Here is a 57,671-nt window from a genome sequence, read left to right on the forward strand (position 1 = left end):
CTGGCTCAAGAAGCTGCACACCAACACTCACGGCAAGAAAGGACGAAGGCATGAACGATGACCCGAAGCCAACGTCCGAACGCCATGTGCCGGTCCTCAAGGACCGGTGCATCAATTTGTTGGCCCCCGGCTTCGAAGCTGCCCGCCTCCGAGGTGAAACCCCCATCGCCATTGATGCGACCCTCGGCATGGGCGGCCACTCCGAAGCCATGCTGGAGCGTTTCCCAGATCTGCACCTGATCGGCATCGACCGTGACGAGGAAGCACTGGCGCTGGCAGGGGAGCGGCTGGCACGCTTCGCTTCCCGTACAGACCTGGTCCACGCCGTCTATGACGAAATCGACGACGTCCTCGAAGACCTGGGCGTCGCGCAGGTCCACGGCATCCTGATGGACCTGGGCGTGTCGTCGCTGCAGCTGGACGAGCGCGAGCGTGGCTTCGCCTACTCCTTTGACGCTCCGCTGGACATGCGGATGGACACCAGCCGCGGGCAGACCGCAGCGGATGTGGTCAACAACTACAGCGAAGAGGACCTCGTCCGGATCATCCGGAAGTGGGGCGAGGAGAAGTTCGCCGGCCGGATCGCCAACAGGATTGTCGCGGCGAGGACTGCCAAGCCTTTCGCCACCACGGGGGAACTGGTGGAACAGATCCGCTCCGTGGTTCCGGCCGCAGCCGCCAAATCGGGCGGCCACCCCGCCAAGCGCACATTCCAGGCGCTGCGCATCGAAGTGAATGAGGAGCTGGACGTGCTGGAGCGAGCCGTTCCGGCAGCCGTGGCAGCAACGGCCCTGGGAGGACGCATCGTGGTCATGTCCTACCACTCCCTCGAAGACAAGATCGTCAAGTCCGTTTTCCAAGCCGGCTCCAAGTCCTCCGCGCCGCTCGGATTTCCGGTGGAGCTTGAGGAACACAAGGCCTTCCTCAAAACCCTGACCAAGGGCACCGAGGTACCCACCGCCGTCGAGATTGCAGAAAATCCGCGCGCAGCCTCCGCCAGGCTGCGGGCCGTGGAACGTATCAGAGCCAGGAGAGACGCATGAGCACTGCCGCCGTCAAGAACTTTCCGGTCGTCTCCGGCAGCAGCGCCCCGGCGATCAGGTCGCTGCCCTCTGGCGCCGGCCGCAGGGAGCGCACGCCCCTGTCTGTGGTCCGTTCCGCCCCCAAGAAGCGCCGCGCGCCTTTTGTGGTGATGTGTTTCGCCCTGCTTGCTGTTGCGCTCGTCGCCGTCCTGGTCCTGAACATCTCGGTCTCTACCTCCCAGTACCAGCTGGTGGAACTGAGGGGCAAGCAGAGCACCCTGACCAAGCAGAACCAGGACCTGACACAGCAGGTCCAGAACTTCGAGGCTCCCCAGAACCTGGCAGCCAAGGCCTCAGACCTGGGAATGGTAGCTTCGACGGTTAAAGGCCAGATCGACCTCTCCACCCTTGCCGTCACGGGTAAGGCGACTCCTGCTGTTAAGGGTGGCGCGGCTGGGTCGGTCATCCCTGCCCCGGCAGTGGAGGGAATGATCATCGTGGTTCCGCCGGCAACTTCCGGGGAGCCGCTGGCGAACCGTAAACCGGCCACCGAGGAGCCGGCAGCGGCGCCTGCCGCGGCAGCCCCGCCGGTTGAAGCACCCGCTCCGCCAGCACCTGCCGTGGAGCTCCACGGCGGTTCGGTACCGGCACCCGAACAGAAGGTGCCCGGGCTCTAACCGGTAGCCGCTGAAGGACAGCCAGTCAGGCACTAAAACAGGCAACAACGGCGAGCAGCAAGGGAATCACGGTGGCGCAGAGGACCGGCAAGGCAAAAAGCGGCAAGGCCCCTAACGCCACAAAACGGCTGCGCCTTGGCCTGGGCATTATGCTGACGCTGCTGTTAGTGGTGGGCGGCAAGCTCTTTTTCGTCCAAGGGCTCGACGTCGGCGGGATGGCCGCCGCTGCGCTCGATTACCGGATGCGCGAGACTTCGCTCCCTGCCGAACGCGGGAGCATCCTGGACTCCGACGGGACGGTCCTGGCGAACAGCGTGATCCGCTACAACATTGTGGTGGACCAGACCACCAACACGAAGACCGATAAGTTCTGGCGCCTGGAGGAAGGCGCCGACAAGCTGGTTGAAGTCAGCCGGGAGCAGGGTATCAGCGAACTCGCGGCTGTCCTGGGCATGGATACTGACGACCTCAGGAACGCCGTGACGGGCGAATCGAAATACCACATCGTGGCTAAGGACCTGAAGCCGGACGTTGAGCTCAGGGTTTCGGATCTGAGTATTCCCGGCATCGTCACCGAGGGTGTCAGCAAACGCGTGTACCCCAACGGTTCCGTCGCCGGCGGCATTATCGGCTTCCTCCAGGACGGAAGCACCGGCCAGGCGGGGATCGAACAGACCCAGGACGGGCTGCTGCGCGGAAAGGACGGCAAGCGGCTCTTCGAGATCGGCGCGGACGGTCTTCGGATTCCCGTCGGCGTGGATGAGCTGACACCCCCGGAGGACGGCAAGGACGTGAAGCTCACGCTCAATTCCGATCTCCAGTATTTCGCCCAGCAGGCCATACAGAGCCAGTCGGACAAACTCGGTGCCGAGTGGGGTGCCATCATCGTGATGGACGCCAAGACCGGCAACCTGATTGCGATGGCCGACACCAACGCGCCGGACCCGAACGATCCCGGCCGTGTGGCCGCCAAGGACCGCGGCGTCCGCTCCGTAACTGCCGCGTATGAGCCCGGATCGGTGCAGAAAATGATCACCGCGGCCGCGCTGATTGAGGAAGGAAAATCCAGCCCGCTGGACACCTTCACGCTCGGTCCGTCCTACACGGTGGACGGCCAGACGTTCACGGACTCCTTCACCCATGGCACCGAAGAGCGCACGCTCGCCGGCATCCTGGGCTGGTCCATGAATACCGGCACCGTGGCGGCCGGCTCCCGGCTCACCAAAGACCAAAGGCACGACTGGCTGAAGAAATTCGGTATCGGCGAAGCGCCGGACATCGGGCTGCCCGCCACCGCATCTGGCATTCTTACCCCGGCAGACCAATGGGACGGCCGCCAGGAATACACAGTGCTTTTCGGCCAGGGTGTGGCCCAGTCGACGCTGCAGACGGTCCGCGCTTTCCAAACGATCGCCAACAATGGTGTGATGCTCCAGCCGCGCCTTATTGATGCATACGTGTCACCGGACGGAACAGAAGAGGCGGTTGCCCCACAGCCTTCCCGCCAGGTGGTGTCCGACGGCACCGCGCAGCAGGTCCAGGACATCCTGGAAAGCGCGGTGACCGAAGGCCAGATCAAGGACGCCGCGATCGACGGATACCGGGTGGGGGCGAAGACCGGAACGTCTGAATCTCCGTGCGACGACGGGAAGTCAGGGTTCTGCGGCTACACCGCTTCGATCGTGGGTATGGCACCGATGGACGACCCGCGGTTTATTGTTGAGGTGGTACTGCAACGTCCGAAGGGCAGCATCTACGGCATCACTCAGGGGCCGGTGTTCCGTTCGGTCATGAGCCAGGCCCTGCGCACCTACAACGTCCAGCCGTCCACGGGTGAACCGGCCAGGCTGCCGCAGTACGCCAAGTAGCATCAAGCCAGGCAGCAGTTCCCAAGACGCCCGCAGCGGAAGCAGTCTCCCGCGGGCATGATCCACTAGCACCACCATCGGAGATTTCCTTGTCAGACCAGAACGCATCAGCCAGCAACGCGGGGCCGGCAGGGGAACCAGCCTCCGCGCGGTTCAGGCCTACGGCCGTTGCTGCGGTCCGCCTGGACACGATCGGAGCCGAAATCGGTGTGCAGGTCCCGGGTGCCTCCGCTGGAGTCAGCATCACGGGAATTTCACTGAACTCGCGAACCGTGGAACAGGGCGACTTGTATGTGGCGCTGCCCGGAGCCTCCCGCCATGGCGCTGACTTCGTTTCGCAGGCGGTGGGCAGGGGAGCGGTGGCAGTCCTGACCGACGACGCCGGCGCACGCCTTCTCGCGCTGTCTGCGGACACTGCCGAAGCATCGGTACCGGTGCTTGTGGTGGAAGGACCGCGCAACGTGGTGGGGCCGCTGTCCGCCATGATCTACCAGAGCCAGCCAACAGCCGGGCCGACGCCGCGCTTGTACGGTGTGACGGGAACCAACGGCAAGACCACCACCACGTACTTCATCAACGCACTGCTCCGTGCGCTCGGGCAGCAGACCGGCCTGATCGGAACCATCGAAATCCTGGCCGGCGGAGAGCCGGTCCCCAGCCTCCTGACCACACCCGAGTCACCGGACCTCCACGGCTTGCTCGCCCTCATGCGGGAACGGGGGCTGGACGCGGCGTCCATGGAAGTGTCCTCCCACGCCGTGTCCTTCCAGCGGGTGGACGGTGTGCTCTTCGACGTTGCCGGTTTCACGAACCTGACGCAGGACCATCTGGACCTGCACGGCACCATGGAGGACTACTTCGCCACGAAGGCGGAACTGTTCACACCGGGCCGTGCCCGCAGGGCTGTGGTGACGGTCGACGACGAATGGGGCCGCAGGCTTGCCGCCACGGCACCGATCCCGGTCACCACCCTCTCAATGACACCCGGGGGTGCCGCGGACTGGGCCGTCACGACCACCGCAGCGCGGGGCCTGGGAACCGACTTCAGAGTGCAGGGCCCTGAGGGCATCAACCTCAACGTCCACACCGGCCTGCCGGGCGCTTTTAATGTCGCCAACGCGGCGCTGGCAACGGTTATGGTCTTGGCCAGCGGAGTGGACGCCGCCACCGTGCAGGCTGCCCTCGACCGCCATGACCCCTTCACCGTGGCCGTCCCGGGGCGCATGCAGCTCGTCTCCGAAGAACCTGCGGCCGTAGTGGACTTCGCCCACAACACTGATGCCCTGGCACGTGCGCTGGAAGCCGTCAGGTCACCATTGCTGGGCTCCCGCGTGATCGTGGTTTTCGGAGCCACGGGACAACGCGACCAGGGCAAGCGGCCCGCCATGGGCGCCGTCGCCGCGAAGATGGCCGACATCGTCATCGTCACGGATGACGACCCCCACGACGAGGACCCCGCGGCCATCAGGGCAGATGTGCTGGCGGGCGCACGGTCGGCGCGCGAACGCGAATCGCCGGGGTGTGTCATCGAAGAGGTTTATCCCCGCGACGACGCCATCCGACGGGCCGTTGAACTGGCCGGTCCAAGCGACACCATCCTGGTGGCTGGCCGGGGCCATGAGGTCTGGCAGGAAGTCAAGGGCGTCAACCTGGCGCTCGACGACCGGGTGGAACTGCGGAACGCCTTGACAGCCAGGGGATTCACCGTTCTCCGAGACGACCGGATAGAGTCCTAGACCGAGATGATTGCACTTACTGCGGCGGAGATCGCCGATATCACACAAGGCCGCCTGGACGCCGATCCGGGGATCACACCCCTGTCGGTGGTCACTGATTCGCGGGAGGCCGCCGCCGGGTCCTTGTACGTGGCGAAACCTGGCGAGCACGCGGACGGCCACGACTTCATTGCCGCGGCCTTCAGCCGCGGTGCTGTGCTGGTTCTCGCTGAGCGCCCCGTGACGGGGCCGGACGGCGTCAACTATCCGGCTGTCCTGGTCGAGGACGCCGTGCTGGCCATGGGCGCCCTGGCCGCCGAAGCGGTCCGTCGGATCCGCCTGGCCCGGGCTGCTGCAGGCGATGCCCTGACCGTCATTGGAATCACCGGTTCCGCCGGGAAAACCACCACCAAAGACCTCCTCGCCGGCATCCTCAACCAGCAGGGCACCACAGTTGCGCCGCAAGGGTCTTACAACGGCGAGGTGGGCGTGCCGCTCACGGTCTTTCGCGCCGACACCCACACGCGGTACCTGGTGATCGAGATGGGCGCCACGGGCATCGGGCACATCCGCTACCTGGCCGACATGGTGAAGCCTGACATTGGCGTCGTCCTCGGTATCGGCACTGCCCACGCCGGGGAGTTCGGCGGCGTGGACAACATTGCCCGGGCCAAAGGCGAACTGGTGGAGGCCCTCGCCGCCGGCGGCACTGCCGTTATCAACCTCGACGACGACCGCGTCGCTGCCATGCGCAGCCGCACCGGCGCCAGTGTGCTGGGTTTCTCGGCCGAAGGACGCCCTGACGCGACCGTTCGGGCCGTGAATCCGGACACAAACGCCGCGGGCAACCCGGAATTTGAGCTCATCCTGCCCGGCGGCGAAGCAGGCCTGCATGTCAGCAGCCGCCTCATCGGCGCGCACCACACCGGCAACCTCCTCGCCGCAGCAGCTGCCGCGCACGCGGCCGGTGTATCCGGCAAGGACATCGCCGCATCGCTGAGCACACAGTCAGCAGCAAGCCGTTGGCGGATGGAACGCACGGAACGTGCTGACGGCGTGACCATCATCAACGATGCCTACAACGCCAACCCGGAGTCCATGCGGGCGGCCCTGCGCACGCTGGCGGACCTGGGCCGCGGACGGCGCACCTGGGCCGTCCTGGGTGCCATGCTGGAACTGGGACCTGATTCAATCCGGGAACACACCGTTGTGGGCACCCAGGTGGTCCGATTGAACATTTCCCGGCTGGTCGTCGTCGGCCGCGAAGCCCGCGCACTTTACGTTTCCGCCGTCCAAGAGGGTTCCTGGGGCGATGAGTGCGTTTTCGCCGAAACTGCCGAGGACGCCTATGCGCTCCTGAACGCCGAGCTTGAGCCCGGCGACCTGGTGCTCTTCAAGTCGTCCAACAGTGTTGGACTGCGGCACCTGGGCGATCGGATAGCATTACCCCCACAATCCACGGAACCCGCCCATGAAGGGAGCGAGCTGCTGTGATTGCACTACTGATCGGCGCAGGACTTGCCCTGCTGTTTGCCTTGGTGGGAACGCCGCTGTTTATCCGCTTGCTTGTGCGCAAGAGCTACGGACAGTTCATCCGCGATGACGGACCCACCTCCCATCACACCAAACGCGGCACGCCCACCATGGGCGGCACCGTAGTGGTGGGTGCGGTCCTGCTCAGCTACGGACTGACCCACCTGATCATGTGGATGATGAACCCTGATTCGGCAGGCCCTTCGGCCTCGGCCCTGATCCTGCTCTTCCTCATGGTCGGCATGGGGCTGGTGGGTTTCCTGGACGATTTCATCAAGATCTCCCGGCAGCGGAGCCTTGGGCTCGATGCGAAGGCCAAGCTCATCCTCCAGGCTGCCGTCGGCATAGCCTTCGCCATCCTGGCGCTGAATTTTCCCGACCCCGACGGCCTGACGCCGGCCTCGACTAAGATCTCCCTGGTCCGTGACATTCCCTGGCTGGACCTGGCCTTCGCCGGCACGGTAGTCGGCGCAATCCTCTTTGTGCTCTGGTCCAACCTGATCGTCACCGCCGCGACCAACGGCGTGAACCTCACTGACGGACTGGACGGTCTCGCGGCCGGGGCCTCGGTCATGGTCTTCGGTGCCTACACGCTGATGGGAATCTGGCAGAACAACCAGGCGTGTGGATCGCCGCGGGAAGCCGGCAGCGGCTGCTACTCCGTCCGCGACCCCCTGGACCTGGCGCTCCTGGCCGCCATCCTAAGCGCAGCCTTGGTGGGGTTCCTCTGGTGGAACACCTCCCCGGCGAAGATCTTTATGGGCGACACTGGGTCACTGGCCATCGGTGGCGCGATCGCCGGCTTCGCCATTCTGTCCCGCACGGAACTGTTGCTGGGAATCGTCGGCGGCCTGTTCGTCCTGATCACGCTGTCCGTGATCATCCAGGTGGGCTACTTCAAGGCCACCGGCGGTAAACGCGTCTTCAAGATGGCGCCGCTGCAGCACCACTTCGAACTCAAGGGCTGGGCAGAAGTCACGGTGGTGGTCCGGTTCTGGATCCTGGGCGGGCTCTTCGTAGCCGTGGGCCTGGGCGTCTTCTACGCTGAATGGGTTGTGCTCCTGTGACTGTTTCTCCCCGCCTGCAGAACCTGGTCAGTTGGGATTCCGATTGGGCAGGGCTGCGCGTTGCAGTCACCGGCATCGGAGTGTCCGGGTTCGCCGCGGCAGATACCCTGATCGAACTCGGTGCCCGGGTGGTTGTGGTTGACGCCGCCACCTCCGAGACAGCCAAAGCACAGGCAGACACCCTGAAGATCGTCGGCGCCGTGGACGTGCTCCTGGGCGAGGACGCCGTCAGCAGCATCCCCAAAATCGATGGCAGCTTCCCCGAACTCATCGTGACCTCCCCGGGGTGGCGTCCCGACCAGGCGCTCCTGGCAGCCGCTGCACGCGCGCACATTCCGGTCTGGGGCGACGTCGAACTTGCCTGGCGGCTCCGTGTCCGGGCAGGGCACAAAACCGCTGACTGGCTGACCATCACCGGCACCAACGGCAAAACCACCACTGTGGGCCTGACCGCGTCCATGCTGCAGGCCGCCGGCCTCAAGGCCATCGCGGTGGGCAACGTGGGCACCCCCATCCTGGACGCGCTCCGGGATCCCGTGGAGTATGACGCCTTTGCGGTTGAACTGTCCAGCTTCCAGCTGCACTGGGCGGAATCGCTGTCGCCTGTGGCCAGCGTTTGCCTGAACGTGGCTGAGGACCACGTCGACTGGCACGGGTCCTACAATTCCTACCTCGCGGACAAGGCAAAGGTCTACGCGCGCACCCAGAAGGCGTGCATCTTCAACGCGGAGCAGATCGAGACCGAACGCATGGTTGAAGACGCCGACGTCGTCGAGGGCTGCCGTGCCGTCGGCTTCACCACGCTCACCCCGGCCATCAGCATGCTCGGCGTGGTGGAGGGCCTGATGGTGGACCGTGCGTTTATTGAGGAACGCAAGGACAGCGCCGCCGAGCTGGCCTCGATGACCGACCTGGGCCAGTTTGCGCCCCGGCATATGGTGGCCAACGCCCTAGCGGCGGCGGCCCTGGTCCGGGCCTTCGGTGTGGATGCGAAGGCAGTGCGCCAGGGCATCCAGGACTACGTGCCCGGCAACCATCGCATCCAGCCGGTCGCTAAGCAGAACGGCGTGCTCTGGGTCAACGATTCCAAGGCCACCAACCCGCACGCAGCGGCAGCGTCACTGGCCACCTTTGAGAACGTCATCTGGATCGCGGGCGGGCTGTCCAAGGGCGTCAGCTACGACCACCTGGTCCGGGACCACGCGGCCAGGCTCAAGGCTGTGGTGCTCATCGGCACGGACACCGCCGCGCTGGCGGACGCCTTGCAGCGACACGCGCCGGATGTCCCCGTGATCAATACGCCGGCGGGCGACACTGAAAATATGCAGACTGCCGCAACGGGCGGAGCCACCACGGGCAGCTCGCCGGATTCCGGTGCGGCCGTGATGTCCCGGGCCGTTGCGTCAGCGGCTCAGCTGGCGGCATCAGGCGACACCGTGCTGATGGCCCCGGCAGCTGCTTCCATGGATCAGTTCTCTTCCTATGCTCACCGCGGCGACGCCTTTATTGAAGCTGTCCGCGAGCTGGTGGAAGGGCAGGCCCAGACCGGCGAGGAGTAACAATGGTCAGCACGCCCACCCGGTCGCCGGCCTCACGGCCGCACTCCGGGAAACCCGCTTCGCCCGTAAAGTCCACCATTACCCTGCCGGACCGGATCCGGGGCATATACCGGGCCTTCTGGTCAACGCTGGAAGGAACCGGTACCTCCAAAAACGGCTCAACGTATTACCTGATCCTTGGTTCCACGCTGGCCCTGACCGCAATCGGCATCATGATGGTGCTGTCGGCCTCAAGCGTCGAATCCATAGCTGCCGGAAAATCGCCGTACGGCGACGCCCTCAAGCAGGGTATGTTCGCGGCCATCGGCATTTTCACCATGTTTGTCCTCTCGCGCATCAACGTGGTCTGGCTGAAGCGCCTGGCCTGGCCGGGGCTGGGCGCGGCCCTTGTCCTTCTGGTCCTGGTGCAGCTGATCGGTGACGAAGTCAACGGAAACAAGAACTGGATCGACCTCGGCGGCATCACCTTCCAGCCGTCCGAGGCGTCCAAACTGACACTGGCGCTGTGGCTGTCCACGGTCCTGGCCAGGAAAGGGAAGCTGTTGCGGCGCTGGCCGCACGTGCTGATCCCGGCCGTTCCGCTGGCGGGTGCGGTGATCGGCCTGGTCCTGCTGGGCAACGACCTGGGGACAGCCATGATCATCATGATGATCACCGCTGCCGCCCTCTTCTTCGCCGGAGTGCCGCTGTACCTGTTCGGGTTCGCCGCCCTGGCGGCCTCAGCCGGCACAGCCCTCATGGCCATCACCAGCTCAAACCGCATGTGCCGCATCACCTCGTGGTGGACCGGCCAGTCCTGCGCCGACGGCATTGACGCCAACTACCAGGCCACCAACGGGCTCTACGGGCTCGCGTCCGGAGGCTGGTTCGGCGTCGGCCTCGGCCAAAGCCGGCAGAAATACAGCTGGATCCCGGAAGCCCACAACGACTTCATTTTCGCCATCATCGGCGAGGAGCTCGGCCTGGTGGGCACCGTCGTCGTGCTTGTCCTCTTTGCCATCCTCGGGGCTGCCATCTACCGCGTAGTGGTGGCTCAGGAAGATATGTTCCACCGAGTGCTGGCGGGCACCATCATGGTGTGGCTGCTGGGGCAGGCCACGGTCAACATGGCCGTGGTGACAGGGCTGATGCCTGTGATCGGCGTGCCGCTGCCGTTCATTTCGTACGGCGGGTCGGCACTTCTGATGTCGCTCTGCGCCGTCGGGGTGGTGCTGTCGCTTGCCCGCGAGCAGATGGCGCCGGCCCTCCGGCCGAAGAAAATGCTCAAATTCGGGCGCGCCCGGAAGGCCGGGGGTGCCACCGGCCGCACACCTGCCGGCCGCAAAACATTCGGCCCCAATACCGCTGGCCGCAACACTGCCGGCCGCAAACCAGCCGGTCCCAAAACAACCGCAAGAAAGCGTACGTAGCTCCAGATGACTTCCCAGAACCTGTCCATTGTCCTGGCGGGCGGCGGAACCGCCGGCCACATCAGCCCCCTGCTGGCCATCGCGGCCGCCCTGCGTGCGGCTGCGCCCGGTGCCAAGCTGCTTGCTGTGGGTACGCCCGCCGGCATGGAAACCCGGCTGGTGCCCGCCGCCGGCCTGGAACTGGCCACCATCGACCGCGTTCCCTTTCCGCGAAAGCCTTCCGTTGACCTGCTCAGGCTGCCCGCGCGGCTGGCCGGGGCGGTCAGGCAGTCCGGACACATCCTCGATGAAGCCTCGGCCGACGTCCTGGTGGGCGTTGGCGGCTATGTCTGCACACCGCTGTACCTCGCCGCCCGGCGCCGGGGAATCCCCATCGTGATCCACGAGGCCAATACCCGGCCCGGCCTGGCCAACAGGGTGGGATCGTTCCTGACCCGTCACGTGGCCACCGCCTTCGACACCACGCGCCTGCGTCACGCCCGCCATGTGGGAATGCCCATGCGGACCGAAATCTCCAGCCTGGACCGGGTCGCTGCCCGTGCTGCCGCCCGCGAAGCCCTGGGCCTGGATCCCACCACGCCCACGCTGATTGTGACCGGCGGTTCCTCCGGCGCCCAGAGCATCAACCGCGCGGTGGCCGCCGCCGTCCAGGACCTTGGCGCGGCAGGAATCCAGACCCTCCACATCACCGGCCGCGGCAAGACGGTTTTGGGGCCCGACGGCGGCCCCCTCGCCGCACCGGGCTACCGGCAGGTGGAATACGTGGACGGCATGGAACAGGTGTATGCCGCCGCGGACGTGCTGCTCGCACGGTCCGGCGCAGCCACAGTCTGCGAAGTGGCCGCCGTCGGACTGCCTGCAGTGTTTGTCCCGCTGCCCATCGGCAACGGCGAACAGGCGCTCAACGCGGCAGGGCTCGTAAACGCCGGCGGCGCACTCCTGGTCCCCGATAAGGACTTCACCGCGCAGTGGGTGGCGGGCCAGCTCATCCCCCTGGTCACCGACCCCGGCCGCCTGGCAACCATGGGCGCCAGCTCGCGCCGCCTTGGCATCAGAAACGCCGATCAGCGCATGGCTGATCTTGTCCTGGAAGCGGTATCCGCATGATCCCCGCAAGCATCCGCAGCCAGGAGTCCCTGGGCCGCGTCCATTTCATTGGCATCGGCGGGGTAGGAATGTCCGCCGTGGCCCGCATCATGGTGGCCCGCGGCGTTGCCGTCAGCGGATCGGATGCCAAGGACCTCCCGGTGATGGCGGAGCTGGCCGCCGCCGGCGCGAGGATCGCCGTGGGATACGCCGCAGCCAACCTGGGCGATGCCCAGACCGTGGTGGCCGGCTCGGCGATCCGAGCGGACAACCCCGAACTGGTGGCCGCGCGTGCTGCCGGCCTTCCGGTGCTGCACCGCTCGGAGGCGCTGGCGGCCACCATGGGGGAGGACCTCGTGGTGACCGTGGCAGGCACGCACGGGAAGTCCACCACCACATCCATGATCACCGTCCTGCTCCAGGGTGCCGGGATGGATCCGTCGTTTGCCATCGGCGCCAACGTGCCTTCGCTCGGCGTCAATGCCGCCCACGGCACGTCCGGGGTCTTTGTGGCCGAAGCGGACGAATCCGACGGGTCCTTCCTGAACTACCGGCCCAGGATTGCCGTGGTCACCAACGTCGAACCCGATCACCTGGACCACTACGGCACCGCCGAAGCCGTCTACGAGTCCTTCGACCGCTTTACGGCGCTGCTTCCGGCCGACGGCGTCCTGATTGCCTGCGCTGATGACGCCGGTGCCGCGGCCCTCGCAGAGCGCACGCTCGCGCGCGGCAACACCCGGGTGGTGTTGTACGGCACGTCGGATGCGTCGGATCTGGTACTGCACGACGGCGGCCCGGGGGACGTGGCAGTCTCCTCACCCGCCGGACGGTTCGCCCTGGACCTGCAGGTCCCGGGCCGGCACAACGCGCTGAACGCCGCCGCCGCCGTCGCCGTCGCACTGGAGCTGGGGGTCGACGCCGACGCTGCCGCAGGTGCCCTGGCGCACTTCTCGGGCGCTTCCCGGCGCTTTGAACTGAAAGGGGAGGCGCGCGGCGTGCGCGTCTATGACGACTACGCCCACCACCCCACCGAGGTCCGGGCCGCCCTGACGGCTGCCCGGTCCGTGGCCGGCGGGCACCGCGTCCATGTCCTGTTCCAGCCGCATCTTTTCTCCCGCACCAGGGAGTTTGCCAGGGAGTTCGCGGAAGCGCTGAACCTTGCGGACACCGCCCTGGTCCTGGACATCTACCCCGCACGCGAAGATCCCATCCCAGGCGTCACCAGCCAGCTCATCGGCGAACACTTGGCCGCCGGCGGACGCCTCGTGGAGCCGGGCAGGGCGGTTGCTGCCCTTGCGGACGCGGCCGGCCCCGGCGATATCATCTTGACCGTCGGGGCAGGCGACGTCACAGCCTTCGGACCCCAGATCGTGCAGGCCCTCGGTGGGTAGTCCGCGCCGGCCCACCTACGCCTCACCCGGCAGGCGGCAGCCATCCGCGGCTGCGGAACCGCAGGTCATCTCGGCCTCCAAGAGTGCCCCGGAAGCGGATACCCCGTCTTTGCCCGGCCGCAAGAAAGTGAAGGATGCGGGCAGCAAGTGGTCAGCGGACAAGGCGCCAGCGGGCCCTGACAAAGCTACGCAAAGCACTGACAATGTGCTGGTGTTCCCGGAGCCGCCCGCAAAGCGCCGCAAACGGAACATCATGGTGACGCTGGGCACTGTCCTGGCGCTGCTCTGCGCGCTGCTGGCCGCTGCAATCTTCTCGCCGGCCCTTGCCGTAGGCACCGTGTCGGTGTCCGGGACCCGGCTCGTCACGACGGAGCAGGTCCAGGCCGCGCTCGAACCCCTGAAGGGCAGGCCCCTGCCCCAGATCAGCGATGAGGAGGTCAGCCGCCTCCTGGCGCCCCTAGTCCAGATCAAATCCGTTTCAACCCAGGCGCGGCCGCCGTCCGGGTTGGTGGTCCAGGTGCTGGAGCGCGTTCCGGTTGCAGTGGTCAAGCAGGGGGAGCAGTACCAGTTGGTGGATGTGGACGGCGTGGTGTTGGCCAGTCCCGCGGACCCGGCAACGGTTTCCCTGCCCGTGATCGACGGCGGCGCCGGAGCCATCGGCAAGGACCTCTTCCAGGCCACCGCAGCGGTCCTCGGTGCACTCCCGCTGGACGTGCTGTCAAAGCTGTCCAACGCGTCCGCGCAGTCCGTGGATGCCGTGGAGCTCAAACTGGTGAACGGCCAGACCATCATTTGGGGGAATGCGGGGGAGAAGGAGCTCAAAGCCAAGGTGCTCGAAGCCCTGCTCAAGGTTCCCGCGGACCCGAAGAACCCGGTCCGTGTGTACGATGTCAGCGCGCCCCGGCACCCGGTGACGCGCTGATCGCTTTATTTACCCGGTATTCCCGCGACACGCGGCTCCGGTTATTGAATGTCTGAACCATAGGAAATAGCGTTCCAGACATGAGTTACTTGACATAACTATAACCTTCAACTCGAAGGTTAAGGTTCGAAGCTTCAAGCCCGACTCCACAGTTTTCGCAATAGGACACGAACAAGGGACACGTAACGTGGCAGCTCCGCAGAATTACTTGGCCGTCATCAAGGTCGTCGGCATCGGCGGCGGTGGCGTGAACGCAGTCAACCGCATGATCGAGGTCGGCCTCCGGGGTGTTGAATTCATCGCCATCAACACAGATGCTCAGGCTCTGCTGATGAGCGACGCCGACGTCAAGCTCGACGTCGGACGTGAACTGACCCGCGGGCTCGGTGCAGGCGCCAACCCCGAGGTTGGCAAGCAGGCTGCGGAGGACCACGCCGACGAAATCGAAGAGGTCATCCGCGGCGCAGACATGGTCTTCGTCACCGCCGGTGAAGGCGGTGGCACCGGAACCGGTGGCGCTCCCGTCGTTGCGCGCATCGCCCGCTCCTTGGGTGCGCTGACCATCGGCGTTGTTACCCGGCCGTTCACCTTCGAAGGCCGCCGCCGTGCGGGCTCCGCCGAGGCCGGCATCGACGCCCTGCGCGACGAAGTCGACACCCTGATCGTGATCCCGAACGACCGTCTCCTGTCCATCAGCGACCGCAACGTCTCCGTCCTGGACGCTTTCCGCTCCGCTGACCAGGTCCTGCTGTCCGGTGTCCAGGGCATCACGGACCTCATCACCACCCCCGGCCTCATCAACCTCGACTTCGCGGACGTCAAGTCCGTGATGCAGGGCGCGGGTTCCGCGCTGATGGGCATCGGATCGGCCCGTGGCGAAGACCGCGCGGTGAAGGCTGCTGAGCTCGCCATTGCGTCACCGCTGCTGGAAGCCTCCATCGACGGCGCCCACGGTGTCCTGCTCTCCATCCAGGGCGGTTCAGATCTGGGCCTCTTCGAGATCAATGAAGCTGCCCGCCTGGTCCAGGAAGTTGCCCACCCCGAAGCCAACATCATCTTCGGTGCCGTGATCGACGACGCACTTGGTGACGAGGCCCGTGTCACGGTCATCGCCGCCGGTTTTGACGACGTCAAGGCCACCTCCCCTTCGATGGACCAATCGCAGCCGCAGGTTGCGCCGCAGCGGCCCGCAGCGGCCCCCGCTCCGGCCCAGGCGCCCACATCCGGTGGCAGCCACCAGCACAACGTCCAGCCCGTTCATGCGGGCGTTGGTGCGTCAGGCCTCAGCAACTGGGGCCAGCAGCGCCCGTCGGCGGTTCCCGCCGATTCAGGTTTCGACGTCGACCTGCCCTCAGTCGTGGAGCCGGACCTCTCAGGGAACCGTGCCGATGACCTGGATGTCCCCGACTTCCTGAAGTAGGGCCCGGGTTGTTCTATTGGCGGGCCGAGGTCTCTGCTGGCGTGAGTGTTGCGTTTACAGACGCCCGGGCCGGCAATCTCGCCCTGCACGTTGGCGACAACGCCGCTGACGTTCTCCAGCGCCGCGAGGCGTTGGAGAACGTGGCCGGCATGGCCCCTGGGTCCCTTCGGTTCATGGAGCAGGTCCATGGCACAGCCGTTGAAATGATGGAGCCGGCCACGCCTGCGCCGACCGCCGATGCCATGGTGTCCAGGGGACTGCCGCTGGCGGTCATGGTGGCCGACTGCATCCCAGCGGTGCTCGTGGGCCAGGGACCAGGCGGTCCGGTCCTCGCCGCGGTGCATGCAGGCCGTCCGGGGATAGAAAACGGTATTCTCCCGGCGGCGGTGGAACGGATGCGCTCAGCCGGGGCCACAGGCATCCGTGCCTGGTTGGGCCCGTCAATCTGCGGCCGTTGCTATGAAGTGCCCGCCGGCCTTCGCGCCCAAGTGGCAGCGCAGGTGCCTTCGACATGGTCCACCACGTCCTGGGGCACGCCGGCACTGGATCTCCCGGCGGGGGCGAAAAGCCAGCTAGAAGCTGCCGGGGTTGGTATTGAATATGCGGGTCCGTGCACGCTCGAGCACAAAGAGCTTTTCTCCTACCGCAGATCCCAGACCACCGGGCGCTTTGCCGGACTGGTGTGGTCACATGAATGAGGATGCGGTGGAGGACAACCCGGCACGGATGGCTAATCTCGCGGAACGCCTCGCCGCCGTGCAGCATCGCATTGAAGCCGCCGTCCAGGATTCAGGCCGGGCGCGGGAACGTCCCACGCTGATTGTGGTCACCAAGTTCCACCCGGCTGCAGACATCAGGCGCCTCGCCGCATTGGGCGTCCGCGACGTCGGCGAGAACCGGGATCAGGAAGCCTCCTCGAAGGCGGCCGAACTGTCAGGCCTGGGCCTCAACTGGCACTTCGTCGGGCAGTTGCAGAGCAAAAAAGCTAAATCGGTGGCCAAGTACGCCCACGCGCTCCATTCGGTGGACCGGCTGGCCCTGGTGGATAGCCTGGAGCGCGCCATCGCGGCGGAACAGGAGCGGACAGGCCGGGGAGCGCTGGAGTGCTTCATCCAAGTCAGCCTCGACGACGACGCCGGCGCCCACCGCGGCGGCGCGGCTGCGGCGGAGGTGCCGCTCTTGGCCGAGCGGCTGGCGGCTGCGGCAGGACTGGAACTGGCGGGTGTTATGGCCGTCGCCCCGCTAGGCGCCAGTCCGGAGGCGGCCTTCGAAAAGCTGGCCGCCATCTCGGCGAGGTTGGTAGCCGAGCACCCCGGGGCAACGGCCATCTCGGCGGGCATGAGCCAGGACCTGGAAGCGGCTATCCGTTTCGGTGCGACACACCTGCGGATCGGTTCCGATATTCTCGGATCGCGTCCTGACGTGGGGTAGCGTCGAACCCATAGGAAGTGAGTGGCGGGGGATTCAAGGCTGTCAAGTCATTGGGCGGCCCGCCTACGGACACGATTAGGAGTCGACCATGGCCGGCGCTCTGCGCAAGACAATGATCTATCTTGGGCTCGCCGATGGCGATGAACACTACGAGTCCGAGCACACCACAACACGTAAGGACGAGGACGATTCGATGGAAGTTGACCGCGAGGAACGCCGCGCACCGGCACCCGTCCGCGATGTCAGCCGCGAGTCATCCCACGCCCCCGAAGAGGAATACCGCGCACCAGTGACCCCCATCAAGCGTGCGGCCTCGAGCCGCGAAGAACCGTCCGGGCTTCGGCAGATCACTACGATCCACCCGCGGTCCTACAACGACGCCAAGCTCATCGGTGAAAGTTTCCGTGACGGCATCCCTGTCATCATGAACGTGACCGACATGGGCGAAGCCGACGCCAAGCGTCTCGTCGACTTCTCGGCCGGTCTGGTTTTCGGACTAAGGGGCAGCATCGAACGGGTCACCAACAAGGTTTTCCTGCTATCGCCGTCGTACATTGAGGTCATTGGCGATGACAAAAAGGTCAGCGAGACCCAGGCCAGCTTCTTCAATCAAAGTTAGCCCTGAGCTTATTCCGGATGCCAGGCAGGTACACCTGTCTGGCATCTGTGCTGAAATAGACAAGAAACATTGGCAGGGCACTGCGGTATCCGGAATGGACATGGAGATATGAGTTAAGTCATGGGAATTGTTTTCGGACTTGTCTATATCGCCCTTTTGCTGTTCTTCGTGGCGCTGATCATCCGGCTTGTATTTGACTGGGTCCAGATGTTTGCCAGGGAATGGCGTCCGCGTGGTGTTGCTCTCGTGGCGGCCCACACTGTGTACTCGATCACGGATCCGCCGCTCAAGGGACTCCGCAGGCTGATCCCGCCGTTGAGGCTCGGAGGGGTGACCTTGGACCTCGGGTTTCTGGTCCTGTTCATCGCCGTAAGCATCGCGATGGCGGTCACCAGGGGTTTCGCGTAATCTTCGACAAGACCTAGCAGCGCAGGCGGAGTTCCTGGAATTGGAACTCCCCCTGGGCCGCGAAGAAATCTCCGGTTTGACACCCAGTGTTGAATTAGAGGAACCAGACAATATTTAGGTACCGTAGTTTTGACGGCCGGAAGGCCTACTGACTAACTAGACCAATGAGGTGACCAGATGGCTTTGACGCCAGAAGACGTTGTCAACAAGCGCTTTCAGCCGACCAAGTTCCGCGAAGGCTACGACCAGGATGAAGTTGATGACTTCCTGGACGAGATCGTTGTGGAACTCAGGCGCCTGAACCAGGAGAACGACGAGCTCCGCAAGAAGCTTGCAGAATCAGGTTCCGGCGTGCCGGCCAGCTCCGCTGCGTCCGCCCCCGTGGTCGAGAAGGTTCCCGCCCCCGTCAAGGCTGACAAAGTTGAGACCCCGGCGAAGGCTGAAGTCGAGACTAAAGCTCCCGAGGCTGCCAAGAAGAAGGAAGCCGAGCCGGCCGCACCTGTTGCAGCCGTACCGGCTGCTGCGCCCGCCGCAGCCTCTGGGAGCACGGTTTCGGCCGAGTCGGCTGCAGGACTGCTCGCCATGGCGCAGCAGATGCACGACCGTCACGTCGCCGACGGTCAGTCCCAGAAGGACAAGATCATCGCCGAGGCCCAGATCGAGGCCAGCAGCCTGGTCAACGATGCCCAGGAGAAGTCCCGGAAGATCCTCGGTGCCCTTGAGCAGCAGCGCTCCGTCCTGGAACGCAAGGTAGAGCAGCTCCGCGGCTTCGAACGCGACTACCGCTCACGCCTGAAGGCCTACATTGAAGGCCAGTTGCGCGACCTTGACGCCCGCGGTTCCGTAGCGGCACCTGAGGTTGAAGCGAACTAGTTCGCCAAGCACGTATTCTGAGAACCGGTGGCTGAGGATTCCTCGGCTGCCGGTTTTTGGGATTTAACATTGGTTTCACAAAATGAAAGCACCATGACTGACCACCTCGCCGCTGACGCCGCAAACCCTTCTCCTTCATCGGCCCGCCCCCGGCGGGCCCTCCTGCTCTCGCTCTTTGCCGGCTTCGCGGTCTTTGCGTACGTCCTGGACCAGCTGACAAAAGTGTGGGTGACGTCCTCGATGGTGGAGGGTGAACGTATCCCGGTGCTGCCGCCGCTCCTGCACTGGTACTTCATCCGTAATTCCGGCGCTGCATTTTCGATCGGTGAAAATGTCACGTGGGTGTTCTCCATCATCATGGCCGCCGTCTCCGTCGCCATCCTGCTCCAAGTGCGCAAGCTGGGCTCGGCCTGGTGGTCGCTGGCACTGGGACTCCTCCTGGGCGGTGCCCTGGGCAACTTGACGGACAGGCTCTTCCGGGAGCCCTCATTTGGCATGGGCCACGTGGTGGACTTCATCCAGCTGCCGAATTTTGCGATCTTCAACATCGCAGATTCCGCGGTGGTCTCAGCAGTAGTCATCATCTGTATCCTGACGTTGCGGGGGATCGCCCTTGATGGCTCACGGCACGTTGCGGCGCCACGGAAAGAGGCGGCCCAGCCGAAGGACACGGACGGTGTCTGAGCGTGTGGTGGTCGCCGACGACTTCGGCGGAACACGGGCGGACACCGGGCTCGCCAAGCTGATGGGGATTTCCCGGTCGATGGCCGCGACCCTCATTGCCGAGGGCAACGTAGTGAGCCGCGGCAAGAAGCTCGGCAAGTCCGCGCGGTTGGTTGTCGGCGATGTCCTGGAAGTGACGGTGCCTGAACGACGGGACCCGCTCGAAGTGGTGGAGGAAGTTGTGGAAGGCCTGAAAATCCTGCTGGACGACGACGAATTTGTTGTTGTGGACAAGCCGGTGGGCGTGGCCGCGCATCCTTCGCCCGGTTGGGTAGGACCCACCGTGGTTGGCGGTCTCGCCGGAGCCGGATTCCGGATCTCGACGTCGGGTTCCCCCGAGCGGGTGGGGATCGTGCACCGGCTCGACGTTGGTACGTCCGGGGTAATGGTGGTGGCCAAAACGGAGCGCGCCTATACGGCCCTGAAACGGGCCTTCAAGGAGCGAACCGTGGACAAGGTCTATCACGCGGTGGTCCAGGGCCTACCGGACCCGCTGGAAGGCACCATCGATGCACCAATCGGGCGCCACCCGGGACACGACTGGCGCTTTGCGGTGATCGAAGACGGCCGGCCCTCGATCACGCACTATGAGGTGCTGGAGGCATTTGGCAAGGCCACCCTGGTGGAGGTGCATCTTGAGACTGGGCGCACACACCAGATCCGCGTCCACTTTTCGGCGTTGCGGCACCCATGCGCCGGAGACCTTACCTACGGGGCGGATCCTCGGCTCGCTGCCACCCTGGGCCTGACCCGGCAGTGGCTCCATGCCCGGCAGCTAGGCTTCGACCACCCGGCAACGGGGGAGCGCGTCACCGTGACCAGCGAATACCCGCAGGATCTGGCCTTTGCCCTCGAAGTCCTGGAGTCGGGGGAAGCCTAGCGGCTGGGTTGTTGGGCCATGGTCGCCCGGCCAGCGCTTAGAATGGTGCGGTGACTTCCAGCAATGCCTCGTTCGTCCATCTCCATAACCACACCGAATACTCCATGTTGGACGGCGCGGCCCGCTTGGGTGAGCTCTTCAACGAGACTGAACGCCTCGGGATGCCGGCCCTCGCCACCACCGACCACGGCTACCTGTTCGGGGCCTTCGATTTCTGGAAGCGCGCCACGGACCAGGGGATCAAGCCGATTATCGGCGTCGAAGCCTACGTCACCCCCGGTACCGCGCGCACGGATAAGAGCCGCGTCCGCTGGGGCGAGGAACACCAGCGCAAGGACGACATCTCCGGCGGTGGCTCCTACACCCACATGACGCTGTTGAGCTACAACAACGTCGGCATGCGCAACCTCTTCCGGGCCTCGTCCATCGGCTCGCTGGACGCAGTCTTCGGCAAATGGCCGCGTTTGGACCGTGAGCTCCTGAACACATACTCCGAAGGCCTGATCGCCACCACGGGCTGCCCTTCAGGGGAGGTCCAGACCCGGCTGCGGCTGGGCCAGTACCGCGAGGCCATGGAAGCCGCCTCGGAGTTCCGTGACATTTTCGGTGCGGAGAACTATTTCTGCGAACTGATGGACCATGGCCTGGACATCGAACGCCGGGTCACTGGAGACCTCCTGCGGCTGGCCAAGGACCTGAACTTGCCACTGGTGGCCACCAACGACCTGCACTACACGCACGAACACGACGCGAAGGCACACGAGGCGCTGCTGGCCATCCAGTCAGGTTCCACGCTGCTGGAACCGTCGTATGACAACGGCGGCTCCCGCTTCGCGTTCTCTGGCAGCGGCTACTACCTCAAGTCCCCGCAGGAGATGCGTGAGCTGTTCAGGGACCACCCGGACGCTTGCGACAACACACTCCTGATCGCCGAGCGCTGCGACGTGTCATTCAACACCGGCGCAAACTACATGCCGCGGTTCCCCTGCCCGCCGGGCGAGGACGAAACGTCCTGGCTGGTCAAGGAAGTAGCCACAGGACTGGAGTACCGGTACCCGGGCGGCGTTCCTGACAAAGTCCGCACCCAGGCTGACTACGAGCTCGAAGTCATCACCTCCATGGGGTTCCCGGGATACTTCCTGGTGGTGGCCGACTTCATCAACTGGGCGAAGAAAAACGGCATCCGTGTCGGTCCGGGCCGTGGCTCAGGAGCCGGTTCGATGGTGGCGTACGCTATGCGTATCACGGACCTTGATCCGCTCCTGCACGGCCTGATCTTCGAGCGGTTCCTCAACCCGGACCGTGTGTCCATGCCTGACTTCGACGTTGACTTCGATGACCGTCGCCGGTCTGAGGTCATCGATTATGTGACCCGGAAATACGGCGACGAGCGCGTGGCAATGATTGTCACGTACGGCACCATCAAAACCAAGCAGGCGCTGAAGGACTCCTCCCGTGTGTTGGGCTACCCGTTCAGCATGGGGGAGCAGCTGACCAAGGCGCTCCCGCCGGCCGTGATGGCCAAGGACATCCCGCTCGCCGACATCCAAAACAAGGACTCGAAGCGCTACAGCGAGGCCGGCGACTTCCGCCAGCTGATCGCTAGCGATCCCGAGGCCGCGAAGGTCTTCGAGACTGCCCTCGGCATTGAGGGGCTGAAGCGCCAGTGGGGCGTGCACGCCGCCGGCGTCATTATGTCCTCGGACCCCATCATCGACGTCATCCCGGTCATGCGTCGTATCCAGGACGGCCAGGTGATCACGCAGTTCGATTACCCCACCTGTGAGGGCCTGGGCCTGATCAAGATGGACTTCCTCGGCCTGAGGAACCTGACGATCATTTCGGACGCCCTGGAGAACATCAAGCTCAATCGCGGCCTGGACCTGGACCTGGACAGCCTGGCCCTGGACGACGTGGCCTCGTATGAACTGCTGGCCCGGGGCGACACCCTGGGCGTGTTCCAGCTTGATGGCGGCCCCATGCGGTCCCTGCTGAAGCTGATGAAGCCTGACAACTTCGAAGACATCTCCGCCGTGCTGGCTCTTTACCGGCCCGGTCCGATGGGCGCCAACGCGCACACCGACTACGCGCTGCGCAAAAACGGGATCCAGGAAGTCATCCCGATCCACCCCGAGCTCAAGGAACCCCTTGCTGAAATCCTCGGCGGGACCTACGGCCTGATCGTCTATCAGGAGCAGGTGATGGCCGTTGCCCAGAAACTCGCCGGCTATTCCCTCGGGCAGGCCGACATCCTGCGGCGCGCCATGGGCAAAAAGAAGAAATCCGAGCTGGACAAGCAGTTCGCAGGCTTCTCCCAGGGCATGCAGGACAACGGCTACTCCATGGCCGCAGTTAAGACCCTGTGGGACATCCTGCTGCCCTTCTCTGACTATGCCTTCAACAAGGCCCACTCGGCCGCGTATGGCGTGATCTCCTATTGGACCGCGTACCTGAAGTCGCACTTTGCGCCGGAGTACATGGCTGCCCTGCTGACGTCGGTCGGTGACGACAAGGACAAATCGGCAATCTACCTCAACGAATGCCGGCGCATGGGAATCACGGTGCTGCCGCCGGACGTGAACGAATCAGCGCTGAACTTCACCCCGGTAGGCACCGACATCCGCTTCGGCATGGGCGCCATCCGCAACGTGGGCGTCAACGCCGTCGAAGCCATGGTGGCCGCACGCGAAAAGGAAGGCGCCTACACGTCCTTCAAGGACTACCTCATGAAGGTCCCCGCGGTGGTCTGCAACAAACGGACCATTGAATCCCTGATCAAGGCCGGAGCCTTTGATTCCCTCAACCACCACCGGCGTGCGCTGGCGATGATCCATGAAGAGGCTATCGACTCCGTCATTACCCTCAAACGAAACGAAGCGATCGGCCAGTTCGACCTCTTCGCCGGTTTCGAAGAGGCCGAATCCGAAGCGTCGCTGAGCATCGAGATCCCTGACCTGCCGGAATGGGAGAAGAAGGACAAACTCTCCTTTGAGCGCGACATGCTCGGCCTGTATGTGTCAGACCACCCGCTGCAGGGCCTGGAAGGACTCCTCAGCCAGCACGCGGACCAGTCCATCACTTCAATCATTGGCGACGACGGGCCGCACGACGGCGCCATCATCACCATCTCGGGCATGATCACCTCACTCAGCCGCAGGATCGCCAAGGCGAGTGGCAACGCCTATGCCCGTGCCGAAATCGAAGACCTCGGCGGTTCGATGGAGGTGATGTTCTTCGGCCAGGTCTATGGCCCCATCGCCTCGGTCCTAGCCGAGGACCTGATCGTGGTGGTCAAGGGCCGCCTGCAGCGACGCGACGACGGTGCCGTGGCGCTGAACTGCATGGAACTGTCCGTTCCGGACCTCAGTGAAGGAACCAACGGGCCCGTGCTGATTTCGATGCCCACCCACAAGGCAACCGAGGCTGTCGTCACCGAACTAGGCGATGTCCTTCGGAACCACCGGGGGAACTCCGAAGTCCGGCTGCACCTGCAGGGGGACACCCGGACGGAAGTCATGGGCCTGCCCGTTCATCTCAGGGTCAACCCCAGTCCGTCACTTTTCGGTGACCTGAAGGTGCTCCTGGGCCCAACCTGCCTGGATAACTAGGGTCAGATCTCGTAGTCCAGGGGAACCGGCTGGCCATAGCCGCCGGAGTGGTACAGGAGCGGCGAGCCGTCGTCGCCCACTTCGCCGTCCACAACTTCGACAACTACCACGGCATTGTTCTCGAAGGAGAGCCGCATCTGGATCTTGCCGATCAGCCAGCCCGCGACGTCTTTGAGGATCGGGACGTCGTGCGGGCCAGGTTTCCAGTGGTCCCCGCCGAACCTGTCCTTGGTGCGCGCGAAACGGTCCGCCAGCGCCTGGTTTTCCAGGCCCAGCATGTGGACACCGAGGTGGGTTGCGTTGGCCACGGCCGGCCAGGAACTTGAACTGCGGGCCATGTTGAAGGTGAACCGCGGCGGCTGTGCGGAAAGTGACGCCACTGACGTGGCGGTAAAGCCGTAGGGCTCACCCTGGTAATTCACGGTGATGATGGCGACCCCGGCCGCATGCCGCCGGAACATTTCCTTGAAAGTGCCCTCGAACGGCGTCTTGTCTGTCATCTTGAACGGGCTCCCTGGAAAGGCAGGCTGAAATGGTCTCTGCCTTAAGGGTATTAGTCCCCGCCGGACAGGGAGGAATCCCTGGACCCGCCACGTCATCTGTCAAGACTGTCCCCGTCATCTGACCGGGCACTCCGAGATTTGTTAAGGTTTGTTTCATGAGAGAACACATCAGCCGCCGGTCCGCCGTGCTGCCGTGGAAATGGTTCGCCGCTGCTGCTGCCGGTGGTGTTCCTGTCGGCCTGTTGTGGTGGCTGCTCGCCCCGGGCGGCTTGAACCTGATCACGCGCGACCCCGCCCTGGCAGCGGGGACCAATCCCGACGTATGGCTGCCCAGGGACCTCACCCTTGCTGGGCTTTGTGTGTTCGCTGGGTGCCTGGTGGCAGTCTTCCTGACCGATAAAGGCGGCCGCGATGCGCAGGCGGCCTTTCTCCTCGGCCTGGCGGGTGGTTTGGGCGGGGCCCTGATCGCGTGGCTGACCGGAGTCCTTGCGGGCCAGCTCTGGGGCGGACCCGCAGACACGTCGGTCAATGCCAGCGTTGCGTTCTCGCTGCGGTCCCTGTCCGTGCTTGTTTTGTGGCCGGCCGCTACTGCCGCGTCCGTATTTGTCCTGAGCCTGGTGAACCTGCTTAGGAGCGGGACCGGGAGCACGGGCATGCCGGTAGCCGAAGGCAGCGCGCCCGGCGCGTAAAATGGACCGGTGACCATTTCTCCTGAATTTCCAGCCACCCCTACTGCCGCCGCTGTCAGCTTCCGGACAGTCGATCTTCGCGGCAGGGCCCTGACCCTTGCCGGTTTGCGCGCCGCTGTTCCCCGTGCGCGGCAGCACACCGTGGCGGATGCGGAACAAAAGGTCCTGGACATCATCAAGGCCGTCCGCGCGGACGGCTTCACCGCCCTTAGTGACCTGGCGCTGCGTTTCGACGGAGTCCAGCAGGTCCACCCGCGGGTCCCGGCAGCCTCGCTTGCCCGGGCGCTGGCGGAGCTGGATCCGGCGGTCCGCGGGGCGCTCGAAGAATCAATCAGCCGCGCCCGTCGCTTCGCGGACGGCCAGCGGCCGCGCGATCTCGACGTCGAACTCGGCGACGGCGCGCTGGTGAGCCAGAACTGGGTTCCGGTCTCACGGGTGGGTTTGTACGTGCCGGGCGGCCTCGCCGTCTATCCGTCGTCGGTCATCATGAATGTTGTCCCGGCCCTGGCCGCGGGAGTGCAGTCCATCGCGCTGGCGTCGCCGCCGCAGAAAGACTTCGGCGGCCTGCCGCACCCCACCATCCTCGCGGCAGCGGCCCTGCTCGGTATCGACGAGGTCTACGCGATCGGCGGGGCACAGGCCATCGCTGCCTTCGCGTACGGCGTTGAGGCAAATGACGCCGGGCCCGCGTTGGAGCCCGTTGACGTGGTCACTGGTCCGGGAAACATTTTTGTGGCGACGGCGAAGCGCCTGGTCAAGGGCGTGGTGGGAATCGATTCCGAGGCGGGGACCACCGAAATCGCCATCCTGGCTGATTCAACGGCGCAACCTGACCTCGTGGCAGCAGACCTGATCAGCCAGGCGGAGCACGACCCCCAGGCCGCTTCCGTGCTCATCACCGACTCGGAGGACCTTGCCGCGGCAGTCCGGACCGAACTGGAGCGGCAGGCGGCCGGCACCAAGCACTCCGCGCGCGTAGCTGAGGCACTGTCCGGCCCGCAGTCAGGAGTGGTCCTGGTGGAGGACCTGGAACAAGGCATCGCCGCATGCGACGCCTACGCCGCTGAACACCTCGAAATCATGACCGCGGATGCGTCGGCGGTAGCAGCCCGGATCCGGAACGCCGGGGCGATCTTTGTAGGGGACTACAGTCCCGTCAGCCTGGGCGACTACTGCGCAGGATCCAACCACGTCCTGCCCACCAGCGGGACGGCGGCGTTTTCCTCCGGACTGAATGTCACCACCTTCCTGCGCGCCATCCAGGTCATCAACTACAGCCGGGCCGCGCTGCAGGAAGTCAGCGGCCACATTGTGAGCCTGTCCGGTGCCGAGGACCTGCCGGCGCACGGTGAAGCTGTTACAGCACGCTTCCGCTAGGCCGTTGACGCGACGGGAATGCATCGCCGGTCGCGGTCACCACTACATGTGGTAATTACAGGATTGTTATTCCGCAACATGTAGTCGTAAACTGAGGGACACAGAGGTCCGCCGGCGCCGGAAACATCGGCGCCGGAAGACATCGAGGGAGGGGACACCATGTACTGTCCATTTTGCCGCAATCCGGACTCCCGCGTTGTGGACAGCCGTATGGCCGACGACGGCTCGGCCATCCGCCGCCGCCGGCAGTGCCCGGAATGCGGCCGCAGGTTCACCACCGTGGAAACCACCAGCCTGTCGGTGATCAAACGCTCCGGGGTGGGTGAACCCTTCAGCCGCAGCAAGGTCATCAATGGTGTGCGTAAAGCCTGCCAGGGCCGGCCGGTCAGCGAAGATGACCTGGCGCTCCTCGCCCAGGAGGTGGAGGAGCAGATCCGTGCTTCCGGCGCAGCCGAAATCGACGCCCATGAAGTTGGCCTGATCATCCTTGGTCCGCTGCAGAAGCTTGACCAGGTGGCATACCTTCGCTTTGCCAGCGTGTACCAGGCGTTCGAATCCCTTGAGGACTTCGAGACCGCCATTGCACTGCTCCGCCATGAATCAGCGGAAGAAGGCACGCAAAGCCCGGCGCCGTCCGCCAAGAGCTCCGAAAAGAGCCCCCTGTAAACTCCGGTGGTGGCCGCGGAGGGGAAGCCGCCGCCACCACCGGCACCCGGCTGCCTCTCGGCGCCGGTCAGCCCACGGCTATTTTATGAGCTTATGCTTCACGGCAATTTCGACGGCGGCGCCGACGATCCCTGCCTCATTCTTGAGTTCGGCTGGCACAATCGGGGTCCGCAGTTTCATGTGCGGCAGGTATTCGTCGGCGCGCTTGGAGATTCCGCCGCCCACGATGAACAGCTCGGGCGAGAAGAGGAATTCGACGTGGGAGAAGTAGCGCTGCAGCAGCACGCTGTATTCCTCCCAGGTCAGTCCGTCCCGTTCACGGGCCACGGCTGAGGCCTTGCTCTCTGCGTCAAAACCGTCGATCTCCAGGTGCCCCAGTTCCGCGTTGGGGACGAGGCGGCCGTCGAAGATGAATGCTGAGCCGATTCCCGTGCCCAGGGTGATGACCAGGACGGTTCCGTCCACACCCTTGCCCGCTCCATAACGGGCTTCCGCCAGACCAGCGGCGTCGGCGTCGTTGATAACCTCGACCGGGCGGCCAAGCCGTGCGGTGAACAACGCGTCAATATCGGTGTTGAGCCAGCTCTTGTCCACATTGGCCGCCGAATGGACTACGCCATGCTGGATGATGCCGGGGAAGGTGACTCCCACCGGCGAGTCCGCGGCCGGAGCCTCGGGGCGGCTTGAAAGCTCGGCAACCACCTGCGCCACAACGTCGGCTACTGCGTCAGGGGTGGCGGGCTGGGGCGTTGGCACGCGGAACCGCTCACCCAGGAGCTTGCCCTTTTTCAGGTCGACGATGCCGCCCTTGATTCCCGTGCCGCCGATGTCAATGCCGATCAGCGGGGCGTTCTTGTGCGACTTCTCGTCCTTCTTGGCCAATGTTGTTCCGTTCGTGGCTGGGCGGGCTGGTCGGCCGGACGGCTGACCGGAAAATTTTCAGGGGAGCGTGAGGATTTCGGCGCCGGCCTCTGTTACCAGCAGGGTGTGCTCAAACTGGGCGGTGCGCTTTCGGTCCCGGGTGACAACTGTCCAATCGTCTTCCCACATGTCCCATTCGACGGTGCCGAGGGTCAGCATGGGTTCGATGGTGAACACCATGCCGGTCTCGATTACCGTATTGTAGGCCGGCGCCGCATCATAGTGCGGGATGATCAGGCCCGTATGGAACGCTTCGCCGACGCCGTGCCCGGTGAAGTCCCGCACCACGCCGTAGCCGAACCGCTTGGCGTAGGACTGGATGGCGCGGCCGATCACGTTGATCTCCCGGCCTGGGGCCACGGCTTTGATGGCGCGGTTGAGGGATTCCCGTGTGCGCTCCACCAGCAGGCGTGATTCGTCATCCACGTCGCCCACCAGGAACGTGTGGTTCGTGTCGCCGTGGACGCCGTTGATGAAAGCCGTGATGTCGATGTTGAGGATGTCGCCGTCCTGGACCACGGTGCTGTCCGGGATGCCGTGGCAGATCACTTCATTCAGCGACGAGCACAGGGACTTCGGGAACCCGCGGTATCCAAGCGTGGACGGGTAGGCCTTGTGGTCCAGCAGGAATTCGTGGCCCACCTTGTCCAACTGGTCGGTGGTCACTCCGGGCCTGATGTGGGTGCCCACCTCAACGATTGCCTGTGCGGCGATCCGGCTGGCGATCCGGATTTTCTCAACGGTCTCGGCGGATTTGATCTCGGAGCCGGTGAACTTGGCCGGTCCCGGCTTGCCCACGTATTCGGGGCGCGGGATGGACGCGGGGACGGGGAGCTGCGGGCTGACGGTTCCCCGGGTCAGGGTGCCGGTAGGTGCAGTCGAGGCTAGGGAAGGCATAGATTGATCATATAAGGCACCGCATTAGCCCAAGTAACTGGAAGCCCCAAGCTGTCCGCATCGACGTTTAAGTTACGTGGATCACGGCCGGGCGCCCGCCAGCCGGAACGAGGAGCACCGATGACTGAGTACTGGTACAACGTGAACACCCACGAGGTGGAAGAAGACGCACTCTCGGACTGGAGCCAGCTGATCGGCCCCTACAAAACGCGGGAAGAGGCCGAACATGCCCTCGAAAAGGTCCGGGCCCGCAACGAGGCATGGGACAAACAGGACGACCAAGACTGACGCGCGAGAGGCCCCTGGCGGGCTTGGGGAGCGCGTCAGTCGCTAAAAGGAGTGTTCCGGGCCGGGGAACTCGCCTGAGCGGACCTCGTCGCCGTACGCCTTCGCCGCGTCACTGAGCGTGGTGCGCAGGTCGGCGTACTGCTTGACGAACTTCGCCATCCTTCCGCCGCGGAACCCAGCCATGTCCTGCCACACCAGCACCTGCCCTGTGGTGGCATTGCCGGCGCCGATCCCCACCGTCGGCACGCTGACCGCCGCGTCAACGGCGGCTGCCGTGTCCGCTGGAACCATTTCCATCAGGACGGCGAACGCCCCCGCCTCAGCCAGCGCCACGGCGTCGTCAATCAGGCGTTGCCCATCATCCCCGCGGCCTTGGACCCGGTAACCGCCCAGCGCGTGTTCACTCTGCGGCGTGAAGCCGATATGGGCCATGACCGGGATGCCCGCCTGGACCATGGCCCGGACAGTTTCCGCGTAGTATTTTCCGCCCTCGATCTTGACCGCATGGGCCCGCCCCTCCTTGAGGAACCGGACGCCTGTTTCCACACCCTGCTGAGCCGATACTTCGTAACTGCCGAACGGCAGGTCTGCCACCACCAGGGCGCGCTTTGCGGACCGTGCCACGGCGCGGCAGAGGGGCAGGAGTTCATCCACCGTGACCGGCAGGCTGGTCTCGTTGCCGAAAACGTTGTTGGATGCCGAATCGCCCACCAGGAGGACCTCGATGCCGGCCTGGTCGAAGATCTCCGCGCTGTACTGCTCATAGGCGGTCAGCATGGCGAAGCGTTTGCCGTCCCGTTTGGCCTGCTGCAGGTGGTGGATGCGCACCCGGGCTACCGGCTTCGCGTTTACTTCCGACGACGGCGCCTGCACCGGTGCAGGTCCGTTTCCGTAAGGTGCGTGTACTTCAGCGGACGCGCTTGACTCAGAGCTATTGGTGGAGGCCATGGCAAGAGCGTAGTGCGGCAGCAGCAGTCATAGCCACTGCGGACGGGCCGGCGGGCCGTGATACGCGTCATATTCTGGGGCCCGGACGGCGCCATTTTTGCCACTGGTTGCCGCGGCCGTCACTGGTTGCCGTGTTAACGCTGTGTTACGTGCGGTGCCGTCTCCCGCATTGGAGCCGATTGCTTAGTAATGTGGTGGTGAACTGCTGCCGGCCGCCGCTTCCGCGGACCCGGGGCAAAACGATTGACCGGAGAAGAGGCCATCATGGACCGCCAGCAAGAGTTTGTCCTGCGCACAATCGAGGAGCGCGACGTACGGTTCGTACGCCTGTGGTTCACCGACGTCGTAGGTTCACTCAAATCGGTGGCACTCGCCCCGGCCGAGGTTGAAGGCGCCTTTGAGGAAGGGCTCGGCTTCGACGGTTCAGCTATCGAAGGCCTGGCGCGCGTGTTCGAGTCGGACATGCTGGCCCAGCCGGATCCGTCCACGTTCCAGATCCTGCCCTGGCGCGGCGAGACAGAACAGACCTCACGCATGTTCTGCGACATCCTGACTCCGGACGGCGAGCCCTCGGCTGCGGATCCCCGCAATGTCCTCAAGCGCACGCTGGCCAAGGCCGCGGACATGGGGTTTACGTGCTACACACATCCGGAGATCGAGTTCTACCTCCTCAAATCCCAGCAGCCCGGCCCCGACGGCGCGCCGATACCCGTTGACGAGGGTGGCTACTTCGATCACGTTCCCGGCGGCGTGGCCCAGGATTTCCGCCGCACGGCCGTGACCATGCTGGAGTCCGTGGGCATTTCGGTGGAGTTCAGCCACCATGAAGCCGGTCCCGGCCAGAACGAGATCGACCTGCGCTACGCGGACGCCCTGCAGACGGCGGACAACATCATGACGTTCCGCACGGTGATCAAGGAAGTGGCCCTCCAGCAGGGGACCTACGCCACCTTTATGCCCAAGCCTTTCACTGACCACCCCGGCTCCGGAATGCACACGCACTTCTCGCTGTTCGAGGGCGACACCAACGCCTTTTATGAGGCGGGCGCCGAATTCCAGCTCTCCAAAACCGCCCGGCAGTTCATCGCAGGCATCCTGAAGCACGCCCCTGAGTTCACCGCCGTGACCAACCAGTTTGTGAACTCCTACAAGCGGCTCTGGGGTGGCGGCGAAGCGCCGAGCTACCTCAGCTGGGGGCACAACAACCGTTCGGCCCTGGTCCGGGTCCCGCTGTACAAGCCCGGCAAGGGCCAGTCGGCCCGCATCGAATACCGCGGCATTGATTCGGCAGCGAACCCCTACCTCGCCTATGCCGTCCTGCTGGGAGCCGGACTAAAGGGCATCGAGGAAGGCTACGACCTTCCCGCCGCAGCAGAGGACGATGTCTGGTCACTGAGCTCCGCCGAGCGCCGTGCCATGGGCCACGACCCACTACCCGCCAGCCTTCACGACGCCATCAGGTCCATGGAGGACTCCGAGCTGATGCCGCAGATCCTTGGTGAGCAGGTCTTCGAGCACTTCCTGCGCAACAAGCGTGCCGAATGGCAGGACTACCGGCTCCAAGTGACGCCCTACGAACTGCAGCGCAACCTCGGCATCCTCTAGGCGGCGGTGAGCCTCGCACGCCGCCTCATCTCAGCCGGCTTCAGTGACTTGGAGAAGGGTGAGCGCTTCCTGGCTGCCCCGGAACTGGACGGCCTCGACCCGGACAGGATTTTCGCCGGCCTGCAGCTGGCCGCCAACCCCGACACCGCACTGCAGTCACTGGTGCGGCTGATTGAAAAGCACCCCGGCCTTCGGGAACTGGCGGCGGCCGATCCGGAGGCCAGCGAGCCGCTCTACCGTGTGCTGGGGGCCTCCGAAGCGCTGGGGGAATTCCTCATCCGGCACCCGGAACACCTCGACGCCTTCGACGTCACGGCCAGTCCCGAGCCATTGCAGGCAGACCCGGAACACCTCCGCTCTGTCCTCCTGAAATCCGTCCGCGCGGAGCCCGCGTCAGCCCGGCCGGTGGCGGGAATGACCGGAACAGACGCCTATGCCGCGTTGCGGTCGGCCTACCGCCGTGGGGTGGTGGACCTGGCGGTCAAGGACATGTGCGCCGCTGACCCGCTGGACTTTATGCCCGCCGTCGGGGCTGAGCTCGCTGACCTGGCGGGGGCCGCGATCGAAGCTGCGCTGGCAGTTTCCCGTGCCGAGGCCGCTGAGCAGTTCAGCGCCGGGGAAGTGGCCGCGGTTGGCCTGGCCGTCATTGGGATGGGCAAATGTGGTGCGCGGGAACTGAACTATATTTCCGACGTCGACGTCATCTACGTGATCGACGCCGGCGACCTCGACGACGCCCGTGCCAACACCATCGGCACAGCCTTGGCCACCGGTATTTCCCGGGCCATCTCCTCGGTGGCACGCGAGCCCGGCCTCTGGGAAGTGGACGCCAACCTGCGGCCGGAGGGCAAGTCCGGCCCCTTGGTCCGGACCCTCGCATCGCACGAAAGCTATTACGCGCGTTGGGCCGAAAGCTGGGAGTTCCAGGCGCTCCTGAAGGCGCGGACCATCGCCGGTGACAGGGACTTGGGGGAGCGCTACGAAAATGCGGTGGCCCCACTGATCTGGAGCTCCGCGGGGCGTGAAGGGTTCGTGGAGTCCGTGCAGTCGATGCGACGCCGGGTTACGGAACATATCCCGGCTGCGGAAGAACAGCGGCAGATTAAGCTTGGCCGCGGCGGGCTCAGGGACGTGGAGTTCACTGTCCAGCTGCTCCAGCTGGTGCACGGAAAATCCGACGAAACCATTCGGCGCCGGGATACCACCGCGGCCATCGCGGCACTCTCGGCCGGGGGCTATATCGGCCGCACCGACGCCGCCGCTTTCGATCACGCGTACCGATACCTTCGCCTCCTGGAACACCGCATCCAGCTGTTCCAGCTCCGGCGGACGCACCTGATGCCCGTCAGCGAGGCGGCGCAGCGCGCCCTCGCCAAGGCAGTGCTCAGCCCCTTCTCCAATGACAGGCCGCCACCGGCTTCGCTGCTGGCCACCTGGCAGAAGACCAAACGCTCTGTCCGTGAACTGCACGAACGAATTTTCTACCGTCCGTTGCTTAACACTGCGGCCAAACTCAGCAGCGAGGACGCCAGGCTGACGCCTGAAGCCGCCCAGGGCCGCCTCGCCGCGCTGGGCTATCGCGACCCACAGGGGGCGATGCGGCACATCGAGGCGCTCACGGCCGGTGTCAGCCGGCGGGCAGCCCTGCAACGCCAGCTGCTGCCCGTCCTGCTGGACTGGCTCGCCGAAGGCGTTGATCCCGACGCCGGGCTGCTCGCCTTCCGGCGCGTCAGCGAGGCCCTTGGCACCACCCACTGGTACCTGGGCATGCTCCGTGATTCCACCGCCGCGGCCGAACGGCTATGCAACGTGCTCTCCAATTCACGGCTGATTGCTGACCTGTTGGAGGTGTCGCCGGAATCGGTGGCATGGCTGGGCACCAACAAGGATCTTGTGCCATTGGGCTTTGAAGCCCAATGGCAGGAGATCACGGCCAAGATGTCGCGGCACTCGGACCCGGAAAACGCCATCAGGCTGATCAGGCTGATCAGGCGCCGGGAGATCCTCCGGATCGCGATCGCCGATTCTGCCGGGATGCTCAACCAGGACCAGGTGGGCGCTGCGCTGGCGGACACCGACCGGGCAGCGGTGCTTGGCGCCCTGCGTGTGGCCGAAGGCATCGTCTCCACCGAGGGACCGCTGAAGACCGCGCTGCTGGTGGTGGCCATGGGCCGGCAGGGTGGCCGCGAGATCGGCTACGGCTCTGATGCCGACGTGATGTACGTGCACCGCGCACTGCCGGGCTTTACCGACGAGGAAGCACAGGATCAGGCGGCCCGGATTGTGGCCAAGGTCTCCAGCCTGCTCACCCAGCCGCTCAAACCGGCCATTATGGCCGAACGGGTGCTGCAGATGGACGCCGATCTTCGGCCCGAAGGCAAAAACGGCGCCATGGTCCGCTCCCTCGATTCGTTCGCCGAATATTACCGCCGCTGGTCGTTGATCTGGGAAGCGCAGGCGCTGCTGCGGGCCCGGCCCATGGCGGGCGACGACGCCCTGGCCGAGGACTTCCTGGCACTTATCAACCCGATCAGATACCCGGAGACGATTTCGGAGCAGGATGTCCGGGAGGTGCGGAGGGTCAAAGCGCGGGTGGAAGCGGAGCGGTTGCCGCGCGGCGCCGACCCTGCACGCCACCTGAAGCTTGGCCGTGGGGGACTGAGCGACGTCGAGTGGCTGGTACAGCTGCTTCAGCTCCAGCACGCGGCCAAGCACCCGGAACTGCGGACAACGTCCACGGTGGAGGCCCTTGAAGCGGCGGCTTCACTGAACCTGCTCTCCGCTGCTGAAGCGAAGCTGCTGGCCGACGCCTGGCGGCTCGCCAGCCGGATCAGGTCCGCCAACGTCATCTGGAGCGGCAGGGCTTCGGACATGCTGCCATCCGCACGAGGGGACCTGGAGGCGGTGGCCCGCTGGTGCGGCTACGAACCAGGCAACGCGGCCGCCTTGGAAGAGGACTACCTCCGTCTCAGCCGGCGAGCCCGGGGCGTGTTCGAGAAGGCCTTCTACGGCCATTAGCGGCTGTTTGGGTCCTGCCCGGAAGGCTGCAGACAGCCGGAGAGGTGCGGTGCTAGGTTGGGGGCCATGGCAACGCAAATTTACGTGAACCTGCCCGTTAAGGACCTGAAACGGTCCGTCGATTTCTTCACCGCTTTGGGCTTCTCGTTCAACCCGGACTACACCGACGAGAACGCGACCTGCATGATCATCAACGACAACGCCTTTGTCATGCTCCTGGTAGAGGGCTTCTTCAAGACCTTCACCTCCAGGGACGTGGCCGAGGCGACCAGTTCCACCGAGGCCATCATGGCCTTTTCGGTGGACAGCAAAGAAGACGTCGACGCAACCGTACGCAAGGCGTTGGCCGCCGGCGGCGCCCCGTCGCAGGAGGTCCAGGACTACGGCTTTATGTACAACCACAGTTTCCAGGACCCGGACGGGCACCTGTGGGAGGTCCTCTGGATGGACCCTGCCGGTCCACCGGCCGAGGACGGGGCTCCCGACGGATCAGACGGACAGCCGACCTGAAAACCCGGGTAGATTCGGTATGGCTCATCGCCCTGGATGACCTCGACGGTGATGCCCTTGCCATCCAGCTGGGTGAGGTAGCCAACCTTGAACTGGGGCCAGGACAAAGCAGCTTCGTTGGTGACCCGCTCCGCATGGTCCTGGCGGGACTGGAGGAGGATTCGCGGTTCCCCTATGTTGTTGAGGCTGCGGGCTACGCCGTTGGCGTGCTGACCCTCCAGGCCGGTGCCGCGCGCTTGGCTGGCTGGCCGGACGAGGATTCTGCATGGCTGCTACGCGGTTTCCTGATCGACAGGCGCCACCAGGGGCAAGGCCTGGGACCGCTGGCGGCGTCGTCCGCAGTGGAGGCCGCCGCGAAACTGACCGCCAGGCGTGGAACCCGCGAAGCCGGCGTCGTGCTTTCCGTCAACGAAACCAACCCCGCCGGGCTGGCCGCGTACAGGACTGCCGGCTTTGCGGACCAGGGGCAGTACCTGGGCGGCAGTTCCGGACCGCAACGGACCATGTACCGGAGCTTTAAGGGATAATTCGCCCAGACACGGCGGCCGGGCATTGCCTCCGGCCCCGCATTGACCGATCATGTGGATTGGCGGTGTTCTTCAAACCTTGTTGGGGGGAAGGCTTGAAAAGTCTTCGTCTCGGGGAGCACATGTCAGGGGGCTGGTTCCTGGTCTCAGCACGTCTGGAGCCAGCCTCCACCTTTGGGACAAAAAAGTCCGCCCGGGCCGCAGCACTGATGCTGGCGGCCCGGGCGGACTTATTGGCGGACTGAACGGGTTCAGCCGCGGATCTGGCTAGACGCCGTAGTACAGCTCGAACTCGTACGGGTTCGGGCGCAGGGACAGCGGGCGGATCTCGTACTCGTACTTGTACTCGATCCAGGTGTCGATCAGGTCCTGGGTGAACACGCCACCGGCCTGCAGGAACTCGTTGTCCTCGCGCAGGGCCTCCAGTGCCTCTTCCAGCGAACCCGGAGCCTTCGGGATGTCCTTGGCTTCTTCGGCGGGCAGCTCGTAGAGGTCCTTGTCGATCGGAGCCGGCGGTTCGATGCGGTTGCGGATGCCGTCAATGCCGGCCATCAGCTGGGCAGCAAAGGCCAGGTACGGGTTGGACGAGGGGTCCGGAGCGCGGAACTCGATGCGCTTTGCCTTGGGGTTGGAGCCCGTGATGGGGATACGGATACCAGCGGAGCGGTTGCCCTGCGAGTACACCATGTTGACCGGAGCTTCGAAGCCCTTGACCAGGCGGCGGTAGGAGTTCACCGTCGGGTTGGTGAAGGCGAGGACGGCTGAGGAGTGCTTCAGCAGGCCACCGATGTACCAGCGGGCCATGTCGGACAGGCCGGCGTAGCCCTTTTCGTCGTAGAACAGCGGCTCGCCGTTGGTCCACAGCGACTGGTGGCAGTGCATGCCCGAACCGTTGTCGCCAAAGACCGGCTTCGGCATGAAGGTCACGGACTTGCCCCAGGCATCGGCCGTGTTCTTGACGACGTACTTGAACTTCTGCAGGTCGTCTGCGGCGTGGGTCAGGGTGGTGAACTTGTAGTTGATTTCAGCCTGGCCGGCGGAGCCTACCTCGTGGTGGCTGCGTTCGACCTCGAGGCCTGCCTCATCCAGGGCGACGCACATGGCGTCACGGAGGTCAGCCTGCTTGTCGGTGGGGGAAACCGGGAAGTAGCCGCCCTTGATGGGAGTCTTGTAGCCGAGGTTTCCGCCCTCTTCTTCGCGGCCGGTGTTCCAGTGCGCTTCTTCGGAGTCGATCTTGTAGAAGCTGCCCTCGGGGGAGGACTGGTACTGGACGTTGTCGAAGACGAAGAATTCGGCTTCCGGAGCGAAGAACGCGGTGTCGGCGATGCCTGTGGAGGCGAGGTAGGCCTCAGCCTTTTCGGCTACGCCACGGGGATCGCGGTGGTAAGGGTCCCCTGTGCGGGGGTTCACGATGGAGAAGTTCAGCGCAAGGGTCTTCTCCATGCGGAAGGTGTCCAGGAATGCGGTGGTAACGTCCGGGATCAGCTGCATGTCGGATTCGGCGATGCCCTGGAAACCGCGGATGGAGGAACCATCGAAGAGCTGGCCGTTGATGAAGAAGTCCGCGTCGACGCTCTTTGCCGGCACGTTGAAGTGCTGCTGCACACCCGGGAGATCGGTGAAGCGGATATCGACGAATTTAATTTCTTCGTCCTTGATGAACTTGAGGACTTCGTCCGCAGTCTTGAACATCTATGCTCCTTACGCATATGTAATAACTGGCTGGCAAGCCAACTGATCCAGCGCAATCCGAAGGGCAGGGAAACCAAGTTTCCCTGCTTGGCAGGTATTGCTTGAAACTGCTATCAGCCTAGGGACACGTCATTTCCCGTCAGTGTCCACATTGTTTCGGGCAGGTTACAGAATGCCCTGTTCAGGTTACAGAATTGTCCTGAACAGGTAACGCTATCCGGTGTCCGGAGTGCGGTCCAACGGTTTCCACTCTGTGGTCGGCGGTGAGTCGGTAAGCTTGGACGGTGGTAGATCGCAATGACATTGGCTCCTGGCTCAGCGGACCGGATACGTCCGGCATCTCAAGGTACCCGGGGGAGCGCTTGGGAATGCCCGAATCCGGTTCCGGCTCCATGGCCAGGGCCGGCAGGCGCATTCTCGCCATCATTCTTGACTGGGGGATTGCCCTGCTGATCAGCAATTTTGCCTTTGGCGGTGACGCCTGGGCCACGCTGGCGGTATTCGCCGCTGAACAGATACTGCTCGTGGGCACCCTTGGTTACAGCATCGGCCACCGCGTGGCCGGGATCCATGTGCTGCGCCTGGGTGGCGGACCCGCTGGCCCGATGGCTGCCGCGGTGAGGTCAGTGCTGCTGTGCCTGGTCATTCCTGCGGTAATTTTCGATCCGGACCAGCGGGGACTGCACGACAAGGCGATGAATACTGTCCTCGTCCGGCGCTAGCAGCAACCAGGAGCCTGGCGACGGCGGTTTGCCGGCTCCTCGTGGCGCGGAATCCAGGGCTGTGCGGGATCAGACCCCCGCCGTTTCCTTTGTCTCGGCAGGAACGGGCATGCGTGGCGTCAGGTAGCCGCGCTTTCCGGCCCAGCGTTCGAACGCGACAGTGGCGAACGGGAACACTGCCGACAGTCCCGCGAACAGGGCCACCACGAAGGGCCACCGCTGGAGCCGCCAGAGGGCGACGGCGGCGATGCCGTAGCCCACAAACAGCGCACCGTGGATGGGGCCGGCGATCTCCACGCCCAGTTCGGTGGTCTTGGCGATCCACTTGAAGTACATGCCCGCCAGGAGCGCAGCCCAGCTGAAGCCTTCGGCCACCGCCAGGACGCGGAAGGTCCGGATAACGAGGGTTTTCACGGGAATCGTCATGTAGCTACTTCCAATCAATGTGCCCGCCTGGTGGGCGGCGTCCGGCAGACAAAAACCGCCCTGGTTCCGGCGAGCCGGAACCAGGGCGGTTCAAGAGTCCTAGCGTCCGCGGTTGGGACGCGCTTTGTAGGGGTCGATGCCCTTGGGAATCGGGAGGCGGTTGCCCAGCGAGGAAATGCGCTTGGAAACCGCATTCACCTCCAGCTTGGTCAGTTCGTTCTTGAGCTTGCCCATCTTCTTCGCTACCTGGCTGATGGGGACCTGACCCTCACCCTTCCCACTTTCGATCAAGTGGACCGTAACGTTCGGGAGGATGCGGGCAAGGCGCTTACGCTCCGCGTCGAGCATCGGCTTAACTCGGATGGTGGGGCCTTCGCTGACAAGGACGACGCCGGGACGTCCGACGGCGCGGAAAACGGCGTCCTGCGTGCGGGGGTTTACGGCGACCGGTTGGTCCTCGGTGATCCAGCCGCGCTTGAGCGTGCCCAGTGCCGCGCCTGAGGCTCCCGGCTGGTTCTCGATCTGGGCGAAGGCGGCGCGTTCGGCACGACGCGAGAGAATCAGGGTGGCGCCGAGGAGGCCCAACGGAATGCCGATGAGCAGGCCGGTGATCCAGTTTTCCAGCCAAAAACCCACCAGGAAGCTGACAGCCACAACTCCCAGGAAAACCAGCAGCATCAGCCACGGGACCATGGGATCATGGCGGCGAGTCATGTTAAAGACTTCGCCGATCTGCTTGAGCCGGCTGGGCTTCTTGACCTTTGCTTCTTTTGGCTTGCGCGAGAAGAGGCCACGCTTCGGGGCGTCAGAGGCCGCCGGAGTGCTGTTACTGGAATCAGGGGAGTTCGCCATAGTTCCTCAATTCTACGTGATTTATGCCTGAGGGCCGGACGCCGGAGAATGTCCAGTGCCGGCCCCCAGGGATACCAAACTACGGCTTAGGAATGTGCGGCGAGCAGTGAGCTGGCTTCCTGGCGGGTGCTGCCGGAGGATTCGATGTGCGCGAGCTGGGCGGGGATTTCCCAGCCCTTCTTGCGCATCGCGGTGGCCCAGAGCCGGCCGGCCCGGTAGGAGGAACGGACCAGCGGGCCGGACATAACGCCGAGGAAGCCGATCTCCTTGGCCTCGTCCTGCAGGTCCACGAACTCCTGCGGCTTGACCCAGCGGTCCACCGGCAGGTGCCGCTCGGACGGGCGCAGGTACTGGGTGATGGTGATCAGGTCACAGCCGGCCTCATGCAGGTCCCGCAGCGCCTCGGAGATCTCCTCACGGGTCTCGCCCATGCCCAGGATCAGGTTCGACTTCGTCACCATGCCCAGGGCCCGGCCCTGCGTGATGACATCCAGGGACCGCTCATACCGGAACGCCGGCCGGATCCGCTTGAAAATCCTCGGCACGGTCTCGACGTTGTGAGCGAAGACCTCGGGCTTGGAATCGCAGATCGCCGCGATGTGCTCGGGCTTGCCGGAGAAGTCAGGGATCAACAGTTCGACGCCGGTACCCGGGTTCAGCTCGTGGATCTTCCGGACCGTCTCGGCATAGAGCCACACACCCTCATCGGCCAGATCATCCCGGGCCACCCCCGTCACGGTGGCGTAACGCAGCTGCATGGCCAGGACCGAGCGGGCCACCTTCGTGGGCTCGAACATGTCCACCGGGGACGGCTTGCCCGTGTCGATCTGGCAGAAATCACAGCGGCGCGTGCATTCGGACCCGCCGATCAGGAACGTGGCTTCCTTGTCTTCCCAGCACTCAAAAATGTTCGGGCACCCGGCCTCCTCACACACCGTGTGCAGGCCTTCCTTCTTGACCAGGTTCTTAAGCTGGACATACTCCGGACCCATCTGGACCTTCGCCTTGATCCACTCCGGCTTCCGCTCCACAGGTACTGCAGAGTTCCGCTGCTCAACGCGCAGCAGCTTCCGGCCTTCTGGTGCCAGTGTCACAGGAGTGCTCCCTCAGGGATTGAAACGAGTGCTTCTTCGTGCTTGCGAAATTCTTCCATGAACCGGTCAGCGATATCGCCCGGGGCGATGTTCCTGCCGGTTTCGATGGACATTGTGGTGACGCTGGCGTCGGTGATGCCACAGGCGATGATCTGGGCATAAGGCGCCAGATCATTGTTGCAGTTAATGGCGACGCCATGCATTGTGACCCCGTCCAGGACGCGGATGCCGATCGCTGCAATCTTCCGGTCCGGGCCTTTGCTGTCAGCGGTGATCCACACCCCGGCCCGTCCCTTGATGCGCTCAGCGTTGATGCCATAGTCGGCAATTACGGCGATCATGACCGCTTCAAGCCGCTCAACATAGTCTCGGATGCCTGACCGGTTCTTCAGCTTGAGAATCGGATACGCGATTAGCTGGCCGGGGCCGTGCCAGGTCAGCTTGCCGCCGCGGTCCACCGCGACAACAGGCGTACCGTCCAACGGGCGCTCGTGCTCTTCCGTGAGCTTGCCGGCTGTGTAGACGGCGGCATGTTCAAGGATGAGGACGGTGCTGGGCGCCTCGGCTGCGACGACCTTGCTGTGGATCACGCGCTGCAGATCCCAGCCGCGGGTGTAGTCAACGAAATCCGGGGCGAGACCCACCTGTGAAAACTCAAGAGTCATGCCGTCCAGCTTAGACCCCGATCCGCGAGGGATCCGGCTATAGTGGCGGACCTCTCATGCCACCGGCGGATCCAGTGTAAGCCCGTGGCCTGTGGATAACTTCTGCAGGCATTCCCGGATTCCGCTAGACATGAGTCATGGATGATTTCACTGCCCCGGTGGTTCCAGGTTTCCTTGTGGGCCGCATGTTGGGCCGTGGCGGTAGTTCAACAGTGTGGCTGGTATCCGAAGAAAGATCCGGCCGGGAGTTTGCCCTGAAATGCCTTGGTGAAGGGCGCGCCGGGGCGCCCGGTCCGGGTGAAGACAGGGAGCCCGGCGAGGCCGAGGAATCCATCCGCCGTGAAATCCGTATTCTCTCTGTCCTCGGCCACCAGCACCTCATCAAGGCGCACGACGCCGTCCGTCTTCACCGTCCGGCGGGATCAGCGGGGTCGGGCGGAGGGTCAATAGGGCTGTTGCTGGATTACGCACCTGGCGGTTCCCTCGGAGAGTTGGTCGGCAGCAGGGGCAAGCTCACCATCGGGGAGACGGTCACGGTGCTCACCCCTCTTGCCCAGGTACTTGGCTACCTGCACGGCCAGGGGTTCACCCACGGTGACGTCTCGCCCGGGAACGTCCTCTTCACAGGGCACGGCAAGCCAATGCTGTCCGACGTCGGCATTGCCAGGATGGTGGGTGATGTTTCAGCAGTGCCGGACCATGGCACTGCGGGGTTTATGGATCCGGCACCGGTGGACGCAGTGCGGGCCGGGCTGCAGCCGGAACGCGACGTCTACTCGGTGGCGGCGCTGGGGTGGTATTGCCTCACGGGCCAGCCGCCACGCCGGACTGCCGACCGCCCGCCCCTCTCGCTCCTGCTCCCGGACGTTCCTGCCGAGCTGGCCGCTGCCCTGGAAGCGGGCCTTAATGAGGACCGGCGGCTGCGGCCCACAGCTGTTGAACTGGCGACGGCGGTCTACCGCAGTGCCCCGCCGCTGCCGGTGGACCTCGCGTCCTCGGTCCACGCCACGGTCATTCCGCAACTGCTGACGCGGCGCCGCGTCCCGGAACGTCCCGACGGCGCGCTCCGGCGTGGTCTCCAGGCCTGGCGGCGCCGGATCTCGACGTCGCGGTGGTCCGGGCTGGTGGGGGCTCGGCAGATCCTTCCGTTCCCGGCTGCGGACGAAAGGGAGATGCCAGTGGTTCGCGAGCCAATGCTCCACGTACCGGAGGCCCGGGCGCGAGCGGCCGGCACTCAGGCCGCGCCGGTCCAGGCGGTCGGTGGTGAACAGAGGGCGCCGCGCGGCAGGCATGCCGTGGAATCTGGCCCGAACGATCAAGAACCGATCCCCGGGGCGAATCGTCGGGCTGTGCCGTCCCGGAAGTCGGTGGACGCCGTTGCGAACCGGCAAGTTGGGCGTGCGGGAAGGGCCGGACGCAACCGGGGCACCGTGCTGCTGGCGTTGGGAGCCGTTGCCATCCTTGCAGGCGCTATCTGGGCCGCCGGCGCCTTTGGGGCAGGCGGACCGTGGGCCTTCCCAGCTGGACCAGAGGCGGTGGCTGCCGGAGACCGGACCCGTGGACCGGCGGAGGCGGAGAGTGCGGATACCGGAGAGGTGGACACCATGCTCGCGGCGGCAGGCGTCCCGGCCGTCGCCGCGGCGCAGCTGGATTCGGCCGATCCGCTCGAGGCAGTCCGGGGACTGGCAGCTGTGAGGTCCCTGGCCTTCAGTTCCGGCCGTTTGGAGCTGCTGGATCTCGTTAATGCCCCGGGTTCTACGGCTTCTGCCGCGGATGCAGGCCTCAAGGCTGAGCTCCAGGGGTCCGGCCACGTCCTGGCTGGCTTCACCAGTTCCGTATCGAACCTGCAGGTCGAGCCCGGCAGTCCACCCGGCCAGGTTGTTGTTGGCGTCACGTCAGCCACGTCGCCCTATGAGGAAAGGGACACGTCCGGAACAGCCGTGGCGACGGGCGCGCCGGTCGCGGCACGGAACCTCCGGCTGGTGCTGGTCTCGGTCAACGGCCGCTGGCGGATTACGGACGTCCTCCCGGGCTCCTGACGGTTGCCTCAGCGCGTTGGTCCAGCACGTTTGCCGAGGCTCAGTGCCTGCCGGCCACCCAGGCTGCGGCCTCGGCCAGTGACGGGTGTTGCCACGTGAAGCCGGCTGCCTCCAGGGCCGCCGGTTCCATCCGCTGGCTGGACAGGATAAGTTCGTCGGCCAGCTGCCCCATAACCAGGTGCAGGGCCGGCGACGGTACCCGGAAAAATGCCGGCCGATGGAGCGCGGATGCCAGCGCACCGATCAATGCGTTGACGTCAGCGCTTTCAGGGGCACAGACATTGACCGGTCCGTGCAACCCGGTGTCGGCGAGGAACATAAGGGCCGTGGCGACGTCCGGAAGCGTAATCCACGGCCAGTACTGCCTGCCGTGGCCGAGTGGTCCGCCCAGTCCGAGGCGAAGCAGCGGCAGTATCGGGCCCAGAGCGCCACCTGCGGGGCTAAGGACAACGCCGGTGCGTGGGGTGACCACGCGGACACCGGGCGGCGCCTGATGCGCGGCGGCCTCCCAATCGACGCAGATTCGGGACAGAACGCCCGAACCCGGCGACGCAGCCTCCCGGAGCTGGGCGGACCCCGAATCGCCGTAGTACCCGGACGCCGACTGGCTGATAAATGTGCGTGGCGGGTGGTCAAGCTTGGCCATGGCTGCGGTCAGAGTGCCGGTGGCAGCCAACCTCGAAGTCAACAATTCGTCGATTCGGCGCCTGGTCCAGGGTCTGTCCCCGATCCCGGCACCGGCGAGGTTGATCACGGTGTCCGCTCCGGCCAACGCCTGGGGGTCCAACCGTTGCGCTGCCGGGTCCCAACGGACTTCGGCCGCGGATGTGGGCTCGCGCCGGACGAGGGCGGTCACGTCATGGCCGGCCAATCGCAGCGTTGCGGACAAGTGGGTCCCGATCAGCCCTGAGGCTCCTGCTATAACGATGCGCATGATCCATCTCACCACGGCCCGCACGCCGCCGGTACCTCCCTCGGACCGTACCGGGAGTTGACTATGATCGAACGATGACTTCTTCGAGCTACTTCCGGTTTCCGCATGTCCACGGCGATCAGGTCACGTTTGTGGCAGAGGACGACGTATGGATCGCACCACTCAATGGCGGCCGCGCATGGCGGGTGTCGTCACTGCAGCTGCCCGTCCGGAATCCGCGGTTTACGCCTGACGGCAAGCGCCTGGTCTGGACTGTGATCCAGGGAACAGCACCGGAAGTGGTCTCGGCGGAGGTGGACGGCGGTGGCTACCGGCAACTGACGTATTTCGGCCACGCCACAACCAAGGTCAAAGGCTTCACCGCCGCCGGCGACGTAGTGGTGACCAGCGCGTTCCGCCAGGCTGAAAGCCGGCATACCTACGCTTACAGCGTCCCGGTCGACGGCGGGTCGGCTGAGGAGCTCCCCTTTGGGCCCGTCGAATCCGTAGCCTTCGGCCCGGAAGTTGGGGACGAGCGGCCGGTTGTCCTGGCCAGCGTGCTCTCCCGTGAACCGGCCTGGTGGAAGCGGTACCGCGGCGGCACTGCGGGCAAGCTCTGGATTGACGCCGACGGAAACGGCGAGTTCGAGCGCCTGGTTCCCCACCTGGACGGAAACCTCGCAGATCCGCTGTGGGTGGACGGGCGCATCGCATTCCTGTCAGACCACGAGGGTTACGGAAACCTGTACTCGGTGCTGCCCGGCGGCGGCGATCTCCGACGCCACACGGACCACGAGGACTTCTACGTCCGGCACGCGTCCACCGACGGCAAGCGGGTTATCTTCGAATCTGCAGGTGAACTCTGGATCCTGCACGATCTGTCGTCCGCTGCGGTACGGCTGGACATCTCGCTGGGCTCCGCGTCGCAGTCGCGCCGCCCGGGCCTGCTGAAAACCTCCAAACACCTGGGCGCGGTGGTGCCGGATGCCACCGGCTCTGCCAGCGTCGTGGAGGCCCACGGCACTCTTCACTGGCTCCGCCACAAGGACGGCCCGTCCCGTGTCGTTGAGGCCACCTCGGGCGTCCGCGCGCGGCTCCCCAGGCCGCTCGACGGCGGCCGCCTCGCCTATGTCGCAGATTACGACGGCGTGGAGGCGATCTTCATCAAGGAGATTGCCGCGCCGGTGCCCGACACTGTGGTTCCCGCCGTTACGGCCGCCCCCGCCGCCGCACCCGCCGCAGCGGATAGGGACCAAGCGGAAGCGCCACTGCCCCGGCCCGTTCCCGCGGCGGCATCATCCGCTGCGGTGGCTGCCGACGTCGTGGTCCCGGTGCAGGATGACTCCCCGGCGGGCGAACACCCGGCCAGCGTGGCCCACAGCCCGGCGGAATCCGCCGCCAACCCAGGGCCGTCAGGCCTGACTCGCATCGCTTTTCCCAAGCCGTCACGCGCCAGCGCCCTGGAGACGAGCCCCGATGGCCGGTGGATTGCCGTGGGAACCTCCTTCGGCGACATTTATGTGGCGGACACGGCCACCGGGGACCTTTCACTGGTCACCAGCATCGGCGAGGGCACCATCGCGGAACTCGCGTGGTCCCCAGACTCGCAGTGGCTGGCATGGTCCGAACCCGTCACCTCGTTCGGCTCCCGGAGCCGCCTCCGGCTCGCCAACGCCACGGACCTGGCGGGCGGCATCGTCGACGTCACCGACGGCCGTTTCTGCGACATGTCCCCAAGGTTCACGCCGGACGGAAAGTTCCTGGCATTCCTGTCCAACCGCAGCTTTGATCCGGTCTACGACGGGCACTCGTTCGACCTGTCCTTCCCCAGCCCCATCAAGCCGTACCTGGTGGCACTGGCGGCCACGACGCCGTCGCCGTTTGGCCCTGCTGTTGACCTGGCACCTGCCGCAAGCGCGGACAGTGCGGACGGCACGGACAGTACGGACGGCGTGGAGGCAGACGCCGCGGCGGGCCCCGCACCAGTGAGTGCGGTTCGCGTTGATCCCGCCGGGTTGGCGCACCGTGTCATCGGCGTTCCCGTACCCCAGGGCAACTACACGTCACTGACGTCAACCGAAGGCGCGCTGCTGTGGCTGGACTGGGCCTTGGCCGGCGTCACCGGCGACGGCAAAGCCAGCCAGGAAGACAAGGACGCCCGCCCCAGCTTGGTCCGGTTCGACCTGGCCCGCCGGAAGTCCGCCACGTTGGTGGAGGCTCTGGACAGCTACCGGCTCTCCGGCGACGGCAAGAAGGTGGTGCTCGTCAACGACAAGCAGGTCAGTGTGGTTCCTTCTGCTGCCAAAGCCGATGAGGAATCCGGCCAGCTGGTCAAGGTGGACCTGGGCCGGGTCCGCGTGATGATGGATCCGCTCAGCGTCTGGGGCCAGGCGTTCGACGAAGCCTGGCGCCTGCAGCGCGACTTCTTCTGGGCCGAAGACATGGCAGGACAGGACTGGGAGTCGATCCACAAGCGCTACCGGCCCATCGTTGACCGGCTGGGGTCCCACGACGACCTGGTGGACCTGCTCTGGGAGCTGCACGGGGAACTGGGCACCTCGCACGCCTACGTCCGGCCGGCAGCGGTCACGGAAAACGGCAGCAATGGCCAGGGACGCCTCGGCGCGGACTTCGCCTTCACTGCGGCCGGCTGGGAGATCACCCGCATCCTTGCCGGCGAGTCCTCGGACCCGCTGGCCACATCGCCGCTGACCCGGCCCGGCGCTGCCGCGATGGCAGGGGACGTACTACTGGCCATAGACGGTGTGCCGCTGTCCGCCGCGGTGAGCCCCGCGATGCAGCTGGTGGGCGCTGCCGGACGGGCTGTGGAGCTGACTTTGCGCAACGGATCCGGGCACGGCGCCGAGGCAGGGGAGCAGCGGCGGATCGCTGTGATCCCGGTCAAGGACGAGGAACGGCTGCGCTACCAGGAGTGGGTGGCCGCGAACCGCGGGATCGTCCGGGAGGCCTCCGGCGGCCGCTACGGGTACCTGCACATCCCGGACATGATGGCCAACGGCTGGGCGCAGCTGCACCGCGACCTCGACACCGAAACTGCCCTGGACGGACTCATCGTGGATGTCCGCCGGAACCGTGGCGGCCACACGTCCCAGCTGGTTGCGGAACTGATTGGCCGGAAGGTCACCGGCTGGAGCATGCCTCGCGGCGAAGCGCCGCGCACCTACCCGCACCACGCACCGCGGGGTCCGGTGATCATCCTCGCCGATGAATTCGCCGGGTCCGACGGCGACATCATCACCCAGGTTTCCAAGCTGCGGGGGATCGGCCCGGTGATCGGCACGCGCACGTGGGGCGGCGTGGTGGGGATCGATAACAGGTTCTCCCTGGCCGACGGCACCGGCGTGACCCAGCCGCGGTACGCCACCTGGTTCGGTGGCGGCGTGGGCTGGTCCGTGGAAAACTACGGCGTGGATCCCGACATCGAAGTGCTCTACCCGCCGCATGCTTATGCCGCCGGCAGGGACCCCCAGCTGGAATACGGGATCGGTGCGCTCAAGGAAATGATCCAGGAGCTGCCCACGGATAAGCCCCCGGTCCGCGAAGGCTACCGTCGCCTGAAGCCTGCGCCGCTTCCGGCCCGCCGGCACGCCGACTAGGCCTGTCCCGCACCAACAGAACAGAGAAGGCCCTGCTCCTCCCGGTCAGTCCGGGCGGGAGCAGGGCCTTCTCTGTTTCAGGAGCCTTCAGCGTTCATAGCGAACGCGGCAGCTGCCTGGCTGGATCAGGACTGCAGGGTAGCGTCCAGGGTGATATCGATGCTGGCCAGCGCGCCGGAAACCGGGCAGCCAACCTTGGCTTCGCCGGCGATCTTCTGGAATTCCTCTTCGGAGATGCCGGGGATCTTTGCGGACATGGTCAGGTGGCTCCCGGTGATGCCGGTGCCGGGGACGAACGTCACGTCGGCTTTGGTGTTGACTTCTTCCGGAGCATGTCCTGCCTGCGCGAGCATATTGCTGAACGCCATCGAGAAGCAGCTCGCGTGCGCTGCGGCGATCAGTTCTTCCGGGCTGGTCTTGCCCTCGGCCGCTTCGGTGCGTGCCTTCCAGGTAACCTCAAATGTGCCCAGGCCGGAGCTGTCCAGCGTGGTCTGACCCGACCCTGTCATCAGGTCGCCGTTCCATACTGTGTGCGCGGTGCGTGTTGCTGCCATGTCCACTCCTCAAAGTCGGTTCGAACCGGGACCGGCCGTTGCCTGGCCCCGCCGGTTCCAATCCTAGGGATTGAGCGGCAGCCGTGCACAGGGTGTCCGCTCTCAGTGGATTGTGACCGTGCCACCCGGCCGCCTGCCGGCGAATGCCCGGCGGTAGATCCGCGTGGCAGTAAACAGCGACGGCGCCGCGCCCGGACGAGGGGAGCGGCGCCGTCGTGGGCGGTTCAGCTGGCGATCAGTTCCAGAGCGTGGCGATGGCCACGTTGAGCAGCGCAAGTCCGCCAACTCCGTGGGCCAGGCCCTTGCTGATGTCCTCGCCCTTCTTGTATTTGCGGCGGCCGATGAAAGCCAGCACGCCGACAGCCAGGGCAATGGCGAACTTGATGCCCAGCTTGAAGTAGTTCGCGTCCATGTCGAGGGCAGGGATCAGGCCCATCAGCACAATGCCTGTGATGAGCTGAAGGGCCGCGCCATCGAACTGCCGGGGGTGGACCGTGGGGGTCTTCATGTTCCCGATCCAGATGCCGACGATCATGGCGGCGCCGACGATGTGCAGGAAGACCACAATGTTGTACACGATAATCATGCGACCAGTCTACGCATGGGTTCTACACCATGTAGTAAGGCGGTCGCCGGGTTCTTGTGTGTCGGCGGAAACGGGGAATCCAGGCGTTAAAGCGCGACGGCGGTGCTCGCGTTCCAGTGGTTTCCCACCGGTGCGTGCACCGCCGTCGTTCGGTCGTGCTTTGGGGCTAGAGTCCCAGGTCGGCCTCGAAGGCGCCTTCTTCAAGGCGGGCCTTCAGCGTCTGGAGGAAACGTCCTGCGTCCGCGCCGTCCACCAGGCGGTGATCGTACGTGAGGGACAGGTACATCATGGAGCGGATGGCGATCGAGTCGTCACCGTTCTCATCGGCCACCACCACGGGGCGCTTGACGATCGCGCCGGTGCCCAGGATCCCCACCTGTGGCTGGTTGATGATCGGGGTGTCGAACAGGGCGCCGACCGAACCGATGTTGGTGATGCTGAACGTCCCGCCGGACAGTTCGTCCGGGCCGATCTTGCCATCGCGGGTGCGCCCGGCAACGTCGGCGATCTTGCCGGCCAGTCCGGCCAGGTTCAGGTTTCCGGCATCGGTGATGACCGGAACCAGGAGGCCCTTGTCGGTGTCCACTGCGATCGCCAGGTGCTCGGCGTTGTGGTACGTGATTTCCTGCTTGTCCTCGTCGTACGCAGCGTTGAGCTTGGGGTGCTGCTTGAGAGCCTCGGCAACGGCCTTGGCGATAAACGGCAGGAAGGTGAGCTTGACGCCGTTCTGGGCCAGGAACGAGTTCTTGGCCTTCAGGCGGAGCTTGGCCACCTTGGTCATGTCCACTTCGTGCACCTGGGTGAGCTGCGTGGAGATTTCGAGGGATTCGCGCATGCGGCGGGCGATAACCTGGCGGATGCGGGGAGCCTTCTGCGTGGTGCCGCGCAGGGAGGATGCAGCCGGGCCGGCCGGAGCGGCGGACGGCTTGGCCGTTGCTGCTGCGGGCGGAGCCGCCTTGGCTTCTGCCGCCGCGAGGACGTCCTGCTTGCGGATGCGCCCACCAACGCCGGTGCCGGACAGTGATGAGACATCCACACCGTGCTGGTTGGCCAGCTTCCGGACCAGGGGCGTTACGTAACCGGACTCGCCGCCGGCAGCAGGCTCGGCTGCGGGTGCCGGGGCTGAAACGGGGGCAGGTGCTGCTGCCGCGGCCGGTGCCGCCGGAGCGGCCTCTGGCTTGGGTGCAACAGGAGCAGGTGCCGCGGCGGGCGCTGGCGCCGCAGGCTCGGCGGCGGGTGCCGGAGCGGAAGCTGCGGGGGCAGCCGCCCCGGAGCCGATGACGGCGAGGACGGCGCCAACTTCGGCCGTTTCGTCTTCGTTGACCCGGATTTCCTGCAGCGTTCCCGCGACGGGGGACGGGATTTCGGTGTCAACCTTGTCCGTGGATACTTCGAGCAGCGGCTCATCCACTGCAACGGTGTCGCCGACGGCCTTCAGCCAGCGGGTGACGGTTCCTTCGGTGACGCTTTCGCCCAGTGCCGGGAGGGTAACGTCGTGGCTTTCGCCGTCCGAGGAGGCGGGCGCTGCCGCTGCGGGTGCTTCGGCGGCCGGGGCCTCTTCTGCGGGTGCCTCTTCAGCCGGTGCCTCTGCAGCCGGTGCAGCGGGGGCTTCTTCGGCCGGGGCTGCTGCTTCGGGGGCGGCGCCGCCGCCGGAGCCGTCACCGATGCGGACCAGGGGAGCGCCTACTTCGGCGGTCTCATCTTCGGCGACGAGGATTTCCTCGATGATGCCGGCAACCGGAGAGGGGATTTCGGTGTCTACTTTGTCGGTGGAAACCTCGAGCAGCGGTTCGTCCACCTCTACCCGGTCACCTACCTGCTTGAGCCAGCGGGTGACGGTTCCTTCGGTGACGCTCTCACCGAGGGCGGGCAAGTTAACGGATTCAGACATGTCGTCCCCGTTCTCCTTATTGATCTTTTGTGCGGATGATGGCTGGCTTGTTCGAGCTTAGTGCACCCGGCGGATCACGCCGGGTGCACCAGGCCCTGTTGTCGTGCGGTGGTGCGGGCGGAACTGCTAGCCGTGCAGGGGCTTTCCGGCCAGGGCCAGGTGGGCCTCGCCCAGGGACTCGTTCTGCGTCGGGTGTGCGTGGACCAGCTGGGCCACGTCCTCCGGGTAGGCTTCCCAGTTCACGATCAGCTGGGCCTCGCCGATCTGCTCGCCCATGCGGGCGCCGATCATGTGGACGCCCACCACGGGGCCGTCCTTCTGGCGGACCAGCTTGACCAGGCCGCTGGTGCCCAGGATGGAGCTCTTGCCGTTGCCGGCGAGGTTGTATTCCTGGGTCTGGATCTGGTCGTCACCGAACTTGGCCTTAGCGGCCTTTTCCGTGTAGCCCACCGTGGCGATTTCGGGCTCGGAGTAGGTGACCTTGGGGATGTTGACGTCTTCGACGACGACGGGCTTCAGGCCCGCGATTTCCTCGGCGACGAAGATGCCCTGCTGGTAGCCGCGGTGTGCCAGCTGGACGCCGGGGACGATGTCGCCGATGGCATAGACGTTGCCGACACCGGTGTGCAGGCGCTCATTGGTGATGACGAAGCCGCGGTCGATGGTGATCCCGGCCTCTTCGTAGCCGAGGTTGGCCGTGACCGGGCCGCGGCCGACGGCCACAAGCATAAGGTCCGCTTCGAAGGTCTTGCCGTCCACGAGGGTGACCTTCACGCCGTCGGCGTTCTGCTCAACGCCCTGGAAGAAGGTGCCGGTGGAGAACTTGATGCCGCGCTTCTTGAAGGCGCGTTCGAAGGCCTTGACGATTGTCGCGTCTTCGTTGGGGACCAGCGAGGGCAGGCCCTCAATGATGGTGACGTCGACGCCGAAGGACTTCCAAACCGAAGCGAACTCGACGCCGATCACGCCGCCGCCCAGGATGATCGCGCTCTTGGGGATGAAATCCATGGTGAGGGCTTCGTCGGAAGTGATGACCTTGCCACCGATTTCCAGGCCCGGCAGCGACCGGGAGTAGGAGCCGGTCGCGAGGACAATGTTCTTGCCCTTGTATGCGGTACCGTTCACAACTACGGTGTCCGTGCCCTGGAGCTTGCCTTCGCCTTCGATGACGGTGATGCCCTTTTTGCCCTTGATGAGACCCTGCAGGCCCTTGAACTTGCCGGCGATGATCCCGTCTTTGTAGGCGTTGACAGCAGTAATGTCGATGCTGTCAAGGGTGACGTTGACGCCGTACTTTGCCGAGTCGCGGGCGTGGTCGGCCAGTTCAGCGGAGTGCAGCAGGGCTTTGGTGGGGATACAGCCGTTGTGCAGGCAGGTGCCGCCGAGCTTGCCCTTTTCAATCAGGCCAACGGTGAGGCCGAGCTGAACGGCACGCAGGGCAGTTGCGTAACCGCCGCTGCCGCCGCCGAGTACCAGGATGTCGAATTCTTGCGCAGTTGCCTGATCGGCCACTAAAACGCTCCCTCGCGTGAACGATGACACGAGAGTACGCATCATCTGGTCTTGGAACTTCCCTGCCGTGATTATGCCAGCAGGACAGTTCCCTTTCATTTGTGACTACCGGAGTTCACCTTAGCGAACCACTAATACATGCTCCACCTTGCCGTGGCGTTTGTGGGGCGCTTGTGGTGAGTGTCACGCGGCTGTGTGTCCAAGGATTCACCGTGGTGTCACAAAGCCGCGTGACAGTTCAAAAAGCTGGTCAGGCAGCCGACGTCAGCAGGTCCTCGACGTAGGCCACCAGTGTGCGGACCGTGCAGCCCGTGCCCTGCTTGTGCGTGTAGCCGTAAGGGCTTCCGTTGTTGAAGGACGGACCGGCGATGTCGATGTGCGCCCAGGGGATCTGCTCCCCGTCCTTGCCCTTGCCCACAAACTCGCGCAGGAAAACAGCCGCGGTCATCATGCCGCCGTGGCGTTCACCGATGTTGGCGAGGTCGGCCACCTGGGAGTCGATGCTCGGGCGCAGCTCTTCCGGCAGCGGCATCGGCCACACCAGCTCGCCGGCACGGTCCGCGGCAGCCTTGATCGGCCCGGTGACGCTGTCCGAACCCATCACGCCGGCAGTTCTGTTGCCGAGGGCGATGAGCTGCGCGCCGGTGAGGGTGGCGACGTCGATGATGGCGTCAGGGTATTCGAGGCTCGCCGCGACGATGCCGTCTGCCATGACCAGGCGGCCTTCGGCGTCGGTGTTCAGCACCTCAACGGTCTTGCCGCCGAACATGGTCAGGACATCCGCCGGCCGTGAGGCGGCGCCGGAGGGCATGTTTTCAGCGATGCAGAGCCAGGCGGTCGTCCTCACCGGCAGGCCCAGTCCTGCGATCGCCAGCACAGTATTAAGTACGACGGCGGCGCCCGCCATGTCGCTCTTCATGTCACCCATGCCAAGGGCCGGCTTAATCGAGATTCCGCCGGTGTCGAACGTGATGCCCTTGCCCACCAAAGCGATTTTTGCGGTGGCCTTTGCGGGCGCATACTCGACCTTCACCAGGCGGGGCTGGCGGGTGGACCCCTTGCCCACGCCCATGATGCCGCCGAAGCCTTCCTTCTCGAGGCGCTTTTCGTCCCAGACCGTCACCTTGACCGGGAGGCCCTTGGACAGCTCCTTGGCGGCCTCGGCGAAAGACTCGGGGTACAGGTGGCTGGGTGGCTGGTTGACCAGGGACCGCGTGGCGTTGACGGCTTTGCCGATCAGGCCAGCACGCGTCAGCGCGGCGCGAAGCGCATCGGTGGGGGCAACGTCCGTGTAGATCACCGCGTTGCGGACCGGTTCCTTCAGCCCGTCGCTGGAGGACCGGTACTCGGTGAAGGAATAGGCGCCCAGGGCGGCACCCTCGGCGACCGCCGCGACGTCGGCGACTCCCGCCGTCGGGAGGGCGAGGACGACGGTGGCCAGGCCGCCGAGCTGGCGGACGGCGGAACCGGCGGCACGCCGCAGGGCCTCTTCGGTCAGCGGACGGCCGGCGGCAACCTTGCCGACGCCTGCGAGAACCAGAACCCCGGCACCCGTTTCCGGCAGTCCGGGCAGCCGGACGATCTGGTCGGCGGCGCCGGTGACGCCAAGAACCTTGAGGGAGTCGGTCAGGGCTTCCGCCGACTTTGCGGTCAGTGGGTTCGCAAGCAGGACGGGGCCGTCCGATCCCTGTCCCACGCCGATGACGACGGCGTCACTGGGGGTCCTCTTCAGGTCCTTGGCGAGGGTACTAAGGTTGATTTCAGTATTCTTGACCACGGGGTAAGTCCTCAATTCTCGAAAAGGCTGTTCGCGCTGGTATGGATGTCAGGCGCTCGGCCATGGAAGTCCGGCGGCCGTCCGATCGGGACGTCGCCGGGGTGCCGGTAAACCCGTCCGGCGGGCCATTCACGATCGTAGCCGCTGCGGGCCGCAGCAGCGGAATCTCCTGAGACCTGCGCCACACCGGCTGGCGGAATTCCGGGGTGCCTGGCCGCGTTGTACAAGATATTCACCCGACTGCTTGAAAGGACGACGCCGTGCTTGAACGGATTTCCGGTTCCCTGCTGGACCCCGATGCGCTCTATGCGAGCAACATCGAGCTGTTCCACAGCCCGGCGCTCCGCGGGCTGAACCTGGTGATGGGCTTCACCGGCTTTGCCGATGCCGGCCACGTGGTGAGGCAGATCAATGCGGAGCTCCTGGACACCCTGGACGCCGAGCCGGTGGCTGTGTTTGATGCCGACCAGCTCATCGACTACCGGTCGCGGAGGCCGCACATCTCCTTCGTGGAGGATCACCTCCAGGACTATCAGCAGCCGAAGCTGGCGCTGTACAAGCTGACGGACGGGCTCGGCAGCCCCTTCCTGCTGCTGGCCGGTTTTGAACCTGACCTTCAGTGGGAGCGATTTGCACGCGCAGTCGTTGGCATCGTGGAAAAGCTGGACGTGAACCTGGTGACCTGGATCCACTCCATTCCCATGCCTGTGCCGCATACGCGCCCCGTGGGTGTGACCGTCCACGGCAACCGTCCGGAACTGATCGAGGGCATTTCCGTCTGGAAGCCCACCGTTGACGTTCCTGCGGCCGTAGGGCACATTCTGGAGCTGCGGCTGATGGAGGCTGAACGCAATGTTGCCGGCTACGTGATCCACGTTCCGCACTACCTAGCAGACGCGGAATACCCGCCGGCCGCCGTGGCCGGACTTGAATTCCTCGGTGCCGCGACGTCCCTGATGTTGCCCGCGGACCGGCTGCGCGAAGCGGGCCGGGAAGTGGGCCGCCAGATCGCCGAGCAGGTCGCGGCCTCGGAAGATGTGCAGCAGGTGGTCTCGCGGCTGGAAGAGCGGTACGACGAGAAGGCCGAAGGCACCGTCCGTCGCTCACTCCTGGCCGATGAAAATGACGAACTGCCGAACGGGGACGAGCTGGGCGCGGCAGTGGAGGCCTACCTGGCCCGCGAGAACCCGCACCCATAGCCGCACCCGAAGCCAGCCAAGCGGAGTCCGCCTGGCAGACGACTGCCCGGGGTGGGGCAGCAGCCCGGGCATAATGATGGGGTGACTGCACCCCGAGCCTGGCTGATCTGGACCATCGGCATCTTCGCCTACCTTGTGGCCGTCTCCCAGCGCACCTCATTCGGGGTGGTGGGGCTGGAGGCCACCGAGCGGTTCCACGCCGGCGCGTCCGCCATCTCCTTCTTCACGGTGCTGCAGCTGCTGGTCTACGCGGGCCTGCAGATCCCCGTCGGACTCCTGGTGGACAGGTTCGGCTCGCGCATCATGATCGCCGGTGGAGCCGTCCTCATGGGACTCGGGCAGCTCCAGCTGGCCTTCGCCGACACCATCCCCGGCGGCGTGGCGGGGCGGGTTCTGGTGGGCGCCGGCGATGCCATGACCTTTATTTCCGTGATCCGGCTCATTCCCTTGTGGTTCGCGCCAGCGCGGGTTCCGCTGGTCACGCAGCTGACGGGCATGTCGGGCCAGCTGGGCCAGCTGTTCAGTGTGCTGCCGTTCGCCTTTGTCCTGCATTCCTTTGGCTGGACCCCCGGCTTCCTGATGCTCGCCGGCATGGCGGGCCTGGCGGTGGTGCTGGTGCTGCTGATGTTGAAGGACCACCCGCCCGGTGCGCCCGCCCCGCAGGCGCACCAGGGGTTGAAGGCCACAGGCGCCTCGCTCGCGCGGGCCTGGCGCCAGCCGGGTACCCGGTTGGGGATGTGGAGCCACTTCACTATCCAGTTCAGCGGCACCGTGTTCGCCATGACGTGGGGATATCCGTTCCTGATCTCGGGACAAGGCCTGGATGCCGCAACCGTGGCCGGCCTGATGTCCTTGTACGTTGCCGCGGCGATGGCCGTGGGCCCTTTCATCGGACAGTTCGTGTCCCGCCACCCGCTTCGCCGGTCAACCATGGTGTTGCTCATCGCCGGCGCCACGGCCGCTGCCTGGGCCGCGGTGCTGCTGACGCCCGGCCGCTCCCCACTGTGGCTGCTGGCGTGCCTGGTGGTGGTCCTGGCCATCGGGGGGCCGGGATCGATGATCGGTTTTGATTTCGCGCGGACGTTCAATCCCGCGCACAGGATCGGAACCGCAACAGGCATCGTGAATGTGGGCGGCTTTATCGCGGCCCTCGTGGCGATCTTCCTGGTCGGCCTGGTGCTGGACGTCCTGCTGGCCAGCGGCTATTCCGGCGGCGTCCTGTACGGGCTCGAACCTTTTCGGATCGCACTCAGCGTTCAGTTCCTGCTGCTGGGCTTCGGTGCCGCCATGACGATAGTCTGCCGGCGCAAAGTACGGCGGCAAATGGCAGCGCAGGGTGTTGTGGTGCCGCCGCTCCTCCGGGCCATGGCGCAGCAGCGGCGGGCAAAGCTGGCCCGGCGACGCCAGCCGTCCGGGTCCACGGACCGCGCCGGCAAAGGCTGACACTTGTCCTCCACATCGGGCCTCCTGGGGCATTTGTTGACATAGCGGAAGTTGCCACTTCAACCCTGCCGGTGGTTCGCCAAAGCTGGAATCATGAAACCTTCAGAACACCTGACCGTCCGAGGCCCTGAAGACATCCTCGGTTTTATTCCGCATTCCCTGGGTTACTGGCCGGCAGACAGCCTGGTTGCGATGACCCTGCAGGGGAACCGGCTGGGAGCAACCCTGAGGCTGGATCTGCCAGGCCCGGAAACCCTCGCGGACCCGCGGGGCTATGCCCGCACTGTACGCGACTATCTCCAGGCTGACGGGAATGCCGACGCCGCCCTGCTGGCCTGCTTCACCAACGACGGCTGGATGGAACCCCCGGGAACCTACCGCGGGCTACTGGACGCACTGCAGTCGGTCTTAGGGGCCGCTGGGATGCCGGTACGTGACGCCTGGTATGTCGGTGACGCCTTCTGGCGTGATGCCTATTGCACCGACCCGTCCTGCTGCCCCTCGCCGGGCCGGTCCGTTCAGGCGA

Annotated in this window: 49 protein-coding genes (1 of these 49 running past the window's edge); 34 read left to right on the forward strand and 15 right to left on the reverse strand. The window is 65.2% G+C overall.

The window, feature by feature from the left end; genetic code table 11:
• Positions 1 to 50 precede the first annotated feature (50 nt).
• From rsmH to dnaE, 20 genes are all read left to right on the forward strand, one after another.
• Positions 51 to 1,043 carry a 16S rRNA (cytosine(1402)-N(4))-methyltransferase RsmH gene (rsmH, locus tag ACZY0Q_RS00270; protein ID WP_463913277.1) on the forward strand — a complete coding sequence of 331 codons (993 nt, stop codon included), beginning with the start codon at positions 51 to 53 and terminating at the stop codon, positions 1,041 to 1,043.
• Positions 1,040 to 1,699, forward strand: a complete 660-nt coding sequence (gene ftsL, locus ACZY0Q_RS00275; protein ID WP_463913278.1) for a cell division protein FtsL — start codon at positions 1,040 to 1,042, stop codon at positions 1,697 to 1,699. Before rsmH ends, ftsL begins: the two co-directional genes overlap by 4 nt.
• A gap of 71 nt (positions 1,700 to 1,770) precedes the next feature.
• The gene (locus ACZY0Q_RS00280; RefSeq protein ID WP_463913280.1) at positions 1,771 to 3,567 is read left to right on the forward strand and encodes a peptidoglycan D,D-transpeptidase FtsI family protein; all 1,797 of its coding nucleotides are present in this window, start codon (positions 1,771 to 1,773) and stop codon (positions 3,565 to 3,567) included.
• 89 nt (positions 3,568 to 3,656) lie between these two features.
• Positions 3,657 to 5,303 (forward strand): UDP-N-acetylmuramoyl-L-alanyl-D-glutamate--2,6-diaminopimelate ligase, encoded by a 1,647-nt coding sequence (locus ACZY0Q_RS00285; RefSeq protein ID WP_463913282.1) that lies wholly within the window; start codon positions 3,657 to 3,659, stop codon positions 5,301 to 5,303.
• 6 nt (positions 5,304 to 5,309) lie between these two features.
• Positions 5,310 to 6,776 (forward strand): UDP-N-acetylmuramoyl-tripeptide--D-alanyl-D-alanine ligase, encoded by a 1,467-nt coding sequence (locus ACZY0Q_RS00290; protein ID WP_463913284.1) that lies wholly within the window; start codon positions 5,310 to 5,312, stop codon positions 6,774 to 6,776.
• Complete coding sequence (mraY, locus tag ACZY0Q_RS00295; RefSeq protein ID WP_463913286.1) at positions 6,773 to 7,882, forward strand: phospho-N-acetylmuramoyl-pentapeptide-transferase; 1,110 nt, start codon at positions 6,773 to 6,775, stop codon at positions 7,880 to 7,882. The genes ACZY0Q_RS00290 and mraY overlap by 4 nt, the downstream gene beginning before the upstream one ends.
• Complete coding sequence (gene murD, locus ACZY0Q_RS00300; protein ID WP_463913288.1) at positions 7,864 to 9,441, forward strand: UDP-N-acetylmuramoyl-L-alanine--D-glutamate ligase; 1,578 nt, start codon at positions 7,864 to 7,866, stop codon at positions 9,439 to 9,441. The genes mraY and murD overlap by 19 nt, the downstream gene beginning before the upstream one ends.
• A 2-nt stretch (positions 9,442 to 9,443) precedes the next feature.
• The gene (gene ftsW, locus ACZY0Q_RS00305; RefSeq protein WP_463913289.1) at positions 9,444 to 10,850 is read left to right on the forward strand and encodes a putative lipid II flippase FtsW; all 1,407 of its coding nucleotides are present in this window, start codon (positions 9,444 to 9,446) and stop codon (positions 10,848 to 10,850) included.
• Positions 10,851 to 10,856: 6 nt separating this feature from the next.
• Positions 10,857 to 11,957 carry an undecaprenyldiphospho-muramoylpentapeptide beta-N-acetylglucosaminyltransferase gene (gene murG / locus ACZY0Q_RS00310; protein ID WP_463913291.1) on the forward strand — a complete coding sequence of 367 codons (1,101 nt, stop codon included), beginning with the start codon at positions 10,857 to 10,859 and terminating at the stop codon, positions 11,955 to 11,957.
• On the forward strand, positions 11,954 to 13,330 hold the full coding sequence (gene murC, locus ACZY0Q_RS00315) for a UDP-N-acetylmuramate--L-alanine ligase (RefSeq protein WP_463913293.1): 1,377 nt from the start codon (positions 11,954 to 11,956) through the stop codon (positions 13,328 to 13,330). Before murG ends, murC begins: the two co-directional genes overlap by 4 nt.
• Positions 13,323 to 14,252, forward strand: a complete 930-nt coding sequence (locus ACZY0Q_RS00320; RefSeq protein ID WP_463913295.1) for a cell division protein FtsQ/DivIB — start codon at positions 13,323 to 13,325, stop codon at positions 14,250 to 14,252. The genes murC and ACZY0Q_RS00320 overlap by 8 nt, the downstream gene beginning before the upstream one ends.
• A 187-nt stretch (positions 14,253 to 14,439) precedes the next feature.
• Positions 14,440 to 15,672, forward strand: coding sequence for a cell division protein FtsZ (ftsZ, locus tag ACZY0Q_RS00325; protein ID WP_248761656.1), 1,233 nt, complete (start codon positions 14,440 to 14,442; stop codon positions 15,670 to 15,672).
• Between the two features lie 8 nt (positions 15,673 to 15,680).
• On the forward strand, positions 15,681 to 16,370 hold the full coding sequence (locus ACZY0Q_RS00330) for a purine nucleoside phosphorylase YfiH/LACC1 family protein (protein WP_463913297.1): 690 nt from the start codon (positions 15,681 to 15,683) through the stop codon (positions 16,368 to 16,370).
• Positions 16,363 to 17,103, forward strand: a complete 741-nt coding sequence (locus ACZY0Q_RS00335) for a YggS family pyridoxal phosphate-dependent enzyme (protein WP_463913299.1) — start codon at positions 16,363 to 16,365, stop codon at positions 17,101 to 17,103. The genes ACZY0Q_RS00330 and ACZY0Q_RS00335 overlap by 8 nt, the downstream gene beginning before the upstream one ends.
• Positions 17,104 to 17,191: 88 nt before the next feature.
• Positions 17,192 to 17,722 (forward strand): cell division protein SepF, encoded by a 531-nt coding sequence (locus tag ACZY0Q_RS00340; protein WP_056342219.1) that lies wholly within the window; start codon positions 17,192 to 17,194, stop codon positions 17,720 to 17,722.
• 120 nt (positions 17,723 to 17,842) lie between these two features.
• Positions 17,843 to 18,130: a YggT family protein gene (locus ACZY0Q_RS00345; RefSeq protein ID WP_160669932.1), complete on the forward strand. Its 288-nt coding sequence runs from the start codon at positions 17,843 to 17,845 to the stop codon at positions 18,128 to 18,130.
• Between the two features lie 177 nt (positions 18,131 to 18,307).
• Positions 18,308 to 19,003, forward strand: a complete 696-nt coding sequence (locus ACZY0Q_RS00350; RefSeq protein WP_463913302.1) for a DivIVA domain-containing protein — start codon at positions 18,308 to 18,310, stop codon at positions 19,001 to 19,003.
• Positions 19,004 to 19,096: 93 nt separating this feature from the next.
• Entirely contained in the window at positions 19,097 to 19,687 is a 591-nt protein-coding gene (lspA, locus tag ACZY0Q_RS00355) for a signal peptidase II (RefSeq protein WP_463913304.1), read from the forward strand.
• Positions 19,680 to 20,606: an RluA family pseudouridine synthase gene (locus ACZY0Q_RS00360; protein ID WP_463913307.1), complete on the forward strand. Its 927-nt coding sequence runs from the start codon at positions 19,680 to 19,682 to the stop codon at positions 20,604 to 20,606. Before lspA ends, ACZY0Q_RS00360 begins: the two co-directional genes overlap by 8 nt.
• Positions 20,607 to 20,656: 50 nt before the next feature.
• Positions 20,657 to 24,214 (forward strand): DNA polymerase III subunit alpha, encoded by a 3,558-nt coding sequence (gene dnaE, locus ACZY0Q_RS00365; protein ID WP_463913309.1) that lies wholly within the window; start codon positions 20,657 to 20,659, stop codon positions 24,212 to 24,214.
• A 2-nt stretch (positions 24,215 to 24,216) separates the two neighbouring features.
• On the opposite strand, the gene ACZY0Q_RS00370 is transcribed toward dnaE, so the two are convergent.
• Positions 24,217 to 24,714, reverse strand: a complete 498-nt coding sequence (locus tag ACZY0Q_RS00370) for a flavin reductase family protein (RefSeq protein WP_463913312.1) — start codon at positions 24,712 to 24,714, stop codon at positions 24,217 to 24,219.
• 158 nt (positions 24,715 to 24,872) lie between these two features.
• Here ACZY0Q_RS00370 and ACZY0Q_RS00375 point away from each other — a divergent pair, with 158 nt between their 5' ends.
• The 3 genes from ACZY0Q_RS00375 (at position 24,873) to nrdR (ending at position 27,449) form a co-directional block, all read left to right on the forward strand.
• Entirely contained in the window at positions 24,873 to 25,406 is a 534-nt protein-coding gene (locus tag ACZY0Q_RS00375) for a hypothetical protein (RefSeq protein ID WP_463913314.1), read from the forward strand.
• A gap of 9 nt (positions 25,407 to 25,415) precedes the next feature.
• Positions 25,416 to 26,783: a histidinol dehydrogenase gene (gene hisD, locus ACZY0Q_RS00380; protein ID WP_463913316.1), complete on the forward strand. Its 1,368-nt coding sequence runs from the start codon at positions 25,416 to 25,418 to the stop codon at positions 26,781 to 26,783.
• A gap of 159 nt (positions 26,784 to 26,942) precedes the next feature.
• Positions 26,943 to 27,449, forward strand: a complete 507-nt coding sequence (nrdR, locus tag ACZY0Q_RS00385; protein ID WP_463913318.1) for a transcriptional regulator NrdR — start codon at positions 26,943 to 26,945, stop codon at positions 27,447 to 27,449.
• Between the two features lie 78 nt (positions 27,450 to 27,527).
• Here nrdR and ppgK read toward each other — a convergent pair whose 3' ends face one another.
• Positions 27,528 to 28,331: a polyphosphate--glucose phosphotransferase gene (ppgK, locus tag ACZY0Q_RS00390; RefSeq protein ID WP_463913321.1), complete on the reverse strand. Its 804-nt coding sequence runs from the start codon at positions 28,329 to 28,331 to the stop codon at positions 27,528 to 27,530.
• 57 nt (positions 28,332 to 28,388) lie between these two features.
• The gene (gene map / locus ACZY0Q_RS00395; RefSeq protein ID WP_463913323.1) at positions 28,389 to 29,267 is read right to left on the reverse strand and encodes a type I methionyl aminopeptidase; all 879 of its coding nucleotides are present in this window, start codon (positions 29,265 to 29,267) and stop codon (positions 28,389 to 28,391) included.
• 120 nt (positions 29,268 to 29,387) lie between these two features.
• On the opposite strand from map, the gene ACZY0Q_RS00400 reads away from it, so the two are divergent.
• Positions 29,388 to 29,555, forward strand: coding sequence for an SPOR domain-containing protein (locus ACZY0Q_RS00400; RefSeq protein ID WP_141140108.1), 168 nt, complete (start codon positions 29,388 to 29,390; stop codon positions 29,553 to 29,555).
• Between the two features lie 42 nt (positions 29,556 to 29,597).
• Here the strand turns inward: ACZY0Q_RS00400 and panB are convergent, their stop codons facing one another.
• A complete protein-coding gene (gene panB / locus ACZY0Q_RS00405) occupies positions 29,598 to 30,503 on the reverse strand; it encodes a 3-methyl-2-oxobutanoate hydroxymethyltransferase (RefSeq protein WP_463913326.1) in 906 nt (301 codons plus the stop codon).
• Between the two features lie 264 nt (positions 30,504 to 30,767).
• On the opposite strand from panB, the gene glnA (ACZY0Q_RS00410) reads away from it, so the two are divergent.
• From glnA (ACZY0Q_RS00410) to ACZY0Q_RS00425, 4 genes are all read left to right on the forward strand, one after another.
• Complete coding sequence (gene glnA / locus ACZY0Q_RS00410; protein ID WP_248761644.1) at positions 30,768 to 32,108, forward strand: type I glutamate--ammonia ligase; 1,341 nt, start codon at positions 30,768 to 30,770, stop codon at positions 32,106 to 32,108.
• Positions 32,109 to 32,114: 6 nt separating this feature from the next.
• Positions 32,115 to 35,126 carry a bifunctional [glutamine synthetase] adenylyltransferase/[glutamine synthetase]-adenylyl-L-tyrosine phosphorylase gene (locus ACZY0Q_RS00415; RefSeq protein WP_463913330.1) on the forward strand — a complete coding sequence of 1,004 codons (3,012 nt, stop codon included), beginning with the start codon at positions 32,115 to 32,117 and terminating at the stop codon, positions 35,124 to 35,126.
• 66 nt (positions 35,127 to 35,192) lie between these two features.
• The gene (locus ACZY0Q_RS00420) at positions 35,193 to 35,636 is read left to right on the forward strand and encodes a VOC family protein (RefSeq protein WP_463913333.1); all 444 of its coding nucleotides are present in this window, start codon (positions 35,193 to 35,195) and stop codon (positions 35,634 to 35,636) included.
• A complete protein-coding gene (locus tag ACZY0Q_RS00425) occupies positions 35,615 to 36,163 on the forward strand; it encodes a GNAT family N-acetyltransferase (protein ID WP_463916196.1) in 549 nt (182 codons plus the stop codon). The genes ACZY0Q_RS00420 and ACZY0Q_RS00425 overlap by 22 nt, the downstream gene beginning before the upstream one ends.
• A 267-nt stretch (positions 36,164 to 36,430) precedes the next feature.
• Here the strand turns inward: ACZY0Q_RS00425 and glnA (ACZY0Q_RS00430) are convergent, their stop codons facing one another.
• The gene (glnA, locus tag ACZY0Q_RS00430; RefSeq protein WP_463913336.1) at positions 36,431 to 37,855 is read right to left on the reverse strand and encodes a type I glutamate--ammonia ligase; all 1,425 of its coding nucleotides are present in this window, start codon (positions 37,853 to 37,855) and stop codon (positions 36,431 to 36,433) included.
• 284 nt (positions 37,856 to 38,139) lie between these two features.
• Here glnA (ACZY0Q_RS00430) and ACZY0Q_RS00435 point away from each other — a divergent pair, with 284 nt between their 5' ends.
• Positions 38,140 to 38,577 (forward strand): RDD family protein, encoded by a 438-nt coding sequence (locus tag ACZY0Q_RS00435; RefSeq protein WP_463913338.1) that lies wholly within the window; start codon positions 38,140 to 38,142, stop codon positions 38,575 to 38,577.
• Positions 38,578 to 38,646: 69 nt separating this feature from the next.
• Here the strand turns inward: ACZY0Q_RS00435 and ACZY0Q_RS00440 are convergent, their stop codons facing one another.
• The 4 genes from ACZY0Q_RS00440 to lipB all read right to left on the reverse strand — a co-directional run bounded on the left by ACZY0Q_RS00440 (position 38,647) and on the right by lipB (position 41,614).
• Positions 38,647 to 39,003, reverse strand: coding sequence for a DUF3817 domain-containing protein (locus tag ACZY0Q_RS00440; RefSeq protein ID WP_463913341.1), 357 nt, complete (start codon positions 39,001 to 39,003; stop codon positions 38,647 to 38,649).
• 99 nt (positions 39,004 to 39,102) lie between these two features.
• Positions 39,103 to 39,855: a DUF4191 domain-containing protein gene (locus tag ACZY0Q_RS00445; protein ID WP_463913344.1), complete on the reverse strand. Its 753-nt coding sequence runs from the start codon at positions 39,853 to 39,855 to the stop codon at positions 39,103 to 39,105.
• An 86-nt stretch (positions 39,856 to 39,941) separates the two neighbouring features.
• Positions 39,942 to 40,949 carry a lipoyl synthase gene (gene lipA / locus ACZY0Q_RS00450; RefSeq protein ID WP_463913347.1) on the reverse strand — a complete coding sequence of 336 codons (1,008 nt, stop codon included), beginning with the start codon at positions 40,947 to 40,949 and terminating at the stop codon, positions 39,942 to 39,944.
• Positions 40,946 to 41,614 (reverse strand): lipoyl(octanoyl) transferase LipB, encoded by a 669-nt coding sequence (gene lipB / locus ACZY0Q_RS00455; RefSeq protein ID WP_463913350.1) that lies wholly within the window; start codon positions 41,612 to 41,614, stop codon positions 40,946 to 40,948. The genes lipA and lipB overlap by 4 nt, the downstream gene beginning before the upstream one ends.
• A 137-nt stretch (positions 41,615 to 41,751) precedes the next feature.
• Between lipB and ACZY0Q_RS00460 the strand changes: the two genes are divergently transcribed.
• On the forward strand, positions 41,752 to 43,653 hold the full coding sequence (locus tag ACZY0Q_RS00460; RefSeq protein WP_463913353.1) for a serine/threonine protein kinase: 1,902 nt from the start codon (positions 41,752 to 41,754) through the stop codon (positions 43,651 to 43,653).
• A 40-nt stretch (positions 43,654 to 43,693) separates the two neighbouring features.
• Here ACZY0Q_RS00460 and ACZY0Q_RS00465 read toward each other — a convergent pair whose 3' ends face one another.
• Positions 43,694 to 44,587 (reverse strand): TIGR01777 family oxidoreductase, encoded by an 894-nt coding sequence (locus ACZY0Q_RS00465; RefSeq protein WP_463913355.1) that lies wholly within the window; start codon positions 44,585 to 44,587, stop codon positions 43,694 to 43,696.
• A 74-nt stretch (positions 44,588 to 44,661) separates the two neighbouring features.
• On the opposite strand from ACZY0Q_RS00465, the gene ACZY0Q_RS00470 reads away from it, so the two are divergent.
• Complete coding sequence (locus tag ACZY0Q_RS00470; RefSeq protein ID WP_463913357.1) at positions 44,662 to 48,183, forward strand: S41 family peptidase; 3,522 nt, start codon at positions 44,662 to 44,664, stop codon at positions 48,181 to 48,183.
• A 125-nt stretch (positions 48,184 to 48,308) separates the two neighbouring features.
• On the opposite strand, the gene ACZY0Q_RS00475 is transcribed toward ACZY0Q_RS00470, so the two are convergent.
• The 5 genes from ACZY0Q_RS00475 to ACZY0Q_RS00495 form a co-directional block, all read right to left on the reverse strand.
• Entirely contained in the window at positions 48,309 to 48,737 is a 429-nt protein-coding gene (locus ACZY0Q_RS00475; RefSeq protein WP_463913359.1) for an OsmC family protein, read from the reverse strand.
• Between the two features lie 235 nt (positions 48,738 to 48,972).
• Positions 48,973 to 49,323 (reverse strand): hypothetical protein, encoded by a 351-nt coding sequence (locus ACZY0Q_RS00480; RefSeq protein ID WP_058929351.1) that lies wholly within the window; start codon positions 49,321 to 49,323, stop codon positions 48,973 to 48,975.
• A gap of 166 nt (positions 49,324 to 49,489) precedes the next feature.
• On the reverse strand, positions 49,490 to 51,214 hold the full coding sequence (sucB, locus tag ACZY0Q_RS00485) for a 2-oxoglutarate dehydrogenase, E2 component, dihydrolipoamide succinyltransferase (protein WP_463913362.1): 1,725 nt from the start codon (positions 51,212 to 51,214) through the stop codon (positions 49,490 to 49,492).
• A gap of 126 nt (positions 51,215 to 51,340) precedes the next feature.
• A complete protein-coding gene (lpdA, locus tag ACZY0Q_RS00490; RefSeq protein ID WP_463913365.1) occupies positions 51,341 to 52,726 on the reverse strand; it encodes a dihydrolipoyl dehydrogenase in 1,386 nt (461 codons plus the stop codon).
• Positions 52,727 to 52,976: 250 nt separating this feature from the next.
• Complete coding sequence (locus tag ACZY0Q_RS00495; protein ID WP_463913367.1) at positions 52,977 to 54,503, reverse strand: leucyl aminopeptidase; 1,527 nt, start codon at positions 54,501 to 54,503, stop codon at positions 52,977 to 52,979.
• Between the two features lie 260 nt (positions 54,504 to 54,763).
• Here ACZY0Q_RS00495 and ACZY0Q_RS00500 point away from each other — a divergent pair, with 260 nt between their 5' ends.
• The 3 genes from ACZY0Q_RS00500 to ACZY0Q_RS00510 form a co-directional block, all read left to right on the forward strand.
• Entirely contained in the window at positions 54,764 to 55,702 is a 939-nt protein-coding gene (locus ACZY0Q_RS00500; RefSeq protein ID WP_463913370.1) for a proteasome assembly chaperone family protein, read from the forward strand.
• A gap of 81 nt (positions 55,703 to 55,783) precedes the next feature.
• Positions 55,784 to 57,145 carry an MFS transporter gene (locus tag ACZY0Q_RS00505; protein ID WP_463913373.1) on the forward strand — a complete coding sequence of 454 codons (1,362 nt, stop codon included), beginning with the start codon at positions 55,784 to 55,786 and terminating at the stop codon, positions 57,143 to 57,145.
• 93 nt (positions 57,146 to 57,238) lie between these two features.
• Positions 57,239 to 57,671, forward strand: the start of a protein-coding gene (locus ACZY0Q_RS00510) for a DUF4192 domain-containing protein (RefSeq protein ID WP_463913376.1). It continues 773 nt past the right edge of the window; the window shows 433 of its 1,206 coding nt (coding positions 1-433); it begins with the start codon at positions 57,239 to 57,241; the stop codon falls past the right edge of the window.

The sequence above is a fragment of the Pseudarthrobacter lactosi genome, assembly GCF_055412785.1.

What these genes read in the sequence shown, in the direction of transcription:
- rsmH (WP_463913277.1), top strand. Translation starts at nt 51, where the DNA reads ATGAACGATGACCCGAAGCCAACGTCCGAACGCCATGTGCCGGTCCTC.
- ftsL (WP_463913278.1), top strand. Translation starts at nt 1,040, where the DNA reads ATGAGCACTGCCGCCGTCAAGAACTTTCCGGTCGTCTCCGGCAGCAGC.
- ACZY0Q_RS00290 (WP_463913284.1), top strand. Translation starts at nt 5,310, where the DNA reads ATGATTGCACTTACTGCGGCGGAGATCGCCGATATCACACAAGGCCGC.
- murD (WP_463913288.1), top strand. Translation starts at nt 7,864, where the DNA reads ATGGGTTGTGCTCCTGTGACTGTTTCTCCCCGCCTGCAGAACCTGGTC.
- ftsW (WP_463913289.1), top strand. Translation starts at nt 9,444, where the DNA reads ATGGTCAGCACGCCCACCCGGTCGCCGGCCTCACGGCCGCACTCCGGG.
- murG (WP_463913291.1), top strand. Translation starts at nt 10,857, where the DNA reads ATGACTTCCCAGAACCTGTCCATTGTCCTGGCGGGCGGCGGAACCGCC.
- murC (WP_463913293.1), top strand. Translation starts at nt 11,954, where the DNA reads ATGATCCCCGCAAGCATCCGCAGCCAGGAGTCCCTGGGCCGCGTCCAT.
- ACZY0Q_RS00335 (WP_463913299.1), top strand. Translation starts at nt 16,363, where the DNA reads ATGAATGAGGATGCGGTGGAGGACAACCCGGCACGGATGGCTAATCTC.
- ACZY0Q_RS00340 (WP_056342219.1), top strand. Translation starts at nt 17,192, where the DNA reads ATGGCCGGCGCTCTGCGCAAGACAATGATCTATCTTGGGCTCGCCGAT.
- ACZY0Q_RS00345 (WP_160669932.1), top strand. Translation starts at nt 17,843, where the DNA reads ATGGGAATTGTTTTCGGACTTGTCTATATCGCCCTTTTGCTGTTCTTC.
- ACZY0Q_RS00350 (WP_463913302.1), top strand. Translation starts at nt 18,308, where the DNA reads ATGGCTTTGACGCCAGAAGACGTTGTCAACAAGCGCTTTCAGCCGACC.
- lspA (WP_463913304.1), top strand. Translation starts at nt 19,097, where the DNA reads ATGACTGACCACCTCGCCGCTGACGCCGCAAACCCTTCTCCTTCATCG.
- ACZY0Q_RS00370 (WP_463913312.1), bottom strand. Translation starts at nt 24,714, where the DNA reads ATGACAGACAAGACGCCGTTCGAGGGCACTTTCAAGGAAATGTTCCGG.
- ACZY0Q_RS00375 (WP_463913314.1), top strand. Translation starts at nt 24,873, where the DNA reads ATGAGAGAACACATCAGCCGCCGGTCCGCCGTGCTGCCGTGGAAATGG.
- nrdR (WP_463913318.1), top strand. Translation starts at nt 26,943, where the DNA reads ATGTACTGTCCATTTTGCCGCAATCCGGACTCCCGCGTTGTGGACAGC.
- map (WP_463913323.1), bottom strand. Translation starts at nt 29,267, where the DNA reads ATGCCTTCCCTAGCCTCGACTGCACCTACCGGCACCCTGACCCGGGGA.
- ACZY0Q_RS00400 (WP_141140108.1), top strand. Translation starts at nt 29,388, where the DNA reads ATGACTGAGTACTGGTACAACGTGAACACCCACGAGGTGGAAGAAGAC.
- panB (WP_463913326.1), bottom strand. Translation starts at nt 30,503, where the DNA reads ATGGCCTCCACCAATAGCTCTGAGTCAAGCGCGTCCGCTGAAGTACAC.
- glnA (WP_248761644.1), top strand. Translation starts at nt 30,768, where the DNA reads ATGGACCGCCAGCAAGAGTTTGTCCTGCGCACAATCGAGGAGCGCGAC.
- ACZY0Q_RS00420 (WP_463913333.1), top strand. Translation starts at nt 35,193, where the DNA reads ATGGCAACGCAAATTTACGTGAACCTGCCCGTTAAGGACCTGAAACGG.
- glnA (WP_463913336.1), bottom strand. Translation starts at nt 37,855, where the DNA reads ATGTTCAAGACTGCGGACGAAGTCCTCAAGTTCATCAAGGACGAAGAA.
- ACZY0Q_RS00440 (WP_463913341.1), bottom strand. Translation starts at nt 39,003, where the DNA reads ATGACGATTCCCGTGAAAACCCTCGTTATCCGGACCTTCCGCGTCCTG.
- ACZY0Q_RS00445 (WP_463913344.1), bottom strand. Translation starts at nt 39,855, where the DNA reads ATGGCGAACTCCCCTGATTCCAGTAACAGCACTCCGGCGGCCTCTGAC.
- lipB (WP_463913350.1), bottom strand. Translation starts at nt 41,614, where the DNA reads ATGACTCTTGAGTTTTCACAGGTGGGTCTCGCCCCGGATTTCGTTGAC.
- ACZY0Q_RS00460 (WP_463913353.1), top strand. Translation starts at nt 41,752, where the DNA reads ATGGATGATTTCACTGCCCCGGTGGTTCCAGGTTTCCTTGTGGGCCGC.
- ACZY0Q_RS00465 (WP_463913355.1), bottom strand. Translation starts at nt 44,587, where the DNA reads ATGCGCATCGTTATAGCAGGAGCCTCAGGGCTGATCGGGACCCACTTG.
- ACZY0Q_RS00470 (WP_463913357.1), top strand. Translation starts at nt 44,662, where the DNA reads ATGACTTCTTCGAGCTACTTCCGGTTTCCGCATGTCCACGGCGATCAG.
- ACZY0Q_RS00475 (WP_463913359.1), bottom strand. Translation starts at nt 48,737, where the DNA reads ATGGCAGCAACACGCACCGCGCACACAGTATGGAACGGCGACCTGATG.
- ACZY0Q_RS00480 (WP_058929351.1), bottom strand. Translation starts at nt 49,323, where the DNA reads ATGATTATCGTGTACAACATTGTGGTCTTCCTGCACATCGTCGGCGCC.
- sucB (WP_463913362.1), bottom strand. Translation starts at nt 51,214, where the DNA reads ATGTCTGAATCCGTTAACTTGCCCGCCCTCGGTGAGAGCGTCACCGAA.